The sequence below is a fragment of the Myxococcus qinghaiensis genome (assembly GCF_024198215.1).
GTDB lineage: Bacteria > Myxococcota > Myxococcia > Myxococcales > Myxococcaceae > Myxococcus > Myxococcus qinghaiensis.
Map to the genome: position 1 here is coordinate 1 of NZ_JAKCFA010000047.1, position 46,076 is coordinate 46,076.

Annotated in this window: 37 protein-coding genes and 1 tRNA gene; 19 read left to right on the forward strand and 19 right to left on the reverse strand. The window is 69.3% G+C overall.

From position 1 onward, the window contains the following. Nucleotides 1-129 precede the first annotated feature (129 nt). A complete protein-coding gene (locus tag LZ199_RS44895) occupies nucleotides 130-882 on the reverse strand; it encodes a GNAT family N-acetyltransferase (RefSeq protein WP_253999995.1) in 753 nt (250 codons plus the stop codon). A 100-nt stretch (nucleotides 883-982) separates the two neighbouring features. On the opposite strand from LZ199_RS44895, the gene LZ199_RS44900 reads away from it, so the two are divergent. Together LZ199_RS44900 and gyrB are read left to right on the forward strand one after the other, a co-directional pair. Beyond that, nucleotides 983-1,441, forward strand: coding sequence for a hypothetical protein (locus LZ199_RS44900; protein ID WP_253999996.1), 459 nt, complete (start codon nucleotides 983-985; stop codon nucleotides 1,439-1,441). A gap of 157 nt (nucleotides 1,442-1,598) precedes the next feature. After that, the gene (gyrB, locus tag LZ199_RS44905) at nucleotides 1,599-4,052 is read left to right on the forward strand and encodes a DNA topoisomerase (ATP-hydrolyzing) subunit B (protein WP_253999997.1); all 2,454 of its coding nucleotides are present in this window, start codon (nucleotides 1,599-1,601) and stop codon (nucleotides 4,050-4,052) included. Nucleotides 4,053-4,162: 110 nt separating this feature from the next. Here the strand turns inward: gyrB and LZ199_RS44910 are convergent, their stop codons facing one another. After that, on the reverse strand, nucleotides 4,163-5,203 hold the full coding sequence (locus LZ199_RS44910; RefSeq protein ID WP_253999998.1) for a hypothetical protein: 1,041 nt from the start codon (nucleotides 5,201-5,203) through the stop codon (nucleotides 4,163-4,165). Nucleotides 5,204-5,337: 134 nt separating this feature from the next. On the opposite strand from LZ199_RS44910, the gene LZ199_RS44915 reads away from it, so the two are divergent. After that, nucleotides 5,338-5,967: an FMN-binding negative transcriptional regulator gene (locus LZ199_RS44915; protein WP_253999999.1), complete on the forward strand. Its 630-nt coding sequence runs from the start codon at nucleotides 5,338-5,340 to the stop codon at nucleotides 5,965-5,967. A gap of 272 nt (nucleotides 5,968-6,239) precedes the next feature. Here LZ199_RS44915 and LZ199_RS44920 read toward each other — a convergent pair whose 3' ends face one another. Further along, a complete protein-coding gene (locus LZ199_RS44920; protein WP_254000000.1) occupies nucleotides 6,240-9,107 on the reverse strand; it encodes a protein kinase domain-containing protein in 2,868 nt (955 codons plus the stop codon). Between the two features lie 463 nt (nucleotides 9,108-9,570). Here LZ199_RS44920 and LZ199_RS44925 point away from each other — a divergent pair, with 463 nt between their 5' ends. The 3 genes from LZ199_RS44925 to LZ199_RS44935 all read left to right on the forward strand — a co-directional run bounded on the left by LZ199_RS44925 (nucleotide 9,571) and on the right by LZ199_RS44935 (nucleotide 12,872). Continuing rightward, the gene (locus LZ199_RS44925) at nucleotides 9,571-11,091 is read left to right on the forward strand and encodes a hypothetical protein (protein ID WP_254000001.1); all 1,521 of its coding nucleotides are present in this window, start codon (nucleotides 9,571-9,573) and stop codon (nucleotides 11,089-11,091) included. A 5-nt stretch (nucleotides 11,092-11,096) separates the two neighbouring features. Beyond that, on the forward strand, nucleotides 11,097-12,197 hold the full coding sequence (locus tag LZ199_RS44930; RefSeq protein ID WP_254000031.1) for a metallophosphoesterase family protein: 1,101 nt from the start codon (nucleotides 11,097-11,099) through the stop codon (nucleotides 12,195-12,197). Between the two features lie 156 nt (nucleotides 12,198-12,353). After that, a complete protein-coding gene (locus LZ199_RS44935; protein ID WP_254000002.1) occupies nucleotides 12,354-12,872 on the forward strand; it encodes a hypothetical protein in 519 nt (172 codons plus the stop codon). A gap of 34 nt (nucleotides 12,873-12,906) precedes the next feature. Here the strand turns inward: LZ199_RS44935 and LZ199_RS44940 are convergent, their stop codons facing one another. The 9 genes from LZ199_RS44940 to LZ199_RS44980 all read right to left on the reverse strand — a co-directional run bounded on the left by LZ199_RS44940 (nucleotide 12,907) and on the right by LZ199_RS44980 (nucleotide 24,152). Next, nucleotides 12,907-13,089, reverse strand: coding sequence for a hypothetical protein (locus tag LZ199_RS44940; RefSeq protein WP_254000003.1), 183 nt, complete (start codon nucleotides 13,087-13,089; stop codon nucleotides 12,907-12,909). Between the two features lie 443 nt (nucleotides 13,090-13,532). Then, on the reverse strand, nucleotides 13,533-14,909 hold the full coding sequence (locus LZ199_RS44945; protein WP_254000004.1) for a hypothetical protein: 1,377 nt from the start codon (nucleotides 14,907-14,909) through the stop codon (nucleotides 13,533-13,535). Nucleotides 14,910-14,935: 26 nt separating this feature from the next. Beyond that, nucleotides 14,936-18,289 (reverse strand): TonB-dependent receptor domain-containing protein, encoded by a 3,354-nt coding sequence (locus tag LZ199_RS44950; protein WP_254000005.1) that lies wholly within the window; start codon nucleotides 18,287-18,289, stop codon nucleotides 14,936-14,938. 80 nt (nucleotides 18,290-18,369) lie between these two features. Beyond that, nucleotides 18,370-18,801: an ExbD/TolR family protein gene (locus LZ199_RS44955; RefSeq protein ID WP_254000006.1), complete on the reverse strand. Its 432-nt coding sequence runs from the start codon at nucleotides 18,799-18,801 to the stop codon at nucleotides 18,370-18,372. A 9-nt stretch (nucleotides 18,802-18,810) separates the two neighbouring features. After that, the gene (locus LZ199_RS44960) at nucleotides 18,811-19,218 is read right to left on the reverse strand and encodes an ExbD/TolR family protein (protein ID WP_254000007.1); all 408 of its coding nucleotides are present in this window, start codon (nucleotides 19,216-19,218) and stop codon (nucleotides 18,811-18,813) included. Continuing rightward, complete coding sequence (locus LZ199_RS44965) at nucleotides 19,202-19,954, reverse strand: MotA/TolQ/ExbB proton channel family protein (protein ID WP_254000008.1); 753 nt, start codon at nucleotides 19,952-19,954, stop codon at nucleotides 19,202-19,204. Before LZ199_RS44965 ends, LZ199_RS44960 begins: the two co-directional genes overlap by 17 nt. Nucleotides 19,955-19,997: 43 nt before the next feature. Then, nucleotides 19,998-20,771: an energy transducer TonB gene (locus LZ199_RS44970; protein ID WP_254000009.1), complete on the reverse strand. Its 774-nt coding sequence runs from the start codon at nucleotides 20,769-20,771 to the stop codon at nucleotides 19,998-20,000. Between the two features lie 82 nt (nucleotides 20,772-20,853). Further along, nucleotides 20,854-22,116, reverse strand: a complete 1,263-nt coding sequence (locus LZ199_RS44975) for a glycosyltransferase family 87 protein (RefSeq protein WP_254000010.1) — start codon at nucleotides 22,114-22,116, stop codon at nucleotides 20,854-20,856. 644 nt (nucleotides 22,117-22,760) lie between these two features. Further along, nucleotides 22,761-24,152 carry a dihydrolipoyl dehydrogenase family protein gene (locus LZ199_RS44980; protein ID WP_254000011.1) on the reverse strand — a complete coding sequence of 464 codons (1,392 nt, stop codon included), beginning with the start codon at nucleotides 24,150-24,152 and terminating at the stop codon, nucleotides 22,761-22,763. A 574-nt stretch (nucleotides 24,153-24,726) separates the two neighbouring features. Here LZ199_RS44980 and LZ199_RS44985 point away from each other — a divergent pair. The 7 genes from LZ199_RS44985 to LZ199_RS45015 all read left to right on the forward strand — a co-directional run bounded on the left by LZ199_RS44985 (nucleotide 24,727) and on the right by LZ199_RS45015 (nucleotide 29,646). Next, the gene (locus LZ199_RS44985) at nucleotides 24,727-25,224 is read left to right on the forward strand and encodes a ribosome-binding factor A (RefSeq protein ID WP_254000012.1); all 498 of its coding nucleotides are present in this window, start codon (nucleotides 24,727-24,729) and stop codon (nucleotides 25,222-25,224) included. Next, on the forward strand, nucleotides 25,221-26,378 hold the full coding sequence (locus LZ199_RS44990; protein ID WP_254000013.1) for an RtcB family protein: 1,158 nt from the start codon (nucleotides 25,221-25,223) through the stop codon (nucleotides 26,376-26,378). The genes LZ199_RS44985 and LZ199_RS44990 overlap by 4 nt, the downstream gene beginning before the upstream one ends. Nucleotides 26,379-26,607: 229 nt before the next feature. Then, a tRNA-Gln gene (locus LZ199_RS44995) sits at nucleotides 26,608-26,678 on the forward strand. A 66-nt stretch (nucleotides 26,679-26,744) separates the two neighbouring features. Beyond that, a complete protein-coding gene (locus tag LZ199_RS45000) occupies nucleotides 26,745-27,272 on the forward strand; it encodes a non-proteolytic archaemetzincin-like protein (RefSeq protein ID WP_254000014.1) in 528 nt (175 codons plus the stop codon). A 109-nt stretch (nucleotides 27,273-27,381) separates the two neighbouring features. Beyond that, the gene (locus LZ199_RS45005) at nucleotides 27,382-28,356 is read left to right on the forward strand and encodes a TolB family protein (RefSeq protein WP_254000015.1); all 975 of its coding nucleotides are present in this window, start codon (nucleotides 27,382-27,384) and stop codon (nucleotides 28,354-28,356) included. Nucleotides 28,357-28,423: 67 nt separating this feature from the next. Next, on the forward strand, nucleotides 28,424-28,900 hold the full coding sequence (locus tag LZ199_RS45010; RefSeq protein ID WP_254000016.1) for an ankyrin repeat domain-containing protein: 477 nt from the start codon (nucleotides 28,424-28,426) through the stop codon (nucleotides 28,898-28,900). A 191-nt stretch (nucleotides 28,901-29,091) separates the two neighbouring features. Beyond that, a complete protein-coding gene (locus LZ199_RS45015; protein WP_254000017.1) occupies nucleotides 29,092-29,646 on the forward strand; it encodes a DUF2378 family protein in 555 nt (184 codons plus the stop codon). A gap of 73 nt (nucleotides 29,647-29,719) precedes the next feature. Here the strand turns inward: LZ199_RS45015 and LZ199_RS45020 are convergent, their stop codons facing one another. Continuing rightward, nucleotides 29,720-31,936, reverse strand: coding sequence for a (Fe-S)-binding protein (locus LZ199_RS45020; protein WP_254000018.1), 2,217 nt, complete (start codon nucleotides 31,934-31,936; stop codon nucleotides 29,720-29,722). A 575-nt stretch (nucleotides 31,937-32,511) separates the two neighbouring features. Between LZ199_RS45020 and LZ199_RS45025 the strand changes: the two genes are divergently transcribed. The 5 genes from LZ199_RS45025 (at nucleotide 32,512) to LZ199_RS45045 (ending at nucleotide 37,845) form a co-directional block, all read left to right on the forward strand. Next, nucleotides 32,512-32,676, forward strand: a complete 165-nt coding sequence (locus tag LZ199_RS45025; RefSeq protein ID WP_254000019.1) for a hypothetical protein — start codon at nucleotides 32,512-32,514, stop codon at nucleotides 32,674-32,676. 224 nt (nucleotides 32,677-32,900) lie between these two features. Further along, the gene (locus LZ199_RS45030; RefSeq protein WP_254000020.1) at nucleotides 32,901-33,269 is read left to right on the forward strand and encodes a C1 domain-containing protein; all 369 of its coding nucleotides are present in this window, start codon (nucleotides 32,901-32,903) and stop codon (nucleotides 33,267-33,269) included. Between the two features lie 175 nt (nucleotides 33,270-33,444). After that, nucleotides 33,445-34,698, forward strand: a complete 1,254-nt coding sequence (locus LZ199_RS45035) for a vWA domain-containing protein (protein ID WP_254000021.1) — start codon at nucleotides 33,445-33,447, stop codon at nucleotides 34,696-34,698. A 206-nt stretch (nucleotides 34,699-34,904) separates the two neighbouring features. Next, nucleotides 34,905-37,217, forward strand: a complete 2,313-nt coding sequence (locus tag LZ199_RS45040; RefSeq protein ID WP_254000022.1) for a protein-disulfide reductase DsbD family protein — start codon at nucleotides 34,905-34,907, stop codon at nucleotides 37,215-37,217. A 46-nt stretch (nucleotides 37,218-37,263) separates the two neighbouring features. Then, nucleotides 37,264-37,845 (forward strand): thioredoxin family protein, encoded by a 582-nt coding sequence (locus LZ199_RS45045; RefSeq protein WP_254000023.1) that lies wholly within the window; start codon nucleotides 37,264-37,266, stop codon nucleotides 37,843-37,845. 96 nt (nucleotides 37,846-37,941) lie between these two features. Here LZ199_RS45045 and LZ199_RS45050 read toward each other — a convergent pair whose 3' ends face one another. After that, nucleotides 37,942-39,390 carry an MFS transporter gene (locus LZ199_RS45050; RefSeq protein ID WP_254000024.1) on the reverse strand — a complete coding sequence of 483 codons (1,449 nt, stop codon included), beginning with the start codon at nucleotides 39,388-39,390 and terminating at the stop codon, nucleotides 37,942-37,944. Between the two features lie 201 nt (nucleotides 39,391-39,591). On the opposite strand from LZ199_RS45050, the gene LZ199_RS45055 reads away from it, so the two are divergent. Next, nucleotides 39,592-39,885 (forward strand): UBP-type zinc finger domain-containing protein, encoded by a 294-nt coding sequence (locus LZ199_RS45055; protein WP_254000025.1) that lies wholly within the window; start codon nucleotides 39,592-39,594, stop codon nucleotides 39,883-39,885. A 48-nt stretch (nucleotides 39,886-39,933) separates the two neighbouring features. Here the strand turns inward: LZ199_RS45055 and LZ199_RS45060 are convergent, their stop codons facing one another. From LZ199_RS45060 to sitI6, 5 genes are all read right to left on the reverse strand, one after another. Beyond that, entirely contained in the window at nucleotides 39,934-40,848 is a 915-nt protein-coding gene (locus tag LZ199_RS45060; protein ID WP_254000026.1) for a S1C family serine protease, read from the reverse strand. 16 nt (nucleotides 40,849-40,864) lie between these two features. Further along, nucleotides 40,865-41,764, reverse strand: a complete 900-nt coding sequence (locus tag LZ199_RS45065; RefSeq protein ID WP_254000027.1) for a S1C family serine protease — start codon at nucleotides 41,762-41,764, stop codon at nucleotides 40,865-40,867. A 121-nt stretch (nucleotides 41,765-41,885) separates the two neighbouring features. After that, a complete protein-coding gene (locus LZ199_RS45070; RefSeq protein ID WP_254000028.1) occupies nucleotides 41,886-44,510 on the reverse strand; it encodes a hypothetical protein in 2,625 nt (874 codons plus the stop codon). Nucleotides 44,511-44,708: 198 nt separating this feature from the next. Continuing rightward, a complete protein-coding gene (locus LZ199_RS45075; RefSeq protein WP_254000029.1) occupies nucleotides 44,709-45,101 on the reverse strand; it encodes a hypothetical protein in 393 nt (130 codons plus the stop codon). 90 nt (nucleotides 45,102-45,191) lie between these two features. After that, nucleotides 45,192-45,911: a SitI6 family double-CXXCG motif immunity protein gene (gene sitI6 / locus LZ199_RS45080; protein WP_254000030.1), complete on the reverse strand. Its 720-nt coding sequence runs from the start codon at nucleotides 45,909-45,911 to the stop codon at nucleotides 45,192-45,194. Nucleotides 45,912-46,076 lie beyond the last annotated feature (165 nt).

A 46,076-nucleotide genomic window follows, 5' to 3' on the forward strand; every position in this document is an offset into this window, starting at 1 on the left:
CACCTGGGACTGCTTCTACTCCCGGAACGAAGGAGCGAGAGGCGCTACCCACGAGTCGTAAAGATAAAAATGAGCAACTACGACAAGAAGTGGGTGAAACGCCCCCGCCCTAACTGACCGGCATTGCCGCTAGTCGGCGCGCCGCATCCAGTTCACCCAGTCTCCCAGCTCGCGGTAGCCCAGCTTGAGGTACACGCTCCGGCCCAGCTCGGTGGCCTGGAGCACGGAGGCGGCGAGGCCCCGCTGTCGGGCGCCCGTGAGCAGCCCGCGCATCACCTCCGCGGCCAGCCCTCGCCCCCGGGCCTCTGGCAGCGTGACGACCATGTACACGCCCGCGGTGTCCCCCACGTCCAGCGAGAAGCCGCACGCCAGGGGCTTGCCCGCCTCGCGCGCCACCAGCGTGCGCACGGGCAACCGGGGCGGCTGCTTCCACACCGTGAGGATGTCGTCCCACTTCCCCCAGACGCGGATGTTCAGGTCCACCATCTCGTCCTGCTCCGGCGTCTCCACCAGGGGGAACGTGGGCGGCACGTCGGGCGCGTCCGCCAGGGCCATGCCCATGGCCGGGATTCGCGAGTCGGGGCGGTAGCCAGCGGCGCCCAGCACCCGGGAGCCCTCGTCGTCCCCGGGGAGCACCGCCACGCGCCAGGAGGGGATGCCCAGGCCCCGGTAGAAGGCCTCCAGGGCGGGGAGTCCCTCGGCGAGCGCCTGGGGTGTCGTGAAGTACGCCTGCTGGAAGTGGACCTCGCCGGGGTAGCCGGGCAGGGCGAAGGCGTCCACCCCCGGAGCGCCTCCATGGCGCAGCAGGCCCCGCTCGCGCTGGAGGTGCTTGAAGGCGATGACGTTGGCGCGCAATCGGTCGTTCAGTTCGGCATCGGTCATGGGACGGGTACAGCGTAGGCGGCCCACGCCGGACGGCGAACAACGGCGTGCTCAAAACCGCGCGCGAGCCCTCCAGGACGGCTAGGGTGCGCGGGCACTCATGACGAGCCCGCGCTTCTACGCCTTCGACCCTCGCGCCACTCGAATCGGCCTCTTCCTGGGAGCCTGTGTCCTGGCGGTGCTGACCGCCTGGGCCCTGGCCAATGCCCGGGACAGCGGGGGCATCCAGGACATGGCCCGGGCGGGCGTGACGGCGGGCCTGATGTTCGCCTTCCTCGTGGCCATCCACCGCCTGCGACCTCGCGCCGGCTGGGGCATCTCATTGGACACGCGAGGCGTCCGCGTGGCCCGCCCCTTCAGCTCCCGGGAGCTGGAGTTGCACTGGGGACAGATTGATTCCGTGCGCCGGCTCGGCAAGAGGGGGAACGTGCTCGGTTTGTTCCTGAAGGAGGAGGGAAGGGTGCTCGTCACCCGGCATCTCTTCGCCCGCAAGGCTGTTTTCGAAGAGCTGATCTCGGCGCTGGAGGACCGCCTCCCACCGTCGCGATTCGACGCCTGACCTCCCGGTTTCCGGGGGCCGCCTCCCCGAGGGGCGGCCAAGCGATTTTCACGAATATTTACGCAGCTTTGCGCGGGCTCGTTACTCTTGTTCAGTGTGCCTCGAGATGGTAGGCACAGCCCTGTTGCAAGGCTCCTTTTTCCAAGGACAGCATCACATGGAAAAGACCCCCGCTACCGGTGCCTCGGTCGCTCCCCTGCCCATGGAGTATGGGACCGATAGCATCACCAAGCTCGAGGGCCTGGAAGCAGTCCGCAAGCGCCCCGGCATGTACATCGGCGACACGATGACCTACGGGCTCCACAAGCTCGTCTACGAGGTCGTCGACAACGCCGTGGACGAGGCGCTCGCGGGCCACTGCACGGACATCGAGGTCATCATCCACGTGGACGGCTCGCTGAGCGTCCAGGACAACGGGCGCGGCATCCCCGTGGGTCCGCACCCGGACCCCAAGTTCAAGGGCAAGGACACGCTGGAAGTGGTCCTCACGGAGCTGCACGCCGGCAGCAAGTTCGGCAACGGGGCCTACAAGGTCTCCGGCGGCTTGCACGGCGTGGGCGTCACCTGCGTGAACTTCCTGTCGGAGTGGTTCAAGGTCCGCGTCCAGCGCGCCGGCAAGGTGTACGAGCAGTCCTATGCCCGGGGCGTCCCCAACTCGCACCCGCAGGAGGTCGGCACCACCGACAAGCGCGGGACGATGGTGGCGTTCAAGCCGGACACCCAGGTGATGGAGACGGTGGACTTCAACTTCGAGACGCTCAGCCAGCGTCTGCGCGAGCTGGCGTTCCTCAACGCGGGGCTGCACATCACCATCCGCGACGAGCGCACGAACAAGGAGCACGACTTCAAGTTCGAGGGCGGCATCTCCTCGTTCGTGGAGTTCCTCAACAAGTCCAAGCAGGTGCTGCACGACAAGCCCATCTCCTTCTCGGGAGAGCGGGATGGCGTGGCGCTCGAGCTGGCGATGCAGTGGAACGACGGCTACGACGAGCGCGTCTTCACCTTCGCCAACAACATCAACACCCAGGACGGCGGCAGCCACCTGTCCGGCTTCAAGGCGGGCCTGACGCGCACGCTCAACAGCTACGCGGAGAAGAGCGGCATCTGGAAGGACCTCAAGGAGACGCCCACGGGCGAGGACGCCCGCGAGGGCCTGTCCGCCGTCATCTCCGTGAAGGTGTCCAACCCCCAGTTCGAGGGCCAGACGAAGACGAAGCTGGGCAACAGCGAGGTGAAGGGCCTGGTCGAGCAGATGGTGAATGAAATGCTCGGCACCTTCCTCGAAGAGACGCCGATGGTCGGCAAGAAGATCGTCGCGAAGATTGGCGACGCCTGTCGGGCCCGGCTCGCCGCGCGCAAGGCGCGTGAGACGGTGCGACGCAAGGGCGTGCTGGACGGTGGCGGTTTGCCGGGCAAGCTCGCGGACTGCCAGAGCCGCGATCCGCACGAGAGCGAGCTGTACATCGTCGAGGGTGACTCCGCAGGTGGCTCCGCGAAGCAGGGGCGGGACAGGCGCAACCAGGCCATCCTCCCGTTGCGCGGCAAGATTCTGAACGTGGAGAAGGCGCGCTTCGAGAAGATGCTGACGAGCGCCGAAATCGTCACGCTCATCACCGCGCTGGGCACGGGCATCGGTCCGGAGGACTACAACCCGGAGAAGGCGCGCTACCACCGCATCATCCTGATGACGGACGCAGACGTGGACGGCAGCCACATCCGCACGCTGCTGCTCACGTTCTTCTTCCGGCAGATGCCGGAGCTCTTGCAGAAGGGCTACCTCTACATCGCGCAGCCGCCGCTCTACAAAGTCACGCGCAACAAGAAGGACAAGTACGTCAAGGACCAGCGCGCGCTGGACGAGTACCTGCTGAACATCGCCACGGAGCACGGGCGGGTGTTGACGCCTTCGGGCGAGGTGGGTGGCGCGGACCTGAAGGCCCTCCTGGAGAAGGTGATTACCTACGAGGAGCGGCTGGAGAAGCAGGCGAAGCGGCGCGATGCGCGGGTGGTGGACGCGGTGGTGCAGGGCGCGCGGCTGACGCCGGAGATGCTGGCGGACGACGTGGCGCTGGCGGCGGCGGTGAAGGGTGCGCACTCGGAGTTCGAGCGGCGCATGCCGGACGTGCTGGGCCGGGTGAAGCACGAAGTGGAGACGGACCCCGAGCACCAGACGAAGCGGCTGGTGTTCCGCACGGACGTGAATGGCGCCATGCGGGCGACGGTGTTCGACCACACGTTCCTGTCGTCTCCGGAGTACCAGGAGCTGGTGTCGCTGCGGGACTCCTTCAAGTCGCTGGGTGACGCGCCCTACCGCGTGAAGGTGGACGCCGGGCAGGTGACGGCGTTCTCCGTGCAGGAGGTCCACGCGGCGCTGCGCAAGGACGCGCAGAAGGGCCTGGGGATGCAGCGCTACAAGGGTCTGGGCGAGATGAACCCGGAGCAGCTCTGGGACACGACGATGAATCCGCTCACGCGCACGCTGCTCCAGGTGCGGGTGGAGGACGCGGTGGAGAGCGACGAAATCTTCTCGCTGCTGATGGGCGAGGCGGTGGAGCCGCGCCGCGAGTTCATCGAGCGCAACGCGCTGGACGTGCAGAACCTGGACATCTGAGTCAGCGAGTCCACCGGGCTTTCGGGCTCGGTGGCCGATGAAGTTCACGGGGCGCGGCGCCGATTCAGGCACCGCGCCCCGTGTCGTTTCAGGAGCTGTGATTCAGTTCCTCAGCGCCCGCCGCCACCACCACCCGGTCCGCCGCGCGGCGGAGGGCCACCACCGGGGCGCTTGCCGCCGAAGCCCCCGTCACCAGGGCCCATGGGCCGCGAGGGCAGGGTGAGGGCCTCGCCGTCGAGCGTGGCCTGTCCACACTCCGGACCGAAGACCAGCGTGTGCGTGGTGCCATCCGCCAGCGTGCGCTGCTGCGAGCCGGCGATAGGCCACGCGCACACGGAGGGCGGCACGCGCACGATGCCGAACTGCGTGACGGTGGAGACACTGCCGTCCGCGAGCGTCGCCGTGAGGGTGCCGTGGCTCGTCCTCGTGGGCTCGGCGGCCTCCGGGTCGAACGTCTCCTCCAGTGTGCCCGTGAGGTGGACGCTGTCCACCACCGTGCCCTGCGCATCCAGGTTCGTGCGCGTCGTGTCGAAGTTGACGGTGCGGCTGAGCGTCTCCTCACCCGGCACGCGCACGGAGACAGAGGCGATGCTGCCCGTCATCTTCGCGCTCTGGCCGTCCGTCGCCGTGTGCGTGATGTCATGCGTGGACTGCTGCTCGAAGCGCAGCGGCGCGTCCTCCGCGCACTCCTCCACGGGCGCAATGGCCGTCACCACGTCCACCGAGCCGGATGACACCACGTCGGCGCGCTCCCCGCGCGGGCCCTCTCCCGTCGGCTGCGACGTCGGCGTCCCGCTGTCGGGAGGAGGAGGCTGGGGACGGTCCCATCCGCAGCCCCCACGGCCCCGGGGGCGCGCCTGGCAGTCCGTCCAGGACAGGTGCAGCTCCGAGGGGAAGCTCTGCCCGCAGACCTCGACCTTCGCCGTCTCCGGCTCCGCGTCGCACTGGTAACCCTCATGCTCCCAGCGGCGGACCTCCAACGGGAGGCCCTCCAGGAAGCGCGCGCCGAGCGGAACGTCCGCGGCCTGCGCCTCTCCCACGGCCGATGCCACGGCGAGCTGGGACTGCTGCTCGGTGATGCCCGCGTCCTTCTCCGCGCCACAGCCCACGCCAAACAGCGCCGTCGCCAGCAAACCTGCCTTGAGCTTCATGGATGTGTACTCCCGAGAGACACTTCGGAGCGCGTGGCCGGCCCTGCGCCCAGCCTTCAAGCTAGGGGGCAAACCTTGCGGAGTTCTTAAGCACCCCGTTGACGCGTGCTGGCGACCCGAGGGACGCAGGGGACATGTACATCCCTCGCCACTTCGAGGAACGGGACGCACGGCGCCTGCTGGAGTTGATGACGCGCCATGCCTTCGCCACGCTGGTGACGGTGGGCGAGGACGGCGCGCCCTTCGCCACGCACCTGCCCTTCCTCGTGGAACACGATGCGTCGGGAGCGCTTCGGCTGCTCGCGCACATGGCGCTGCCCAACCCCCAGTGGCGCGCCTTCTCGGCGGAGCGGGACGTGCTCGTCATCTTCCAGGGGCCGCACGCCTATGTGTCGCCCACCTGGTACGCGACAGCGCCGCAGGTGCCCACGTGGAACTACGCCACAGTGCATGTGTATGGCCGGCCCCAGGTCATCGACGCGGCGGACGAAGTGCTGCGCATCCTCCGCGAGACGGCCGCGCGCTACGAGGCGGGCAACGAGCGGCCGTGGACCCTGGAGCAGTCCCAGGAGTATGTGAATCGGCTGCTGGGCGGCATCGTGGCCTTCGAGCTGCGGGTGACGCGGCTGGAGGGCAAGTTCAAGCTCAGCCAGAACAAGGGACAGGCGGACCGTCAGGCCGTCATCGCGGCGCTGGAGCGCAGCCCCTTCGCGGGGGACACCGAGCTTGGGGCGTTGATGCGTGCGCGAGAGGACGCTGAATAGACTCGTGGGCCCGGTGCCCTCCTCGGCTCCGCGCCCACGTGCCTTTCCCGTCTTGTCGAGCCGGGCCGACGCGTTCGCGGCCCCCGATAGCCCTTACGGCGGGAAGCTGTCCTCACCTCGCGCCTTCAACCCCATGAGGTGAGGGTATCCACCGCGAGTCACGGATGAAGCGCGAGAGGCCAGACGTCCGGACAGGGCTCCCGCGCAGGCTCGTGGGGCGTGAGGAGGACAGAGGGCCTGTCCGCCAGCCTGCTCGGAGCGGCGCGAGCCCTTCAGCGCTCCGAGCGGCGAGAGCCCCGCATGGCGGCGGCCCGGTCCTTCCGCGACAGGGCGGTGGCATCTACGACGTCCACTTCGAGCGCGCCCTGGTTGTCGCTCCGCTTCGAGTCCGGGAAGAAGCAGCGCAGGTCCTCGGTGTCGGTGACCTGGTAGCGCTTGCCCGTCTCCAGCACGCGGTGCGTGGCGCGGACGGAGGACGGCGACGTGCCGCGCTCGATGCAGAGCACCTGCCGCACGCGGCCGTTGGCGCCGGAGCGCAGCTCCGCGAAGTCGTCCCGCACGGTGAACAGGTAGGTCGAGCGCGGGTTGAGGCCTCGCAGCACCACCTGGTGCTCGGGCTTGAGCTGCACCGCGTGCTCCTTCGCCTCGAAGGTGAGCGAGCGTGGCGGCACGTAGGCGGACTGCCGGACGACGACGCGGATGCTGCCGCTGTTGTCGTCCGGCCCGTTGTCGTCCACCGCGAACACGTGCAGCTTGCGCGCGTTCTTGATGGTGCGAGTGGACGCGCTCAAGAGTCCGAAGCTGCCATCCACGGGGCCGTCGCCCTCGGCGAAGTAGACCAGCGTCCCGGAGGCGGTGCCCCGGCCCTCGGCCAGTGACGCGGAGCCCTGCGTCCACACCGAATAGGACACGGCCGGATTCAGGTCGATGGTGGCCGTCGCGTACTCGGGGATGGGCGCCGCGTTGTACATGGGCCGCAGCACCAGCAGTCGCGTGGGGTAGTCCACCTCGTTCAGCTCGCGCTCGGCCTGGCTCTTCTCCCCTCGGGCCACGAGCGGCTGAGGGTCGTCATCGTCCTCGCCGGCCGTCGTGCCCGCCACGGCCGCTACGCCCGAGTCGGCCGCCACCGGAGTGCCGCCGTCGTCCAGCGGCGCCGCCACGGCGACGGGCTGAAGCGCTGCCTCCACGGGCTTCTCGGCGACGGGCTTCTCGACGACGGGCGGGGGCGTCGGGGGCGTGACGAGGGGCTGAAGCTCCGCGTTCATCGGCTCCATCATCATGGACGTCGGCGTGAAGCGCCGTGTCCAGGCGAGGTGGCCCGGCAGGGTGAGCACCAGGGTGTTGGCCTCGCCCACGAGCACGCCCTCCACCATGAGCGGTGTCACGCCGGCGACGTCGCGGCCGTTGAGCTTCACCTTGGCGCCCGGAGGCTTGGAGGCGAGCCACAGCGTGGCGGCGTTGGACGCCGAGGCGTCGGGCGCGTCCGACCTGACGACGAAGTGGTAGAAGAGCGCGATGAACAGCATGACGATGGCCGAGCCGAAGACGTAGAGCGTCATCGTCTTCACGGCCTTCTGCTGCTTCGCGATGCGCTCGGCCTCTTCCTTCGCCAGCAGCTCCCGCGCTTCGTCCGCCGCGGTGCGGTAGCCCGTGCCGGTGTACGTCCGGCCCATGCTGGAGACGCCCGCGGGCTGCGTCGCCAGGGACTGGCCGGTGACGGCGGGAGTCTCCACGGGCGTGTCCAGCGGCGCGGCCAGGGTGGCCAGCGCGGCGGGCACGACGGTGGGAATGAAGGTCTTGAGGATGTCCGCCGAGTCCGTGTCCGGCTCGTCCGGAAGCTCCGGCACCGGCGGCCCCGGGCGCTCGCTCGTCACGGGCCTGCGGCCGGAGCCGGTGGTCTCCGCGCGGGGGATGCCGGTGTTCGTCGCGCGGCGGATGCTGCCCGAGCTCGTCACCTTGCGCATCCCCGGACTGCTGCCGGCGGACCTGCGTGCGCCGTCGCTCGGGGGCCTGACACCGCTTTCGCTGCCCGGCTTGGAGCGCAGGCCCGGACTGGAGGCGCGCGGACTGCTGCTGACCGAGCCACTGCCAGAGGACAGGGGCCTCGCGCGGCCCGCGGAGGGCTCCACCGCGCCCAGCTGCCACAGCGAAATCTGCTCCTTGAACGCGGGCGACACCTCCGCCTTGCGGCCCTCCGCCATCAGCTCCTCGGCGAAGAGGTACGCCATGAGCTGCGACAGCAGCGCGGGCGTGAAGCGCGGGTTGTCGCGGTAGAGCAGCTCCACCAGCGACTCGCTCAGCTCCTTCGCCGTCTGGTAGCGCGACTCGCGCTCCAGGGACATCGCATGGGAGATGACCGTCTCCAGGTCCGGGCTCACCGACGGGTTGTGCGCCGACGGCGGCAGGCAGTCGCCGGTGAGGATGCGCGGCAGCACGGTGACGAACTCGCCCTCATAGGGACGCTTGCCGCACACCATCTCGTAGAGGACCACGCCCGCCGCGTACACGTCCGTGCGGGCGTCCAAATCCTGTCGGCCCTGCGCCTGCTCCGGGGAGAAGTACGGGTACTTGCCCTTGAGCGTGCCCGGCGACGTCCTCGCCTCCACCGCGCTGGTGGCCTTGGCGATGCCGAAGTCGATGACCTTGATTTCGCCTTCGTACGAGATGAGGACGTTGTCCGGAGAGACGTCCCGGTGCACCAGGCCCATCTCCACGCCGTCCTCGCCCACGTGCCGGTGCGCGTAGTCCAGGCCGTCACACAGCTTGCTCGCCACGTGCAGCGCCAGGGCCTCGGGGAAGCACGCCATGCCCGCGCGCGCCGCCCGGCGAAGCACCTTGGAGAGCGGCTGGCCCTGCACCAGCTCCATGGCGATGAAGTACTGGCCGTCCACCTCGCCGAAGTCGAAGACCTGGGCGATGTTGCTGTGGCTCATGCTGGCCACCAGCCGCGCCTCGCCGATGAACATCTCGACGAAGTCCGCCTCATCCACGAAGTGGGGGAGGATCTGCTTGATGACGCAGGGCTTCGTAACGCCCGCGGCCCCAGTCATCCGGGCGCGGTAGGTGACGGCCATGCCTCCCGCGGCAATCTTCGAAAGAAGGACGTATTTGCCGAAGTGCTGGGGAGTCGGATCCGCCACGATTACAAGGCCAGGTCAGGACGTTGTGAAAGACTGAGCATACTCCTGTTCTTCTGAAAGTCCCGGAACGGGCTCGCGTCGCACGCGAAGTTTTCGGTGAGGACGGTGCGATCTGCCGCTCCAAGCGGGCTGCAGCACTCTCCGGCTGGGTGATCCACGCTCCAGGGGCCCTGTTCCGCCTCGGATTGCCATGGCCTGGGTCGTTCTCGGACTGAGGGCCACCGGTTCTCAGAATGATTCGTCGAGGGAGTAGATAGTCCGGGGTCCGGGGCAATGTCGTAAAGTTCCCAAGTGATTCCAGTGGGTTGGATTGAAACAGCGGCGTGACTGTCAGCTCACTTCACATTTCTTCACGGACGACCGCGCTGCGGGAGGCCGTAGCGCGGTTATGTAGGCGGGCACGGCCCCCCAGGCCGGCGGACGAGGGCGGCGTGGCTCTCTCCGGAGAAACGAGGCGAAGCCGATGCTGTCCGCGCAATCCCCCCGCTCATGGCCTCTCGCCCTGGCGTTGGTGGGAGCGTTCTTCGTCCTTCCCGGCCGGGCCCAGGCCCAGGACCCGGAGCCGCTGTCCGCCTTCGAGCTGCTGGCGAGGAGTCCCCAGTTGGGTGGCTCGGATATCCCGAGGGACCTGCCAGGTCGCGCCACGGTGGGCACGCCCCGACGACCCCGGATGCCGGATGCGTCCCTGCCGATGCCCGACCTGGGGATGCAATCGCCGCTTCCCGCGCCGGAGTGGCGCGCCGCGTCGCCGGGGCTGTTCATGTCCAAGGGCGAGCCGGTGGGCGCCGAGGCTTCGTCGCCGGAAGTCGCTTCCGCCCATCCCGAAGGCGAGCCCGCGAGCCCGTCGTCGGAGCTGCTGGCGCCCGCGTCGACGGCGAGCGCGGCCGACGCGCCCATGGGCATGCCCGCGCCGCTGACTCCGCACGGTGTCCCCAACAGCCCGCTGTCTCCGGTGCCCGCGTCGACGCAGGCGCTGCTGGACTCGTCGCGCTCGTTCAAGGTGGTGCCCGCGGCGGTGGCGGTGGTGCCGGGGTTGTTGTTCCACGGGCTCGCGCCCGCGCTGGCGGGAGACGGGCACACCGCGAGGCGGCTGTTCGCGCTGGAGGGCACGGGGCTGGGGCTCATCGCGCTGGGTGGCGTGCCCATCGCGCTCACGGGGGCCTCGCGGCGCACCATCGCTCCCTTGTACGCGGTGACGCTGGCGGGCTTCAGCGTGTTCGGCATCTCCGCCATCGCCAACCTCTACTCGGTGGCGTCACCGGCGTTCGACCCGGGCGTGCCCGCGTCCTCGCTGCCGCCGCTCGAGTTCGAGATGGGCTACCAGTACGTGAGCGACACCGCGTTCGACTACGACCACTTCGTGTCGCTGGGCGCGGTGGCCCGCTTCGAAGAGGTGAAGCTGGAGGCGACCGCGCGGCTCTCCCCGAACGAGGGCAACACGCAGGTGCGGATGGGCGGTGCGTATCGGCTGCTCGGTGAGCCGGAGCGTCGGCGCGCGGGCTCGGATGGCTCGTCGCTGGACGCGGAGCTGTTCGGCCTGTTCCATCGCTTCCCCACGGAGGGCTTCACCGTCATCGGCGGCGACGTGGGCTTCCGGGGCCGCTACGCCATGTCGCGGGTGAGTCCGTCGCTGGCAGGCTCCTTCGCGGAGGCGAGCATCGGCATGGCGCTGCAGGGCTATAGCTACCCGGGCCCGGTGAGTGACGGGAACCTGCACTCGCAGCTGCTCTACAGCTTCGGCTACGGCGTGTGGCTGGGGCGTGGCGGTGGACCGTTCAAGGGCGAGGCGATGCTCTTCTATGACCACCGCAAGGACGGCTTCGCGGGCGGGGTGCGCACGCTGAGCGGAGGCGTGGTGGGCAGCTTCGGGCTCCGGGCGCGCGCGCTCCTGACGGAGACCTGGGGCGTCGCCGGGGAGTTTTCAGCGAGCGGCGCGCTCGTCGGGCGCCTGGCGCTCGTCTATGCGCTGGGAGGTGACGAGTGATTCGCATCGGTGCCATGGGCGTGCTGTCGGCGCTGCTGATGACGGGGTGCCTGCGGCCGGCGGAGAACCGGGCGGTGCGCGACTCGAAGGTGGGCCGCGCCGAGGGTGGCGGGCTGTCGCTGGAGGTGGAGGACGGCCTCGCGGCGGTGCGGAGTGTCGGCTCGGGCGAGGTGACGCTGTGGGGCAATGCCCCGGTCCTCACGGCGCGGGCGACGCTGGACGCGGACGCGACGTCGGAGTGGGTCCTCACGGTGCGCAACGCGATGCCGGGCGCGGAGCTGCTCGCGGAGCTGGAGGACGGCGAGGTGCTGGCGGTGGAGTCCGTGCCGCAGGTGCTCCCCACGGTGAAGGCGTGGCGCGTGGGACTGCGTCCGGGCGCGGTGGCGAAGCTGCGCGTGGCGCCTCCGGGTTGGGACTCCACGGCGCCCTTCCGCTTCGCGGCGCTGGCGGACGTGCAGGAGGCGCTGCCTCGCGTGGGGGACATCTACGCGCGGCTGTCGAAGGATGACTCGCTGCGCTTCATCCTCTTCTCCGGAGACCTGACGGAGACCGGCACGCGCGAGCAGCTGCTGGAGTTCCAGGCGCGGCTGGAGGAGGGCTCGCCCATTCCGCTGTACGCGACGCTGGGCAACCACGAAATCATCTCCAATGACGGGGACGAGTACTCGGCGCTGGTGGGGCGCGGCAGCCAGAGCTTCGTGTTCCAGGGCGTGCGCTTCACGGTGATGGACTCGAGCAACGGCACGCTGGACCCCATCGTCGAGGAGCAGCTCGAAGGGTGGCTTGCGTCGTCGCGCCAGGGCACGCATGTGGTGTCGATGCACGTGCCGCCGCAGGATCCGGTGGGCCTGCGGGGTGGCGGCTTCGCGAACCGGGGCGAGTCGGCGGGGCTGGTGGGCAAGCTCGCGCGCGAGGGTGTGGACCTCACGCTCTACGGCCACATCCACTCGTACTACTCCTTCACCAATGCGGGCATCCCCGCGTTCATCTCCGGCGGTGGTGGCGCGATTCCGGAGACGTTCGACGGCGTGGGCCGGCACTACCTCGCGGTGGACATCGGCGCGAACGAGGGGCTGCGCGAAGCGTCCCTGGTCCGCGTGGATTGAGCCGGAGCCGCTGGCACTGAACGAAGCGTCAGCCGGCGGTGTGTGGGAGAAAACGCGGACGGGGCCGACTTTCCGGCCCGGCAGCGTACCCTCTTGATCTGACACTGAACACGTGAGCAGATGGTCTCCCCATCGCGAGGAGCCAGGAGGCCCGCCATGTTCGATTCGAACGACAACGACCCTATTTCCCCGGCGCTGCGTGCGCTGCTCGAGCTGTTCACCACGGAGCTGGCGGAGGTGCGCTTCCCGGACATGAGCGGGGAGGTGCTGGAGGACGCGGCGGCGCAGGTGAGGGCGAAGGCGGAGGCGGTGGCGAAGGCGCAGGCGGCGCTGGAGGCCGCGCGTCAGTCGCTGCACGAGAGCCAGGACGCGTTGCTGCAGAAGGGCCAGCGCGCGCTCGCGTACGCGCGGGTCTTCTCCGAGGAGAACCCGGAGCTGAACACGAAGCTGGAGGCCATCCACCTGCCGCGTCCGGTGCGCAAGGGCGCCAAGGTGGAGGGCGTCGCCGCGGAGCCGGTGGCCACGCAGCATGGCAACGATGAGAACGCGCCGAAGCGCCGGGGTCGTCCGCCCAAGGTGCGTCCGTCCGCGGGTGCGTCCCTGTTCGCGGAGGGCGCCACGGCGGAAGCCCTGGCCGTCGCGCACGAGGGCAACGGCGTGCTGCCCACGGCGTGATGCGGGGTGTGGCTCCGGGTAGCAAGGGCGCGGTCTACGCCTTGTCCTCATCCGAGGTCGGGTAGGCGGAGATGCAGAGGCCAAGACCTCGCTCCGCGAACCACGCGAGGTCCTCGGGGAGCAGGTTGACCGAGCCTGTGAACTGGGCTTCGCCGCCGACGAACAGCCCGAAGTCCACGACGCAGGAAACCGACTGGCGCCGGAGCTCCGCGAGCACGGGGCTCAGGGCCTCGAGTGTCTTGCGTGTCTCGAAGACAGCGGAGCTTCCTGAGGAAACCTCGGCCAGGAGGAGTGAGAGGCCGGAGGTCTCTTCAACTCCCTGACGACGCTTCGGCTCCCCCCGTTGCCAGAGGGCATCAGGGGTGAGCTGAGGGAATCGACCCAGCAGGGTCTTCACGTCCAAGGAGGGTGAGGATATCCGCAACATGACTGTGTGCATGCGCCGAGGATGGTAGCGAGGTGCTCGGCAAAAGGGATGGGTACTCCCTCATGGACTGGCCCACGCGCAGTTGGAAACCATCCATCCCTCTCTCCTGAAAAGCCGAGGCCCGGACGCGAGGCCTCCCCAGAGCCCCCCTCCGGTAGAGACCCGCGGCCGGGCCACGGTGCCGGCCCGCTCCGAGAACTTCCTCGGAGCGCACCGGGTTCAATCAATGAGTCTCAGTTCTCCGGGAACGCCGTCCAGCCCGCCAGCCAGTTGGTGGTGCCCACCGCGCCGACGAAGCGCGCGCTGGTGTCGAAGCCCGCGCCCGGCGTGGCCGCGTTGTCGGGGTTCAGCAGGGGCGAGCCCGTGCGCGGCGCGAAATTGGGCGCCGTCAGGTTCGTCGCGTCGGTGAGCTGCGGGTCCTGCGTCTTCACGCCGTTGGCGGCGACCAGAATCTTCTCCGCCTCGTTGAAGCGGCTGACGTCCGGGTCCACCGTCACGCCACCCTCCACCTTCGGGTTCGGCGCGAAGGGGATGGTGTCGTTCAGGTTGGCGTTGTCGAAGAAGAAGGTGTTGCGGATGGACAGCCGCGAGTCACCCGGCTCGTTGAAGAGCGCCGCGGAGGCCGTGCCGTCCACGTCGACCGCCTGGTCCTTGAAGTAGGCGACCACGGCGTTGCGCAGCTTGATGCCGGCGCCGGTGTTGAACACCAGGCCCTCCTGCGAGGGGTTGCCACCCGGGTCCGCGTTGGAGCCGATGAAGCTGGCGTTCCAGATTTCGGGGATGCTGATGGGCTCCTGCGTGGCCGTCGTCTTGTGGCTGGAGGCCTCGATGGCGCGGTCGCCCACGCGAGGGCTCTGCTGCACGACGAGGAACTGGACCTTGCCGGTGTAGCCCAGGTCGTAGTCCAGCGCGTCATCGTCCGCCTGCGTGATGACGATGTGCTTGAGCGGCGCGGTGCCGCCGAACATCTCGATGCCGTCGTCCAGGCCCTTGTGGACCTGCACGTAGTCGATGTCCGTCGCCGAGCCGCAGCCGCCCACGGTGAGGCCGTTGAGCTCGTTGTTGGGCGCCAGCTCGAAGCCGGCGAACTCGATGCGCGCGTACTTCAGGGTGCCGCAGCTGTGCGCGTCGTCCTGGCCGCCGTACTTGGTCTGGTCATTGCCGCTGGTGGCGAAGAAGCCCTCGATGGTCGTCTCGCCGCCGGACACGTTCAGCTTCGCGCGACCGAGCAGCACCACGCCGCCCCAGTTTCCCGCCTCGCGCTGCCCGGGCTCCTTGGAGGACGTGAAGACGATGGGCTTCTCCGCGGTGCCCACCGCGTTGATGCGCGCATTGCGGGTGATGATGAGCGCGCTGCCCTGCTCACCCTTGATGATGGCGCCCGCCTCGATGTTCAGTGTGCCGCTGTTGACGAAGACGTACTTCTTGAGGACGTACGTGTTGCCCGTCTTCCAGGTCGTGTCCGAGGTGATGTCCTGCGCCACTTCCACCGTCTCGGCGTCGGGCGTCGGGGGGGGCTGGTCAATCGGATCCTTCTTGTCGTCGTCGCCGCAGCCAGGGCCAATGACAAGGCTGGACAGGATGAAGAGGGAGGCAAACAAGCGCTTCATGGCGAGACTTCCTTTCGGGAGGGAAACTACAGGGAGAGGCCGAGCGACGCGGAGAACGCGAGGCCCGGGCGGTACTGGACGAGGGCGATGTCGCCCTGCTGAAGGGTGATGCGGGAGTTGAGGAGGTTGGACGCGGTCAGCTTCAGCTGCGTCGCCTGGGTGAGCCGCTGGGTGACGGCCAGGTCCACGCGGTGGAACGGCTGCTCGTAGACGTCCGGCAGGTTGTCGGTGCCCACTTCACTGATGCGGCGGCCGTACACGTTGTAGAGCAGCGCCACTTCGGTGCCGCTCTGCGGGCGCTCGTAGCCAAGGTTGACGTTGATGACGTAGGGCGACTGGCCCTGCAGCGGACGCTTGGCGTTGGTCTGCAGGCCCTGCACCGAGCCCAGGTCGATTTCGGACTGGATGAGCGTGAGGTTGGCGCCCAGCTTCAGCGGCTGGAGCGCGGGGGTGATGCGGCCCAGCGAGGTGCGTGCCTCCAGCTCCAGGCCGTAGGTGTTGGCGGCCGGCGTGTTCTCGAAGTTCATGTCGCCGGAGCCCACGGAGTTGATGACGCGCTCGATGGGGTCCTGGAAGCGCTTGTAGAAGGCGCTCGCGGCGAGCACCTCGTTGTCGCCGGTGAACCACTCGACGCGGGCGTCCACGTTGTGGATGCGCGTCTGGACCAGGTCCGGGTTGCCGGAGATGTTGCGGCGGCGCACGAAGTCGTAGAACGAGAAGGGCGCCAGCTCGCGGAACGTGGGGCGCGCCAGCGTGTAGCTGTAGCCCGCGCGCAGGTTCACCGTGGGGGTGAGCGCGTAGATGGCGTTGAGGCTGGGCAGCCAGTCCAGGTAGTTGACCTCGTTCTTGGAGGCCTCCACGCCGGTGAACTGGTTGAGCGCCGTCAGCTCCTGCTGGGAGCTCTCCAGGCGCACGCCGCCGATGAGGCGCAGCGCCTCCGTGGCCTTGAAGTCGGCGGTGACGTAGCCGGCGAAGATGCCGAGCGACGCGTCATACGCGTCCGAGTCCGGACGGGTGCTCTCCTGGATGCGCATGCCGTTGCCCAGGTACTCCGCGCTGAACAGCGTCTCGGGAGGCAGGAAGCGGTCGACATCCGAGTTGGGGGAGATGCCGTAGCGGAAGCGGCGGGCGCGGAAGTCGCGGAAGGACAGCTGCGTCAGGCCGCCGAACTTCAGGCGCAGGTCCGAGAGGGGCACGGTGAGGTTGACGCTGCCGCCGAAGGACGTCTCGCCCAGGTCGGCGAAGAAGCGCTCGCCGCTGTTGGCCTGGTTGGGGAAGGACATGCCGCCGGACGGGTTGCCCAGGTTGTCGCTGTAGAGCGAGTCGCGGGTGTCCGGCTCGTCGCGGTCCACGCGGGACAGGTTGGCCTGCCAGTCCACCTCCGAGTCGCCGAAGAGGCCGATGCGGTGGAAGCCGCGGAGCTGGTTGAAGGAGAGCTGGCGGACGATGAACTGGAGGCGGCTGCCCTCGTAGCGGTCACCCTTGAGCGTGTCGACGCCGACGCTGGTGGTGGTGCGCGTCTCGGTGCCTCGGGTGAAGAGGCTGAAGAGGGTCAGCTCGTTGTCGCGGTCCAGCTGGTAGCCGACGCTGGCGAGGCCGCTCAGGTTGGCGACCTCCGTGCCCAGCTGGGTCTGCGCGTCGTCATAGCTGACGAAGTCGCCCTCCAGGTCATAGGAGGCCTTGCTGTACTGGGTGAACTGGGTGTTCTCGCGGTGGCCGTAGTTGACGGTGGCCAGGTAGCCCAGGCGCTGGTTGTCGAAGCGCAGCGTGTCGCCGAGCGACGCGCTCAGGCCCATGTTGGGCAGCGCCGTCTTGCTGCGCGCGTTCCACACGTTGTTGAAGCTCTCCCACTGCTGCTCCTGCTCGGCGGCGGACTCGTTGCCGTTGCCGAGCGCGTGGTCCGTGGGGATGGCGCTGGGAAGCCGCCGGCTGCTCCCGGGGAAGCCGAGGAACTCCAGGCCACCACCGCCCGTCTGCGTGTTGCGAGCCTGGCCGGTGGTCTCGGTATCGCCGCCGAAGGTGATGCGCGGCTTGAACTCGAACTGGGTGGGGTAGGTGTTGGTCTCGATGAGCAGGGTGCCGCCGCCGAAGGAGCCGGGCAGGTCGGCGGTGTAGCTCTTCACCACGTTGAGGTTGGCGAGCAGGGAGGTGGGGAAGAGGTCCAGCGGGACGCTGGGCTCATCGGGCTCCGGGCTGGGCAGCAGCGCGCCGTTGAGGAGCGTGGTGCTGTAGCGACCGCCCAGGCCGCGCAAGAGGACGTAGCGGCCGTCGACGACGGTGGCGCTGACGACGCGCTTGACGGCATCGGAGGCGCTGGAGTCGGGGGTGCGAGCGATTTCCTGGGCGCTGATGGAGTCGGAGACGGCGGCGGCCTTCTTGCGCTCCTGGAGGAGGGCACCCTCGGCGCGGCGGTCGGAGCGGGCCTCGACGACGACCTCCTGCACCGCGCCCACGTCCGCGCCGAGCGCGACGTCCAGCTTGGTGGCCTTGCCCTGCGTCACGATGACGCCGGTGATGCGGCGGCCCTGGTACACGTCGTAGAAGACGCGCAGGTCGTACTTGCCGGGCGGCAGCGCGAGTCGGTAGTTGCCGTCGAGGTCGGTGAGCGCCTGCTTCTGCGCGCCCGTGACGACCTTCACGGTGGCCTCGATGAGGCCCTCCTGGTTGGCCTCGTCGACGACCTTGCCGTGGATGCCCGTGAACCCCGGAGGCGGCGTGGAGGACTCGGCCAGCATCGCCTCGTCATCGGCGGCCGTGGCGTCGGAGGGCTGCGCGGTGGCGGGCTCGCCTTCAACGGGCTGTGCGTCCGGCGACTGCACAGTGGCGGGAGCCCCATCGACAGGCTGTGCGTCGGGCGACTGCACCGTGGAGGGAGCCTGCTCTGCGCCCGGCGTCTGCGAGCCGTTCGGCTGAGCGGTGGCGGGAGCCTGCTCGGCGCCTGGCGTCTGCGAGCCGTTCGGCTGCGAGGCGCCCGGCGTCTGCGTGCCGTTCGGCTGAGTGGCGGGAGCCTGCGACTGCGAGCCATTCGGCTGCGTGGCGGTGGGAGCCTGCGTGGCGCCCTGCTGCTGCGGAGCGTTCGGAGTGGGAGAGGGCGGAGGTGGCTGTGATTGAGTCGTTCCAGCGGCGGCCGGCGCCATGCCGGGAGCGGCGGGGCGCAGCTCCTCGGACGGAGGGGCCTGGTCGTCCGTCACGGGGGGGACGACCTGCGTCTCCGTGCCGGACGGAGTGCTCTCCGAGCCAGGAAGGGAAGGGGTTTGACCGAGGGCGAGCCCGGGCGAGGTGATGAGGATGAGCGCTGCCACGAGGGCGCGCTGAAGGCTTGCGCGAGACAACACGGCTCTCCTTGCCAACGGTCGCGCCCTAAACAACGCGACTCGCATGGCATTGGAATGAATGGCTTGTGACGATTCAGGCGGCGGATCGAAAACTCGAGGTCACGACCCGCCGCCAGGCGGACACATCAGTCCGCGAGCTTGTCCGGCAGCACGCCCACGGTGAGATTGCCTCCCCGGGCGAGGTCCAGCACTTCCATGGCGGCGCCGTAGGGCACGTCGTCGCCCGCGTCGAAGAACACAATCTTGTCCGGGCGCGCGTTGAGCATGCGCTGAAGTCGTGCGACCACCTGCTCGCGCGGGACTTCCTCCCGGTTGATGCGCAGCACGCCCGCGCGGTCCACCGTGAGCACCACCGGCGGCAGTGCATCGGGTGGGGGTGGAGGCTGCTCCTCCTGCTTGTCGCTCTTCGCGGGCACCGTCATCCACATCTGCTTGGTGAGCAGCGGGGTGACGACCATGAAGATGATGAGCAGCACGAGCACCACGTCCACCAGTGGCGTCACGTTCATCGTCGGGCGGAGTCCGCCCGCTTTGCCGCCTCCGAGGTCGAATGCCATGGCGCGCTCCTACGGGCCTTTCTTTTCGGCGACCTGCAGGTTGATGCCCGGGAAGCCCAGGTCCTGCATGCTCTTGAAGACGCCCCGCACCTCGGAGTAGCGCACGCCCCGGTCCGCCTTCAGCACCACGGGCGAGTCCGGCTTCTTCTCGCGCAGGGACTTGAGCTCCACGAGCAGCGCTTCCTTCTTGAGCTCCTTGCGGTCCATGAAGATGGACCCGTTGGCGGCCAGGCTCACCGTCGTCGGCTCCAGCTCCTTGTTCTCCTTGTCCGGGTTCGTCGCGGCGGGCAGCTCCACGGACGCGCCCGACTCGATTTGCGGCGTGACGACCATGAAGATGATGAGGAGGACGAGCACCACGTCGACCAGCGGCGTGACGTTCATCTCCGGGGTGATGCTGCTACGCCGGGCGGACATCGAGCCCCTCCCGGCGCGCCGCCGTCTCCGGTCCGGTGGCCACCGCGCCGTTGTTCACGCTCCCGCGCTTGTCGGTCGGCATGTCCTCCAGGTGGTCCATCAGCTCGCTGCGCGCCGCATCCAGCGAGAGCTGGAGCGCGTCCGCGCGGGTGGACAGGAAGTTGAACATCAGCACCGCGGGGATGGCGACGAGCAGGCCCAGCGCGGTCACGACGAGCGCCTCGGCGATACCGGCGGACACCGCGCCCAGGCCGCCGGAGCCCTCCTTGGCGATGCCGGCGAAGGCCTCGATGATGCCGACCACGGTGCCGAGCAATCCGACGAACGGCGCCACCGAGCCCACCGTGGCGAGCAGCGACATGCCGCGCCGCACGTCCGCGCTGACGCGGTCATTGATGCGCACCAGCTCGCGGCGGGTGAGCTCCACCGGGCCCAGCTTGCCCGCGGGCAGCTTCGACTTCGCCAGGAACGCCTTCATGCCGCCGCCGAGCAGCACGGCCAGGTGGCTGCCCTTGGTGGCCTCGGCCTCCTTCACCAGCGCCTCGTGCTGGTGCTGCATGAGGAGCTGACCTGCGCGAGCCGCGAAGGCGCGCGAGGTGGCGCGCGAGCGGAAGAAGACGAACAGCCGCTCGAAGAAGACGGCGAGCGACGCGACGGCGAAGAGCATCAGCGTCCAGGCGATGCCCAGGGCGAACACGCCCATGTGGTTGTAGATGTCGCGAAGATTGAAGTTCATGACGATGTGCTCCTGGGGGGCAGGTGCGGGTGAGTCAGACGGCCTACGACTTGAGACGGAACGGAACCTTGAAGATGCGGAAGACGGCGGTGGGGCGACCCTCGACGACCGCCGGCTTGAAGCGCCACGTGCGCACGGCGGAGAGCGCCGCGCTGGCGAAGGGCTCGTCACCGCGCATGACCTTGAGCTGGGTGACGCGGCCATCCACCTCGACGACGCCCTTGAGGATGACCATGCCCTCCTGACCCTTGGAGCGGGCCTCGGAGGGGTATTCGGGGATGAGGTTGGACTCGAGCGGCTCCGGCGCGGTGGCCGACTCCGGCAGGTTGATGGGCGCCGCGCGGCCACCCCCAGCAGACAGGCCCTCGCCACTCCCGGTGCCACCCACGCGGCCACCCGGCACGAGCGCGCCGGTGCCGCCCACGGCGATGGGCGCGGCGGCCACCGTCTCCGTGGCGGCCTCGGGAGGCTTGTCGAGCGGCACCACCGTCGGCGCGACGATGGGCGCGGGCGCGACGAGGGGGGCCGTGGGAGGCGGCGCCTTGGCGAGCGCGGGCGGCGCGGCCTTGGGGGGCAGCTTCGGCTTGGGAGGCGCGGGCGGCGGCGGAGGCGGGGGCTTCACCTCGACGACGGGAGGCGGGGGCGGACGGAAGACGACGTCCGTGCCCTTCTTCTCCTGGATGACGTCGCGCACCTTGCCGGCGAAGGAGACGACGGCGACTCCGATGAGCACGAAGACCGCGACGGACGCCGTGGTGGAGAGCGCGAACCTTCGCGCCGAGGCGACATCAGAGGCGCTGTCGAACGTTTCGAACATGGCTGACGCGCATATAGCGACGCCATGTTTCAGGGGTGTCCGGACCCCGTGACACTTTCAGGCCAGGAAGATGACGGATGCGTCACGGCGCCCGCATGCCACGCAGGGTGCGAGGCAAACGGGCGAGAGTGTCACCATGGGTCATGGCGAGAGGCGCGCCTTGCCGGCGGATCTGCCACAGCATGGCGATCAGCAACCCCGAGTAGATGAGCGCGAACGGGCGCATCAACAGCACATCGCGAGACCAGTCGAACCCCAGGCCCTTGTCGGAGAACACGGTGCCGATGAAAGCGATGACCGCGACGAGGGTGAGGTTGGGGCGGAAGCGGCCTTCCGTCGCGGCGCGCACCAGCGGCCAGGCGAGCACGTAGTTGGCGCGCCAGCCCAACGGTGACAGGAGCGTCACGCCCAGGCAGCACAGGGCCAGCAGATCCGCGGGGCCGGGCTTCGCCCACAGCACGCCCGCGAGGAACAGGGCGATGGCGACGAGCTGCGCCAGGGTGATGGCGAACGAGGGCGGCGTGGCGACGGAGCCCGGATGGAACAGGGTGATGAGCAGGGTGGGCAGGCCCTGCGCGTTGGTGCTGAGCACCCAGGGCGGCGTGGTGCGGGCGAGCGTCTCGCTCCACATCTGGAACTGGGTGAGGGTGCCGTCCCAGCCGTAGCGCGCGAGGGTGGGCAGCGAGAGCACCACGCCGAACACGGCGGTGGCGCCGATGACGCGCCAGTGGCGGCGCCAGAGGAAGAACAGGCCGATGAGCGCGGCGGGCGGCTTGAGGAGGAAGGCCACCGCGAAGGCCGCGCCCGGACGCCACACCTGACCGCGCTCCGCGCCGAGCGCGGAGATGACGACGAGCAGCAGCATGACGACGTCGACCTGGCCGTAGAACAGCTCGAAGGTGAACGCGGGCAGCAGGGCGATGGTGGTGAGCGCGGGCGCCCAGGCCCATGGCGCGGCCTCGCCAGGGCCGTGCGGCGAGCGGCGGGTGAGGCGGGCCACGGCCACGAGCGCGAGGATGGAGCCGACGTTCCACAGCGCGACGGCCAGTCGCGGGGGAAGGAGGCTGAAGGGGATGAAGAGGGGCGTGGTGACCGGCGCGTACTTGAACGGCATGGTGCCGTCGGAGACGCGGTAGAGGTCCGTGCCCTCGATGAAGCGCTCGGCGGCGGTGAGGTAGACGCGGAAGTCCACGCCACGGCGCGGGTGCTGTCCCACGGCGACGGCGGCCACCAGCAGCACGGCCAGCACCAACCACCAGAGCCAGCGGGCCCACTTCGTGGAGGTGTACTTCGCGGGGCTCGCGGTGTCGCTCAGCGCGCTCGCGGATTGGGATGAGGTCGTCACGGGGCCGGGCTCCCGGGCTTGAGGACAGGGGAGTGGACGGGCCCGTTCACTCGGGGGGCGGGCGAAGGGCGGGGAAGGCCGTGGTGTCGGCACGGCCCCGGAGCGTCGACGGTCATCGAGGAGGCGGGGAGGGCGGGGAGGTGTTCACCATTTCACGCCGGAGCCCTGCCCGGCAACGGCCTGTGTGTGGAGGGCCGAGGTGGATCTCCGCCCTCGGGTCCGCCCGCCTGCCCTGACGTGGCGCGAAGGTCGTCACCCTCGGTGTGCCGGGATGTGCGGTGTCGTCGCGGAGGAAGGTGTTTCACTGACCTGGCGGCACATGCGGAAGGCCGCGTCGTCACGAGCGGGGAGCGGTGTCTCGGGTGGGACGCTCGGTCGCTCCCGTGGATGAGACTTCCTGGGTCTGTATGGGATTGAGCCCGCCCGCCTGAAGACAGTCATGCGGAGCAGGGCTCGTGAGACAGCGGTCCGGGCAAGGACGTGTTCAACGGGCGGCCGAGCAGGGACCGACGCGAGGGCTGACCGGGGGCGCGGCGCCATGTAACGGCCTGCCCGTCGTCACGTGGCTCCCTCATCGCGCCGCACATGCGTGCCGCGGGCACTGGCGAAAGACTCCTTCGCCAGCGCCGCGCGTGCCTCGCGCGCTACAGGCCGTACTCCTCCAGCAGGCGCAGCCACACCTCGCTCATCGTGGGGAACGACGGCACCGCGTGCCAGAGCGTGTCGAGCGACACCTCACCGGCGACGGCGATGGTGGCCGCGTGAAGCATCTCGCCCACCTCGGGTCCGGTGAAGGTGGCGCCCAGGATGACCCGGCGCTTCTCGTCCACCACCAGCTTCGCCGTGCCACCCAGGTTCTCACCGAACAGCGACGTGCCCGACACCTTGCCCAAATCGTACTGCACGGCTCGCACGGGCAGCTTCGCTTCACGGGCCTTCGCTTCCGTGAGGCCCACGCTCGCCACCTGCGGATGCGTGAAGATGACCTGCGGCGTCGCCTTCGTGTCCGCCCACGCGCTCGTCTTCTTGCCCGCGATGACGTCGCCCACCAGCCGCGCCTGGTACTTGCCCATGTGCGTCAGCAGATTGCGTCCATTCACATCGCCGCACGCGTAGAGCCACCCGCCCTCCACGCCCTTCGCGCGGAGCTGGTCATCCACCTGCACTGACTCTCCGGCCTTCAGGCCCACCGTCTCCAGGCCCAGTTCATCCGTGCGAGCCACGCGTCCCATGCCCACCAGCAGCTCGTCTCCCTTCAGCTCTTCACCCGTCGAGAGCTTCACCGTCACCTCGCCCTTGCCTCCGGGGCGACTCACGCTGGCGATGGACGCGCTCAGCATCACCTTCACGCCTTCATCCCGGAGCGCCTGGGCGACCTGCTCACCCACGAAGGGCTCGAAGCGCGACAGCAGCGCCTTGCCGCGCTCCACCAGCGTCACCTCGGAGCCCAGCGAGCGCCAGGCCTGCGCCAGCTCCACGGCCACCACACCGCCGCCCAGCACCAGCAGTCGCTTGGGGACCTGCTTCGCGCCCGTGCCCTCGCGGTTGTCCCACGGCTTGGCTTCCCTCAGCCCCGCGATGTCCGGGATGCGCGGCCGGCTGCCCGTCGCGAGCACGACCGCGCGTTTCGCCTCCAGCTCGCGCACGGTGCCGTCCTTGCCCTCGACGCGCACCTTGCGAGGGCCGGTGAGCTTGCCGTGGCCACGCACCACCGTCAGCTTCGCGCCCTCGGCCCACTTCACCTGGGAGTCGTCCTTGTAGTGGTTGACCATGGAGTCGCGGTGCTCCAGCACCGCGCTGGCGACCAGCGGTCCCTTGATGGTCTCCCTCGCGCCCGGCGAGTGCTTCGCCAGCCAGAGCGCCTCCGCCGGACGCAACAGCGCCTTGCTCGGAACACAGGCCCAGTAGGAGCACTCGCCGCCGAGCAGCTCGTGCTCGACCAGGGCCACGGACAGCCCGGCCGCGGCGGCTCGAGCTCCCGCGTTTTCTCCCGTGGGCCCACCACCAATCACCACCACATCGAAGACATCCGCCATGTGTTCGCCCTCGCGCCCTGCTGCGTAGGCAGGGTGGCGCGAAGGGGCCAATCCCACTCGAGGCTTCTCGTCGGATGGTGGAAAGAAGGGGTGGCGGCCACCGGACATCTGCTCCCACTCCAGGAAGGTCGATGGTTCGCGCTGTCCTCCAGGTGACGCTGTTTTTGTCCCGAGAGGTGGGGCCGCGTCGACGCGTGTCAGGTGTCGCCGGGCCTTTTCGTCCGCGTCCGCCGGGGAACGCGAACCGGCGTTGAAGGCCGTGCGCTCCCCGCGTCTGAAACCCACGAGAGTTCGTGCCGGAGACTCCGAGCGCGGGCGGGAGGTGTGCCATGGGGACTGCGATGAACGGTGTCTCGGGTCGCTTCGCGTCGTGCACGTCTCTCCGAAGCTGAGTCGCTCCCTCACCTGCCTTCAGGGCTGAGTGAGTCTTTGCGAGTCGCCTCCAGGACGAGCCAGCACGGCGCGCAAGCCGTTGTCACCGTGCACTCCGGCCGACGTGCCGCGCGTGTCCTCGTGAGCTGAGTCACGAGGTGCGCGTCGCATGCGCGGCCTGCTGGGAACTCTTCGTCCACTCATGTCTTCTTCCAGGAATCGTCGTCCCCGCGCGTCCCGTCGGCGCGAGGGTGCTGTCCCGTCGTTCTCGCCGTCGTCGTCCGAGCCTCCCTCCGCGCGTCACCTGCGCGTGCAGTCCACCCTGTTCCAGGAGGTCTCCCTCCTCTTCCGGAGCGAGCTGTCCGACCCGAGGCTCGAAGGCGTCTCTCCGACGTCCTTCGAGCTGACGCCCGATGGCCGGCTCATCCGCATCGGCTACACCCTCACTCCCGCCGCGGCTGCATCGGGCGTGCGCGAAGTCCAGGAGGCGCTGGCCCGAGCCAGCGGCTATCTGCGCTCGCAGCTCGCCCAGCACCTGGACCTCAAGCGAGTCCCACAGCTGCGCTTCCTCTACATCGGCGTGGCGGAGCGCTCGCTGGAAGCCCCGCCTGTCGTCGAGTCGCGAGACACCCCCGTCACCGAGGACGAAGCACCCACGTTCCCTGTCGATGACGGTGAAGACGAAGGAGGTGAGCGATGAGTCCTCGCGTCCTCCCGGCCGAGCCCGGCGCCGTGCCCGTCCTCGTCTGGGCGCGAAGCCTGCCACCGGGCGCGGAGCAACAGCTCCGACATCTCGCCGCTCAGCCCTACGTCGTCGAGCACGTGGCGGCGATGCCGGACGTCCATGTCGCCAACGGCGTCGCGGTGGGCTCCGTCTTCGCCACCGCGCACCATGTCGTCCCTGGCGCCCTCGGCGGTGACCTGGGCTGCGGCGTGAGTGCGTACCGCTTCGAGTATCCCGCCGCGTCGCTCGGACGCGACACGCTGGAGCTGCTGCTCACCCGCCTGGCCCAGGCCATCCCGGTGGGAGACGCGACGCACCGAGGTCGCGGCCTTCCACTGCCCGCCGCGCTGGAGACTCCGACGCTGTCCACCCAGAAGCTGAGCCATGTCTGGGAGCGACTGGCGCCGCGACACCTGGGCACGCTCGGCGGCGGCAACCACTTCGTCGAGCTGGACCGTGACGCCGGAGGAGACCTCTGGCTGCTCCTGCACTCGGGCTCTCGCGGCGTGGGAGCGGCCATCGGAGCGCATCACCAGCGCGTCGCGATGGCGCTCGGTGAAGGAAGCCTGCCCGGTCTGGACCTGCACACGCAGGAGGGCGTCGCCTGCCTCGCGGATCTGGACCTCGCCTGTCGCTTCGCCCGAGCGAACCGCGACACGCTGGCCACGCGAGCCCTCGACGTGTTGTCGCGGACACTCGGCATCGAGGCGGATCCACAATCCACGGTGGACCTCCACCACAACCATGTCTCCCGTGAGACCCATTTCGGCCGAGCGCTCTGGGTGCACCGCAAGGGCGCGGTGGGGCTGGAGGCGGGGCAGCCAGGGCTCATCCCCGGCTCCATGGGCACCGCGTCCTATGGAGTGGAAGGCCGGGCCGAGCCCCGCTCGTTCCGCTCCTGCTCCCACGGCGCCGGCCGCGTCCTCACCCGGCGCGAGGCCCGCGCCCGCATCCACCCCTCGGCCCTGGCGCATGCACTGAGACGCGTGGTGCATGACGCCGGCCGGGCCAGGTCGCTCTTGGAGGAGGCGCCCGCCGCCTACCGCGACATCGTCGAGGTCCTGGAGGACGAGGCGGACCTCGTCACCCCCATCCGGCGGCTGACTCCCATCGCCGTCCTCAAGGGCTGAACCCCTCCGCGCGGGGGCTCGGACGCGGATTCCGGGCCTCTGCCGATACACCCGGAGTCGTCAATTCACTCCGGGTGTAATTCAGCGCCTCAGGACCGGTTCTTTCCGGGGTTGATCCGCGCGGAAGTGGGGTGGGAGGGGGGCTCGTCGCATCCTGACGTCAGAGTGGGTTCCCGAGCCCGTCCAGATGCCGTAGAATCGGCCGCCAGAAGTACACGTGCGAACCTGCTGGGGCGTCGTCTAATGGCAGGACATCAGACTTTGACTCTGAGTATCAAGGTTCGAATCCTTGCGCCCCAGTCATTCCGCTCCGGGGGGACGCGGTAGCCAGCGCGTCCGTCCGTGTGCATGAAGGACGGTGGCCCGATGCCGCAGAAGACGCTCCTGCTGGTCTCCGTGGGAAGCCCAACGGCAACCCTGTTGAAAGACCTCCAGGACCCACTGACCACACAGATGGGCACCGCTTCGGTGGTGGCGAAGACGGCGCTCCCGACGCCGGCCTATGCCTTCAACAAGGACCGTGCCCAGTACCACTGCAACGCCATCATGCGTCGGCTCACGCCGATGATGGAGCCCGGGCAGCAGCTGGTGCTCGGCGTGACGGACGTGGACCTCTTCGTCCCGGACTCGCCCTTCGTCTTCGGCGAGGCGGACCGCGAGTCACACACGGCGGTGGTGAGCGTGTTCCGGCTTCGCCAGGGCGCTGACGGTGAGCACCTGCGGCGGCGCATCCAGGTGGAGGTCATCCACCAGGCGGGCCATCTGCTCGGGCTGTCCTACTGTGAGGACCCCCGGTGCGTGATGTTCTTCGCGCAGTCTCCGCAGGACTGTGACCGCAAGCAGCTGTCGCTCTGCAACCAGTGCCGCAACGAGCTGGTCAAGCTCAACCGCTGAAGTCGTCGCGCGGGTGCGCCCGTGAATGCCGTCGCTCGCGTTGACGTCCGACCCGGCGCGCCCTGTAGTGCGGGGCTCTCAACCGGGCCGGTGACGTGGAGCGACTGCGATGACGGGGAAGCGGTATTTCGTCGGTGGGTTGTTGGTGGTGGGGCTGCTGGGCGGGTGCGAGCCGTTCGAGGATGACGGCGGCGGCGGTGGCATTGGCGATGTCCGGTTCACCAAGGGCTTCGCCTTCGTGCGCGAGGACGACCGCAACGTCTTCGTGGTGGATGACGCGGGAGACCCCAACAGTCCGCAGCGGCTGACCAGCACCGGCGGCGCCTACTGGCCCTCGGTGTCGAGGGATGGCCGCAGCATCGTCTTCGTCCAGCGCGGCGGCGGCACGTCGCTGCTGACGGTGCCCACCACCGGCGGCACCGTGGCCACGCTGTTCACCGAGAACGACGCGGCCTGCGCGCGGGGCTGCACCAACTTCCGCACCCCCACCTTCAGCCCGGACGGCCGCAGCGTCGTCTTCGTCTTCTCCCCCGGCAACAGCTCCCTCACCTCGCTGGGGCGGGTGAACACCGATGGCAGCGGCTTCCAGGAGCTCACCCCGAACTCCGTCATCGCCTATGGCGCGCCGTCCTTCGTCCCCAATGGGACCGCCGTCGTCGCGCCCGCGGGCAGCGGGCTCCAGCAGTTGAACCAGGTGGCGTACGTGCCGGTCTCCGGAGGCGCCGTCGTCTTCTCGTCGCTGGGCAATGACGTCGTGGCCGTGGCCAACCGGGTCGCGGTGTCGCCGGACGGCTCGCAGGTGGCGCTGGACGGACGCGGCTCCTCGAGCAGCGTGCGCACCTATGTAGGAACCCTGAGCGGAAGAGGGAACGTGGGGGCCTTGCGACGCGTCACCAGCTACGGCGGCGCGAGCGCCCAGGAGACTTGGCCGGTGTGGACGGGCGCAAGCCAGGTCGGCTTCCTCTTCGCCGACTCGGCGGGTGGGGACCCGGGCATCTACCGCTCCACGGTGAGCGCGACACCGTCGAACTCCGTCACGCTCGCGGTGCCCAGCGCGGCCGAGCCCTCGTACGGCCCGCTGTAGTCCTGTCCGGTGGTCCCTGGCATCCGCGCCTCCGAGGCGCGATGCTGTCCCCTGCCAGGAGGCTGCCATGTCCCTCTTCGATGCCGTGCTCGCGGGTGACCGCGAGTCCTTGAAGTCCCAGCTCGACGCGGGTGAGCACCCCGACCCGTTCGATGACGAGGGGCTCACGCCGCTGATGGTCGCGGCGCGGGAGGGACACTCCGGGCTGGTGGAGCTGCTGCTGAAGGCGGGCGCGGACGCGACGATTACGAACCGCATCGGCGAGTCCGCGGTCATCATCGCCGCCGCCCATGGCCACTCGAACTGCGTGTCGGCGCTCTGGGAGAGCGCGACGGAGGACGAGCGCTCCATGGTGCCCCTGCTGCTGCGCTCCGATGCCATCACCGGCCCGGGCACGGCCTCTCCGCCCACCACACCGCCCAAGGATGACTTCCGCCGGAAGCTCGCGTCCGCGGGCGCGTACGTGACGGGCAAGCTCGGGGATGCCGGGCCCACGAAGCGGCTGGAGCGGGCGCTGCGTTCGGAAAAACAACGCAAGCCCTGAGTCCGCGTCCGTGTGCGGACACTCGCGGCGTTCACCAGCCTCCACGCGCGGGTGACCCCGCACCGTGAGGGAGGCGTCGCGCGTACGGTCCGCCCTCATTTCGAAGTGAGACCTCGCGCCGGTGGAAGTGCGGTGCCTTCCGGGGAGGCGCGCGTGCCGGCCTGATGTCGAGTCCCCGGGGGAGCCACCGCATGGCGACGTCCGAGCCGAAGATCGTCCTCAGCGGGACGGTGGAGGGCCTCTTCCAGAATGCGTTGAAGGACCGCCTGTCCGACAACGCGTGGCGCTTGCTGCGCGAGGCGGGGCTGGATTTCTCCGTCCCGCTGCAGCCGACGTATCCCCTGGCCTCGTGGCTGCGCTGGCAGCACATCGTGCTGCACGACTTGTGGCCGGACAAACCGCTCGAGGAGGCCTGGCGCCTGTTGGGCCACGCGGTGATGGAGGGCCTGCTGGCCACGGTGCTCGGCCGGATGCTGGGCGTGGGGGCGCGCGCGCTGGGGCCGCAGTTCATGCTGTTCCAGCTCAACCGGGGCTTTCGCGGCACGGACAACTACGTGGAGACGCAGGTGAAGGCCATCTCTCCCGGGCGCGCCGAGTTGTGGCTCAGCGACATCAACGACAGGCCCCACTACTACGTCGGCGTCCTGGAGTTCCTGCTCACCCTCTCCGGCGCCAAGGAGCCTCGCGTCTCCATCCTCGCGCGGGAGGGCTCTTCCTGCACGTTCCTCCTGGAGTGGGTGAAGTGAGCGCCTGAAACGACGAAGGCCCTCGGGCTTCGCGGTGGAAGCCTGAGGGCCCTCTGTCTGCTTCGCGCGTGCGCTACTCCGGCTTGGCGCTCAGCGTCGCGCCGGGAGCCACGCCACCGGCCTTGCCGCTGCGCACCTCCATCGCGTCGGCGACCAGCTCGGTGATGTCCTTGACCTTGATGTTCTCCTCGCGGCCGGTGTCGTTGACCGCGTCGCCGAGCATCGTCGAGCAGAAGGGACACGCGACGGCGACGATGCCCGTGCCGCCCTTCTCCTTGTAGTCGCCCACCTGGCCCGGCTTCTTCTTGTCCGCGGCGTCGGGGAACGGCGTGGACGGGTCCTCGGCGTGCTTGAGCGTCAGCGCCACTTCGTTCAACCGGTTGTGGTTGATGCGCGTGCCGATGTGCTCCTCCATCCACATGCGACCGCCACCGGCGCCGCAGCAGAAGCCCTCGCGCTTGCTGCGCTGCATCTCCACCACTTCCAGCCCGGGGATGGCCTTGAGCACTTCGCGGGGCGCGTCATACACGCCGTTGTGCCGGCCCAGGTAGCAGGGGTCGTGGTACGTCAGCTTGGTGTTCATCACCGCGGACAGCTTGATGCGCTTCTCGCGCAAGAGCTCGTTGATGAGCTCCGTGTGATTGATGACGCGGTACTCGCCGCCGAACTCCGGGTACTCGTTCTTGATGGTGTTGAAGCAGTGCGGGCACTGGGTGATGACCGCCTTGACGCCCATCGAGTTCCACGTCTCGACGTTCGTCTTCGCCAGCGTCTGGTACAGGTACTCGTTGCCCATGCGGCGCGCGGAGTCGCCGTTGCACATCTCCTGCTTGGACAGCGTGGCGAAGCTCACGCCCGCCTCCCGCATGATTTTCACCAGCGAGCGGCTGACCTTCTTCTGCTTGTCGTCGTAGCTGCCCGCGCAGCCCACGAAGAACAGGTACTCGTACGGCCCGCCGTCGTCACCCCACGTGGGCAGCGCCAGGTCCTCGGCCCACTCGTCGCGCCGGTCCTGGCCCAGGCCCCAGGGGTTGCCCTGGCGCTCCATGCCTTCGAACACGCGCTGGATTTCGGGCGGGAAGTCCGCCTTCACCTGCACCTGGTAGCGGCGCATGTCGATGAGGCGCGGCACGTTCTCGATGAACACCGGACACGCCTGCTCGCACCAGCCGCAGCTGGTACAGGCCCAGATGGTCTCGGAGCTCAGCGCGCCGCCGACGATCTCCTGCAGCGGCTCCTTGACGCGGTTGGGGCCGTAGCCCTCCTCCACCCACTGCTCGTGGTCCCAGATCCAATGCTTCAGGTCCTGGTTGACGGCCTTGTGCGTGAGCGGCTTGCCGGTGATGTACGTGGGGCAATGCGTCTGGCAGCGGCCGCACTCCGTGCAGGAGTACAGGTCCAGGCCCTGCTTCCACGTGAGGTCCTTCACCGTGGCGGTGCCGAACTCCTCCTTCTCCAGATTCGGCGTGGGCAGCTTGCCGGTGGAGTGGGTGCGCTGGAAGAAGACGTTGGGCAGGCCGGTGATGATGTGGAAGTGCTTGCCGATGGGCAGGAAGTTCAGGAACGCCAGGACGATGACCAGGTGGAGCCAGAAGCCTCCGACGCCCAGCACGTGCGAGGCCGTGGCCCCCAGGGGCATCATCGCCATGCCGACGAGGCTGGTGACGGGCTCCCACCACACCAGCGCTGACGGGGCCGCGGGCACCTGCGTGGCGCCCATGGGCACCTGCTGCGCCGCCGCGTGCGCCGCCACCATGTGGCTGCCGCCGAAGATGAACTCGGACACCATCAACCCGGAGATGAACCCCAGGATGAGGTACGCCTCCCAGGACTGGGACATGCGGTCCGGCTTCACCTTCCAGCGCGTCCACACGTAGTAGCCGCAGCCCACCAGGGCCAGCGCCGCCACCAGGTCCTTGAGCAGCAGATAGCCGCGGTAGGCGCCCAGCAGCGCCGTGTTGTCCATCCAGAACGGGTGGCTCAGGTCCGTGAACAGCTCCAGCGCGCCGGACGAGAAGCCCATCGCGAACATCATGATGGTGCGAATCTGCAGCACCATGAACGCCGCGTAGATGAGCACGTGCATCAGGCCCGGCGTGAACTCCTCCGGGTCGACCATGCGCTTCTGCCCGAGCCCGAAGAGCACGAGCCGCTTGATGCGCAGCGGGATGTTGTCGAGCCGGTTCTCCGTCTTCTTCATCGCGAGCAACACGCCCACGCGACCGGACATGGTCATCACGAAGATGGGGATGGCGATGGCAAGCAATAGGCCGGTGATGATGGGACTCATTGGGACTCGGAGGACCTCTGGGGGGACGCGGCGGAAGGCCCGTTGCCGCGACGCGGCAAAACGTGAGTGCCCGTCAACCCTAACAGGGGTGATTCTCGAATCAAGCGCTGAGCGGGCGGGGTGTCCGGGACTGAAGCACGGAGCGGCGCCACGAGCGAGCAAGCTTGCTCGCTACACGGATTTACTGACACCCGCCCTGTCAGGCTACGACCTTGAAAATGACGCAGTGTTGACTGCAGTGTGGTTCCCTCGGACGCCAGTCCGACCTACCTTGTACGATGGCCTCGCAGCTTGTCAGGCACTGAACTCCATCTCAACCCGCTGAAATAACTGGGTAATGGCTTGGAGGGCAGGCGGGCAGGCAGGGGGCTGAAGCGGAGGATGGAACTTTGATGCCCCAAGGGCTTTACAACGCGGGGCGACATGGTCACCATGCTTGGTAAATCGGTCAACGGGTTTCTGGCCGGGCACCGCATCGTGCGGACCCACGCGGACCGAACAGGGGGGCGCCCACAAGGAGGCGAGCCGAAAGGCCGTCCACCTTCCCTGAAGCGGAGCGCCCAAAGGAGTCGGACATGGTTCACGATGACACCACCTACATGGACGATGAAGGGCTGCCGTATGTGGACCTCGCGGAAGATGGCGAGAGTGAGTCCGTGATTTCCGTGGATGGTTCTCCTGGCGGCCGGATGTGGGGCTATTCCGAGGAGAAGTGGGGCGGCTGGAACGCGGCGGAGTGACCCGCGGCCCCCGCGGCCCGCGGATGCGCGGGGGCGCTTCTTTGGTACCGGTGGTTCGGCTCGTGCGGTGGCGCCCCGGTGGGTGGCTCCCGGGCCGGTGGTTCTTCGGTGACGCCCGGTGCTCGGGGCGCCCGTCATCTTCTCCTCCAGGCCGCCGTCGTTGAGCGCGCTCTAGCGTCGTGCGTGAAGCTTCCGCGTGTGCGCGAGTGGGGCGGGAGGCCCGGATGAAGGTGCTGTGGTGCTGGCGCTGCAAGCTGGACGTGCCGATGCTCGACGAGGAGGAGTTCGCGCGGGTCGCCGGACTGTACCGGGCGGCGTTTTCTCCCCGGAGTCCGACGGAGGCGCCGAGTGGGGAGCGGCGCTCCATCGAGGCGCGGTTCCGGCCCGTGTGTGAAGAGTATGAGCGGCTCACCGGGTTCCACGAGACGAACGCCAACGCGGTGATGCACCACCGGCTCAGTCAGTATGGGCCGCCCTGTGCGCACTGCGGCAAGCCGCTCCGGACGCCCGAAGCGCGGCACTGCGCGGCCTGTGGCGTGACTCGCCAGGCGCCTCCCGCAGGCGGTCAGGAACTACCCCCACGTCGGGTGTGACGGGTGCTACCTCTTGCTTCCGAGGTGTGTCTGCCCACATCCTCGACGTGGGAGCCTTCCCATGCGGATGCATGCCTTCGGGCGTTGTGGCCCATGAGACTTCGGTCGTGAGGGACGTCGTCTCTCACGGGGCGGTTCGCGGCAGGATGTCTCGTGAGAGCGCGCGGGAGCACGGATGAAGCAGACGGCCTTGGCAGTGGAGCGCGACGGGGAGAACGGCCGCGAAGTCCTGCTGCTCGTCACGCTGGAGGCGGACGCGGACGCGCCTCGCGCCCCCGTGACGGCGAACCTGGTGCTGGACCGCAGCGCGTCCATGCGCGGTGTCCCGCTGCTCGCCGCGGTGCAGGCCGCGCAGTCATTGGTGGAGCGCGCCAGTCCTCGCGACTACCTGGGCCTGCTGACCTTCGACGCGGAGCCGGAGCAGCTCCTGCCCGTGCGCGCGATGGACGCCGCCGCCAAGACGACGTTCCTCAAGGCCCTGTCCCGGCTGGAGTCGGGTGAGGGCACCGCGCTGCACGAGGCCGTCGAGCGAGGCGCGGAGGCCGTGCGCCGCGTGCTCGTCCCCGGTGCGCGTCCGCAAGTGTTGATGCTCACGGATGGCGAGCCGTCCGTCGGCCCCTCGCACCTCTCCGAGTTCAAGACGCTGGGCGCGCGCGTCGTGGAGTCCGGTGTCGTGCTGCACGCGCTGGGACTGGGGCGGCACTACCTGCCCGACATCCTGGAGGCGCTCACCGGCCCCTCCGGCACCGGCTTCGTCCACGTGGATGACCCGGAGGGCCTGCCGCAGGCGGTGGGCTCGCTGTCCGCGGAGCTGTTCGGCGAGGTGGGCTCGGACGCGCGCGTGTACGTGCTGCCCTCGGGCTTCTCGGAGCTGCGCTGCCGCCACCGCTACTCCTCGCGCGTCGAGGGCGACGCGATGAGCGCGTCCCTGGGCGCGGTGTCCCAGTCCTTCCCGCGTCGCGTCCTCTTCGCCGGCAAGCTCAACGCGGCCGACTGGAGCCTGGGCGTGACGACCTCGTACATGGAGGGCACCGACACGCGGCGCCTGCCAGTGCCGGTGGCGCGCGTGCTGCCCGACAGCGACGAGGGCCGCTTCGTGCGCGCGGTGTCCGCGGAACTGGAGCTCGTGGCCGCCGAGGCCTCCGCCTGGAAGGCCCTGGGCCGCCGCCAGCAGGCCGTCGCCGAGCAGGCGCTGGAGACCGCGGACCTCGCCCTCTACAAGCTCGCGCGACTGGGCTCGCAGGAAGTGCCTCCGCAGCGACACATGGAGCGACTGGCGGACCTTCGCCGCATCATCGAGCGTCGCGCCGCGCAGCCCCAGGCGCTGGTGATGCGCCGCGCGCACTCCGAGGTCTCCCGCGTCACCTTGAGCCGCGTGGGCCCCGCGCTTCCGCTGCCCGCCCTGGCCCCCTGGAAGTCAGAGGACTGAGCCTCTCCCACACCGGTCGCCCGTCTGCCCACCTCTTCGGTGAGGCCCGGGTGTCCACGCCGCGTCACCCCGGCGTCCCACGGTCCGCCGCATGCCCCTGGCGCGAGCGGGCGCGGGGAATGTCCCCCTGCCTGGAAGGTTCTCCCTCGGAAGCGGGGCCCGTCGGATGCTGGCGAGCCGGCTTCGGGTGGGTTAACGGGAGACGCATGAAGCACTCGGTGTCCAAGAGGCTCGCCCTGGTGGGCGGTATCGGCATGTGGCTGGTGGCGGCGGTGGCGCAGGCGGCGCTGCCTCCCTCCGCGGTGGCCACGGGCGCGCCTGACGAGGGCGACCCGCGCTTGGAGGCCGCGCTGCTGGTGGATGCCACCCAGGTGAAGCCCGGAGACACCTTCCGCGTGGGGGTGCGCTTCCGGTTGGACCCGGGCTGGCACATCTACTGGAAGAACCCGGGCGACTCCGGCCTCGAAACGGACATCACCTGGGACACGCCGGGCTCCACGGTGGGCGCGCTCCAGTGGCCCTATCCGAGCACGTTCCGCACGCCCGACGGCTTCATCGTCACCCATGGCTATGACGGCGAGGTGCTCCTCTTCGCGCAGGCCCAGGCCTCCGAGCAGGCCACGGGCGCGCTGAACCTGTCGGCCGCGGTGAATGCGCTGGTGTGCGAGGTGCACTGCATCCCCGCCGACCTGATGCTGACGCGCTCGATTCCGCTGGGGCCGACGACGCTCGTGGACGCGGAGTCGACGCCGACGTTCGACGCGGCGAAGGCGCGGGTGCCTCGCCCGGTGGCGGACACCGGCCACACCGCGGCGCTCGCGCTGGACGTGAAGCAGCTCACCGCGGGCCAGGAGTTCACGGGCACCTTCACGGTGGCGCTGCCCGGTGGCGCGGCGGTGCCCTCCTCGGAGAAGGACGCCTTCGTCCCCGAGCGCATCCCCGGCGTGGACAAGCTGACGCTCACGCAGACGGCCCCGGGGCGCTTCGCGCTGAAGGGCAAGGCGGAGCCGGATGCGCCGGAGGCCGAGCCCCGACTCAAGGGCGTGCTGCGCCTGGGGACGGCGGCCACCGGCTATCAGGCGCTGGAGGTCGACGTGCCCATGGCGCCCTTCGCGGCGGCGGTGGGTGCGGCGGCGGCGCCCGTCGTGGCGAAGGCGCCCTCCATCAAGGACTCGCTCGCGGCGGTGAAGCCGGTGGCGAGCGCCACGACGGCCGCGCCCGCGGAGTCGACGATGGGCCTGGGCATGGCGCTGTTGTTCGCGTTCCTGGGCGGCGCGCTGCTCAACCTGATGCCGTGCGTGTTCCCCGTGCTGGCGCTCAAGGCGTACGGCTTCACGCGCATGGTGCGCCAGGAGCAGGGCCGGGTGGGCGCGCACGCGGCGGCGTACGCGGGTGGCATCGTGGCGAGCATGCTGGCGCTCGCGGGCGCGGTGCTGGCGGTGCGCGCGGGCGGCGCGGGCGTGGGCTGGGGCTTCCAGTTCCAGGAGCCGCTCTTCGTCGCGGCGGTGAGCGCGGTGCTGGTGGCGTTCGCCCTCAACCTCTTCGGTGTCTTCAACGTGGGCCTGGATGGCAGTGCACTGGCGGGCAAGGTGGACCAGAGCCACGGCCTGCTTCACAGCGCGGGCGAGGGCGTGCTCGCGGTGGTGCTGGCCACGCCGTGCTCGGCGCCGCTGCTCGGCACGGCGGTGGGCTTCGCCTTCGCGGCGGGCCCGCTCACGGTGGTCGCCGTCTTCACCGCGCTGGGCCTGGGCCTGGCGCTGCCCTTCTGTCTGCTGGTGCTGGTGCCGGGGCTCGCGCAGAAGCTGCCGAAGCCGGGCGCATGGATGGAGCGCTTCAAGCAGGTGCTGGGCTTCGCGCTCCTGGGCACCACGGTGTGGCTCGTGTGGGTGATGGGTGGGCTTGCGGGCGTGGACGGCATGGCGCGGCTGTTGGCCTTCCTCGTCGCGGTGGGCCTGGGCACGTGGGTGTATGGCCAGTCGCAGCTCCAGGAGGGCGGGCGCCGGTGGGGCACGCTGGCCATCGCGGCGCTGGTGCTGGTGGGCTCGGGCGTGGCGGCGCTGCGCTTCGAGGAGGCGGCACCCGTGGCTCGGGCGTCGTCCACGGTGGCGCAGGCGCAGCCTTGGAGCGACGAGGCGGTGGCGGCGGCGCTGGCGGCTGGGCAGCCGGTGTTCATCGACTTCACGGCGGACTGGTGCCTCACCTGCAAGTTCAACGAGCGCACCGTGCTGTCGCGCGAGGAGGTGCGCGCGGCCTTCACCGAGCACCAGGTGGCGTTCTTCGTGGCGGACTGGACGCGCCGGGATGCGCGCATCACCGCGCGGCTGGCGGACCATGGCCGCGCGGGCGTGCCCATGTACCTGGTGCTCAGCCCGGGCGCTCCGGACAAGCCGGAGGTGTTGCAGGAGTTGTTGACGGTGGACGCGGTGGTGGACTCGGTGAAGCGCGCGTCGGAGTGCTCACCGCTGCGCCGCCAGGACGGCTCGAAAGTGCTGTGCGCCGCTGGTTTCCCTCGGCCTTGAAACGCAGTCATCCGCAGTCAAGCAGTGCCCAATCAGGAGGAACGCCATGAAGCAGGTCTTCACCGCTCTCGCGCTCGGCTCGGTACTCGTGGGTGTCCCCGCTTTCGCGGACGCGGAGGTCGGCAAGCCGGCCCCGGCCTTCACGCTGAAGGACGAGGCGGGCAAGGAGCATTCGCTGTCGCAGTACAAGGGCAAGGTGGTGGTGCTGGAGTGGACCAACCCCGAGTGCCCCTTCGTGCAGCGCCACTATCAGGCGGACACGATGGCCAACACGCTGAAGGGCTTCGACGCCAAGAAGGTGGTGTGGCTGGCGGTGGACTCGACGGCGCACAACACGCCGGAGAAGTCCGCCACGTGGAAGAAGACGGAGGGCTTCACGTACCCCGTGCTCCAGGACGCCAGCGGCGCGACGGGCAAGACGTACGGCGCCAAGACGACGCCGCACATGTACATCATCGACACCGAGGGCGTGGTCCGCTACGCGGGCGCCATCGACGATGACCCGCGCGGCAAGAACGACAAGAAGGTCAACCACGTGCAGACGGCCGTGGACGCGGTGCTCAACGGCAAGCCGGTGCCCGCCTCCACCACCACGCCGTACGGCTGCTCGGTGAAGTACAAGAGCTAGCGCGCACAGCGGGCGCATTCATGAAGTGACGAGGGCTCTCTTCCTACCCTGGAGGAGGGCCCTTCGTGTTCATGGCGGGCTGGACGCGAGCCCACGTCAGGCATGCAAGGGGTTCTTCGGGTGAGGCCGTCCGCGCCGATGCGCATCCTCGGTTCGAGGCGGCCCTCCCTCCACCCGCCCCACATTCCTGGGCAGCAGGAGGAGTGAGCACAGCGCGCCCAGCACGCACAGCCCCGCGGACACCCACAGCGCTTCACGGGTCCCCTGGAGGAACGCGTCACCTGTCTTGTTCGCGAGTCCTCCCAGGAGCGGCAGCAGCGCCACCGCGAGGAGTCCGGCGATGCGCGCCACGGCGTTGTTCACCCCCGAGGCGATGCCCGCGTGCCGGTCCTCCACCGCGCCGAGCACCACCGCCGTCAGCGGCCCCACCGTGAGACTCAGGCCCAGGCCCAGCACGAGCACTCCCGGGAGCACGGTGCCCATGTAGCTTCCGTCCTTGTGGATGAGCGTGAGCAGCGCCATGCCCACGCCCGCGAGCAATGGCCCCACCGTCATCAAGGGCCGTGCGCCGATGCGACCCGCGAGCCTGCCCACCAGGGGAGAGAACAACAGCAGCATCACGGTGATGGGCAGCAGCGACGCGCCCGCCGCGAGCGCCGAGTACCCGAGCTGTTGTTGCAGCGCGAGGATGAGCAGGAAGCCCACGCCGCCCAGCGCGAAGTACACCGTCAGCGTCGTGAGGTTCGCGCCGGAGAAGGTCCGCGAGCGGAACAGCCCGAGCGGCAACATCGGGTTGGGTGCGCGCGATTCGATGAAGAGGAACGCGGCCAGCAGTACCGCGCCGAAGACGGCGGCGAGGACGGGGAACATGGACCAGCCATGCGCGGGCCCTTCGATGAGCGCGTAGATGACGCCGCCGAGTCCCAGCGCGGCCGTCACCGAGCCGGCGATATCGAGCTTGCGTGCATCCCCCGTGGGCCGGTCGTCCGGCACGTGGCGCAGCGCGGCCCACACGGTGAGCGCCGCCAGGGGGATGTTGAGGAAGAACACCAGGCGCCAGGAGGCCACGTCCACCAGCCATCCTCCGAGCAGCGGCCCCAACGCCGTGGTGACGCCGGACAGGCCCGCCCATGCGGCCACCGCGCGCTGTCGGTCCGCTTCGGGGAACGAGGTGCGCAGGAGCGCGAGGCTCGCGGGCACCAGCAGCGCCGCGCCCATGCCCTGCGCTGCCCGGAAGAGGGCGAGTGTCCAGGCGTTCGGCGCCAGGCCGCACAGCACGGACATGGCGGTGAAGCCCACCACGCCCAGGAGGAAGACGCGGCGCTGTCCCCACGCATCGCCGAGCGCGCCGCCGGTGAGCACCAACGAGCCGAGGGTGAGCAGGTAGGCATCCACGGCCCACTGGAGGCCGGTCAGCCCCGTGTGGAGGTCTCGGCCCAGGGCGGGCAGCGCCACGTTGACGGCGGTGGAGTCGAGGAAGGCCATGCCGCTGCCGAGCACGCTCGCCAGGAGCACGCCGCGTCCCCGCGCACTGGCATAGGACACGGACGTTTCGCCGGGAGAAGTGTCGGAAGGCATACGGCTCAAGCGTGGGACGTGTGCCTCCGTCGCGCCACTCCGCGCGGTCGACGGGTGTCAGCCACCCTGGTGGCGAGAGCCTGGTCGCATGGATGCCCGGCACGTGGATGCGCGGGGCCTTCGTGCACACCCTGTCCGCGGGCGATGGGTTCACAGGGGAGAAGAACGATGGCGACCGAGTGCAAGCACATCGAGCAGGCGGGCAATCCCGAGGCGAGGACCGACGGCTGCGAGGAGTGTCTGAAGATGGGAGCGCAGTGGGTCCACCTCCGGCGCTGCCTGGAGTGCGGCCATGTCGGGTGCTGCGACTCCTCGCCGAACAAGCACGCGACGAAGCACTTCCATCAGACGAAGCACCCCGTCATTCAATCGTTCGAGCCGGGGGAGACGTGGGTGTGGTGCTTCGAGGACCGGCTGATGCTGGACGACCGTCCGGAGCAGGGCGAGTCGACTCGCGTCTAGGGACGGCGGGCTGGCTCCGGGCCAGGTGCACCCGGAGCCATGTCGCGTTCACGCCGCCACGGGCTCGATGCGGGGCCGCGTGCGCGCGGAGACCTGCTTGCGCCGTCCCTTGCGCAGCACGTCCAATGACACCTCTTCGTCGGTGGCCAGGGCCATCAGTCGCTGGAGGTCATCCACGCTGCCGACGGCGCGCCGATTGATGGCCAGCAGCAGGTCCTCCGGCTGGAGCCCCGCGTCGTCCGCCGGTGTCCCGTCCTGCACCTTCAGGATGCGCACCGCTCGGGGTTGACCCGTGTCGCGCGCATGCTCCGTGGCCAGGTTCACCGCGACCGCCGCGATGCCGAGGAAGCGCCGCTCCACCTTTCCCCGCTGGATGAGCAGGCTGGCCACCCACGCCGCCGTGGTGGCGCTCACCGCGAAGCCGATGCCCTGCGCGTACGGCAACACCAGCGTGTTGAGCCCCACCACCTCGCCACGCGTGTTGATGAGCGGCCCTCCGGAGTTGCCCGGGTTGATGGCCGCGTCCGTCTGGAGCATGCCCTCCAGGATGACTCCGTCGGGCAGCGTGACGCTGCGGTTGACGGCGCTCACCACCCCGAGCGCCACCGACTGCTCCAACCGGAAGGGATTGCCAATCGCCATGACGAGCTGACCCACGCGCACCGTCTCCGGCGCGGCGAGCGGCAGCGTCGGGAAGTCGCCTCCCTCCGCTCGCACCACCGCGAGGTCCGTGGGCGCATCACCGCCCACCAGCGAGCCGCGCAACTCCTCGCCGTTGGACAACTGCACCGTCAGCTTGCGAGAGCCCCGCATGACGACGTGGCGGTTGGTGAGGACATAACCATCCGGCGTGAGGAAGAGGCCCGTGCCATGGCCCCGTGCGTGCTCCACGCCCACCACCGCGGGCGAGGCGCGCGACGCGAGCGTCTCCAGGTCATCCGAGAACTGTTGCAGCAGCTTCATCGCGTCACCCCTCTCCTCACGAACGCTTTCCGATGGTGATGGGCACTTCACGCACCTCGCCGGCTCGCAGCACGCGCGCCGGGACGGCGGTGCCCACCTTCTCGTCTCCCAGGTAGCCGAGCAGGTCCTCCACCCCGTGCAGCGACTGGCCACCCAGGCTCACCAGCACGTCCCCGAGCAGCAGTCCCGCCCGGTGCGCCGGACCGTCCGGGTCCACCGAGAGGAAGATGAGCCCCGCCTCCGCGCCCGCCGTCGCCCACTGATGCTGAGGCAGCTTCACGGGGTACGCGCCCACGCCCAGGTAGCCACGACGGATGCCGCCGTGCTCGCGCAGCGACGCCGTCACCCGCGTCAGCGTGTCGTGCGGAATGACCACGGCCGAGGTGCGAGAGAAGGCCGCGGTGAGCAGTCCGACGAAGCGCCCCTCCACATCCACCAGCGCGCCTCCGGAGAAGCCGGGCGGCAGGTCCGCGTCTGTCTCCAGGTAGCGGTCCACGCGTCCGCCCGCGTGGGTGCGCCAGCCCTCGCCATGCGTGCTCACCATGCCGAGCGTGGCGCGCGCCGTGCGCCCCGGCCGAGCCACCGTGACGACGAGGTGGCCCACCTTCACGCCGTCCAACGGCGCGAGCGCGAGCGGGGTGAGATTCGCTGCATCGATTTTGAGCAGGGCCACGTCCGTGCTGGCGTCGCGGCCGATGAGCTCGGCGGACACGGTGCGTCCGTCGGACAGGCCTACTTGAAGTTGGCCTTCGTGCTCGACGGTGTGGCTGGTGGTGACGATGTGTCCCTCGGCGCTCCAGACGAGGCCGGTGGCGCCGCGACGACGCCGAGCGTCCACGCGGACGACGCTCGGTGAGGCGCGCTCAACGATGGAGGCGAGAGATTGGGAGAGGGCGGGAAGAAAGTCGGTGGACATGGCGTGTTCCTTTCGAGGCTGAAGGTAAAAGCCTCGAAGGCGCGCCACATCGGCGAACCGGGCAGGGTGCTCACCTGCCCGTTCGGGTAGGTCGCCCCTCCTTTCGGGAGGGCTCCTCGGGCTACTCCTCGACGACGACGCGGATGGGCGGTGAGCGGCCACCGCCGGGTCCGGGCGTCTCCAGCGTGACGTCCACGCCGCCGGGTTCCGCGAGCGCTTCGGCGGGGAGGAGCGCCTCGTAGTGTGCCACCTGGCCATCCCAGGTGAGCACGGGCTCGAGGCTCGAACGGAAGTCCCTCCACCGCAGCTCCGTGGCGGAGTGGATGCCCTGTCCCTTGATTCGGAGCGCCAGGGCGGGCGCATCCTTCAGGACGCTCATGGGCTCCACATGGGTCAGCAGCGGCACGGGTCGCTCGGAGACCACGTTGAGCAGCGCGGGCAGCGACACGCCACCGCCCTCCGCGACGCGGGACACCGTCAGCGAGCGGACTCCCACCTGCTCCAGCTCCGTCCCCTCCAGTCGTGTCCGTCCTCCTGGAACGGAGTTGACGCCGAAGTTCCCGGTCAGGGGTCGTGACTGGCCGCTCCAGTCCAGGGTGACCTGAGAGTTTTTCAGGGAGCTGCGGAACCAGAAGAAGTTCTCTCCCGGAAGGACGAAGAGTCGTTGCTGGGTGGCGGTCCACTCTCCCTGGGAGACGACCCCCGGCGCCACCCCTCGAAGCGTTGGGGTGAGCGCGCCCTGGATTCTCACATAGGCGGGGGAGCTCAAGCCGTGTCCCGGGGTGAAGGTCCGTAGCTCGTACACCCGAGGGGTCGAGACCTCCTCCTCGCTCAAGAGCAGGCTCGAAGGGCCGCTGAAGGCACGCGCCACGCCATTCACGAAGAGGTTCGAGGCGTTGATGAAATTCCCCGCGACCGTCGTCCAGAGGCTTATGTCGCGCTCGAAGTCGTGGCTCACGCCCACATCCACCACGGAATGAATGCTCACGGAGAGCTTGGGCTCCCCCTCTCCGAGGAGGACGAAGAACCCCTCCAGGCTCTCGCCGCCTCCAGGGCCCGGATTGGACACCGTCACCCGGCCGACGCCGGGTTGCGCCACCCACTCGGCGGGGACCTTCACCAACAGGGTGCTCTGGTTTCCAGGTCCCGCCACGCAGTCGACCGAGGTTCCGCAGGTCCACTCGGCTGGCAGCGGTTGGCCATTCCACCGGACGACCGAACGGGGGCTGAAGCCCTGTCCCTGGACGCGCAGACTCAGGTCGCCCCCGCCGGCGGGGGCGGAGGTGTAGACACCGTCCGTGACGGCAGCGAGGACGGGCACGGGTTGCTCCGCATGCACCACGAGCAGCAGGGGCAGGGTGGTGCCTCCTCCTGGCGCGGGCGTGCTCACGGTGACGGTGCGCACGCCCTTCGTCGTCAGGTCCTCGGCCTGGAGCTGGGTGGACAGCCGCGACGGGCCGTGGGGGCGGGTGGTGCGCTCCTGTCCGTCCAGCAGGATGACGGACTGGGGCGTGAAGCCGGCGCCGTCGACGAAGAGCAGCCCCGGCGCATCGCCCACGGACAGCACCGAGGGCAGCAGCGAGTGGGCGATGGGCGCGGGGGCCTGGGCGAGCACCTGGACGAAGAGGGGCGAGGACACGGCGCCGTCGAACATGCGCGTCACTGTCACGGGGAGGGTCCCGGGCTGGGCCAGCAGGGCGGCGGGGACGATGAATTCCCAAATCTCCTCCGAGTCCGGACCGAAGAAGTGCTCCAGGCGGTGCCCGTTCCAGTGGACGACCTGCTGCGTGAGGAGCCCTTGTCCCAGTCCTTCGCCCTGGAGTTTGAACCTGACCTCGTCCGAGCCCGCGAGCACCCATGCCGGGGAGACGGCATGCAACACCGGCTCGGACTTCACGGGGAGGGCATGGCCGGAGGACGTCTTTGCTCCGTCGGGGTCGGGCGTCTCCAGCGTCACCTGGACGGTGCCGGCTTGCATCCGAGCAGTGCTGGGAATCCATGCATGGACCCGGTTGGCGCCATCATAGGTCTCGGTGTGCAGAGGGGTGCCATTCCACTTCACCACCGTGTTGGAGCGCACCTGGAGCCCGCTGACGATGATGCGTTCGACGGAGGCGCTGCCTGCCTTGCCGCGATGCATGTCGAGGGCGTTCAGCGTGGGAGGCCAGATGCCCGTGATTGCCGGGGTGGGGCTCGTCACCGTCATGTTCAGTGGCAGCGAGCGGGCCGAGCGTGGGCGAGTGACTTCGATGACGAGCGTGTCCCGCGTCGTCTGGGCTTTCAGGGCCGACGGTGGAAGAGAGAAGCTTCCTTCGTGGGGGCTCGTCACCGTCAACGGATAGGTCTTGTCGCGGAAGAGGGCGTGGCTGCCCTTCACGAGGTTCTTTCCCGTGACGGTGATTCGCACGGCGTCCTCGGGCTCCGAGCCGAGCGTGTCGGGTGTCACGGAGGTCAGCTCGGGAGCGGGCAGGGTGAACGGGAGGCGAGGGGACCTGGCGCCTCCTTTGTACTCGGGGTCACCCCGGTAGACTCGCACCTCGAGGAAGAGCTCCGGTGTGGCCAAGGCGAACCAGGTTGGAACCAGGGCCCCCAGCTCCGTGGTGCTCACGAACTGGGTCTCCATGCGCTGGCCATTCACGAACACGATGCTGGACTGGGAGAAGCCGACGCCGATCACCCGCATGCTCAGCTCGGTGGCCTCCACGTCCGTCACGGCCACCTCTCCCAGGGTGACGGGGGGAAGCACCACCTCCTCCACGGCCGGGGTCCCCGCGTCTGGTTCAGGGAGGGGCGCCGGGCGTTCGAGGCCTGGCCCGCAGGCACAGAGGAGCCACAGCAGACACAGCCACCCTCGCGTCACATCCTGGCGCATCTGGAAGGAATCCTTTTCGGGTCCGACGTCGCCCTTCAAGACACGCGGGGGCCCTTCTCTGCGCAACGCGTGTTACCGGCCAGGCATCGAGACTGTGTAGATGGGAGACGTCGCGCCCTGGAGGAAGGGCGGGTTGCCTGGCGCCACGCGGAGCTCGAGCGGGAAGGTCGCGAGGCCCTCCACGAGGTTGGGGTCCAGTTGCACTCGCAGCTCCGTGCTGCTCACGAACTCGGTCGGAACGGCTGTCTGTCGGACGTACACGGCGGTGGCGGGGATGAAGTCGGTGCCCAGGACGAGGAGTTGTATCTCCGGGGCCGCGTCGTTGATGGCGATGGACATCACGACGACCGTGCTGGGCGGCTGAAGGAGGTGCTCGGACGGCGAGTCCCGTTCATCGATGCCCGGCCCACAGGCCAGGACCAGCCCCAACACGCACAGCCATCCGCCCAGCGGCTCACGGCGCATCCGGATGCTTCCTTTCTTCAACCCTGCTCGTGACAAGCCACACCCGACGCGCGATTCCTGCGCAAATTCACGCGGTCGGAAGGGAGAGGGTCAGCGTGTCGGCAGCTCCCGGAAGGTCATGCCGATGAGTCCGAGGCCCTGCACGGCGTGCATGAACCGCTCGGTGCCGATGAGCATCGTGGCGAAGTTCCCTACGCGGAAGAGGTCGAGTTCCTGGGGGAGCGAAGCGGCGTCGAGGATGGGTTCGTCGGGACGCGTGAGGTCGAGCCGGCCACAGGTCAGGCACGGTGGAGGCGTGTCCGAGGGAATGCAGTCAGGGTGAAGCTGGCCGAGCGGCTCAAACTGGGGCTCCAGCAGCTCCGGTGGGTTCCTTTTGCGGAATCGCAGCTCCGTGCGGCCACCGAGCAAGCCCCGCACTCCCGCGTCCTGAAGCTGTTCCAGGATGTCCCGCTGCATCAGCAGCGTGGAGTCTCCCAACCATGTGAAGGGACCAAACTCTCCGAGGGCTCGACCCACCAACGGCCCGAAGTTCGTTCCAGGTGGAAGCGTTGCACGGAGGGGGGCCAAGGGACGCACCAACTCACGCAGGCGTGTGAATTCAGAGACGGACTCAAGTCTGGCCCTCACGAACTCATCGACCTCGGGCAGTCCCGACAGGTCGACACACGGGTAGTCGTGGCCCGCCCCGCCCCAGGTGGCGCCACATGTGGGGCAGGTCACGCCGGGCAATCCCCACTTGTGCGCGGCGTTGAACTCGCCGTCGTACGTCGTGACCGCCCTGTCCTCACGCAACCAGAAAAATCGGGTCATCGATTTCTACGCTCCCGGGCGGAAATAGTACGGCTGGATAGTACTACCCGGTCACTTGAATCCAGGTAGCGGTCATGATCTACGGTCGGGATGACACCCGCACATCTGCGCAAGCTGGATGAGGCGCTGAGCGCCTACCTCGATGAGATGGTGGTCGGCATGGGG

Excerpts from the sequence above, each read along its gene's own strand:
- LZ199_RS44895 (WP_253999995.1), bottom strand. The coding sequence starts at position 882 with ATGACCGATGCCGAACTGAACGACCGATTGCGCGCCAACGTCATCGCC.
- LZ199_RS44900 (WP_253999996.1), top strand. The coding sequence starts at position 983 with ATGACGAGCCCGCGCTTCTACGCCTTCGACCCTCGCGCCACTCGAATC.
- gyrB (WP_253999997.1), top strand. The coding sequence starts at position 1,599 with ATGGAAAAGACCCCCGCTACCGGTGCCTCGGTCGCTCCCCTGCCCATG.
- LZ199_RS44910 (WP_253999998.1), bottom strand. The coding sequence starts at position 5,203 with ATGAAGCTCAAGGCAGGTTTGCTGGCGACGGCGCTGTTTGGCGTGGGC.
- LZ199_RS44915 (WP_253999999.1), top strand. The coding sequence starts at position 5,338 with ATGTACATCCCTCGCCACTTCGAGGAACGGGACGCACGGCGCCTGCTG.
- LZ199_RS44925 (WP_254000001.1), top strand. The coding sequence starts at position 9,571 with ATGCTGTCCGCGCAATCCCCCCGCTCATGGCCTCTCGCCCTGGCGTTG.
- LZ199_RS44935 (WP_254000002.1), top strand. The coding sequence starts at position 12,354 with ATGTTCGATTCGAACGACAACGACCCTATTTCCCCGGCGCTGCGTGCG.
- LZ199_RS44945 (WP_254000004.1), bottom strand. The coding sequence starts at position 14,909 with ATGAAGCGCTTGTTTGCCTCCCTCTTCATCCTGTCCAGCCTTGTCATT.
- LZ199_RS44950 (WP_254000005.1), bottom strand. The coding sequence starts at position 18,289 with ATGCGAGTCGCGTTGTTTAGGGCGCGACCGTTGGCAAGGAGAGCCGTG.
- LZ199_RS44955 (WP_254000006.1), bottom strand. The coding sequence starts at position 18,801 with ATGGCATTCGACCTCGGAGGCGGCAAAGCGGGCGGACTCCGCCCGACG.
- LZ199_RS44960 (WP_254000007.1), bottom strand. The coding sequence starts at position 19,218 with ATGTCCGCCCGGCGTAGCAGCATCACCCCGGAGATGAACGTCACGCCG.
- LZ199_RS44965 (WP_254000008.1), bottom strand. The coding sequence starts at position 19,954 with ATGAACTTCAATCTTCGCGACATCTACAACCACATGGGCGTGTTCGCC.
- LZ199_RS44970 (WP_254000009.1), bottom strand. The coding sequence starts at position 20,771 with ATGTTCGAAACGTTCGACAGCGCCTCTGATGTCGCCTCGGCGCGAAGG.
- LZ199_RS44980 (WP_254000011.1), bottom strand. The coding sequence starts at position 24,152 with ATGGCGGATGTCTTCGATGTGGTGGTGATTGGTGGTGGGCCCACGGGA.
- LZ199_RS44985 (WP_254000012.1), top strand. The coding sequence starts at position 24,727 with ATGTCTTCTTCCAGGAATCGTCGTCCCCGCGCGTCCCGTCGGCGCGAG.
- LZ199_RS44990 (WP_254000013.1), top strand. The coding sequence starts at position 25,221 with ATGAGTCCTCGCGTCCTCCCGGCCGAGCCCGGCGCCGTGCCCGTCCTC.
- LZ199_RS45000 (WP_254000014.1), top strand. The coding sequence starts at position 26,745 with ATGCCGCAGAAGACGCTCCTGCTGGTCTCCGTGGGAAGCCCAACGGCA.
- LZ199_RS45005 (WP_254000015.1), top strand. The coding sequence starts at position 27,382 with ATGACGGGGAAGCGGTATTTCGTCGGTGGGTTGTTGGTGGTGGGGCTG.
- LZ199_RS45010 (WP_254000016.1), top strand. The coding sequence starts at position 28,424 with ATGTCCCTCTTCGATGCCGTGCTCGCGGGTGACCGCGAGTCCTTGAAG.
- LZ199_RS45015 (WP_254000017.1), top strand. The coding sequence starts at position 29,092 with ATGGCGACGTCCGAGCCGAAGATCGTCCTCAGCGGGACGGTGGAGGGC.
- LZ199_RS45020 (WP_254000018.1), bottom strand. The coding sequence starts at position 31,936 with ATGAGTCCCATCATCACCGGCCTATTGCTTGCCATCGCCATCCCCATC.
- LZ199_RS45025 (WP_254000019.1), top strand. The coding sequence starts at position 32,512 with ATGGTTCACGATGACACCACCTACATGGACGATGAAGGGCTGCCGTAT.
- LZ199_RS45030 (WP_254000020.1), top strand. The coding sequence starts at position 32,901 with ATGAAGGTGCTGTGGTGCTGGCGCTGCAAGCTGGACGTGCCGATGCTC.
- LZ199_RS45035 (WP_254000021.1), top strand. The coding sequence starts at position 33,445 with ATGAAGCAGACGGCCTTGGCAGTGGAGCGCGACGGGGAGAACGGCCGC.
- LZ199_RS45040 (WP_254000022.1), top strand. The coding sequence starts at position 34,905 with ATGAAGCACTCGGTGTCCAAGAGGCTCGCCCTGGTGGGCGGTATCGGC.
- LZ199_RS45045 (WP_254000023.1), top strand. The coding sequence starts at position 37,264 with ATGAAGCAGGTCTTCACCGCTCTCGCGCTCGGCTCGGTACTCGTGGGT.
- LZ199_RS45055 (WP_254000025.1), top strand. The coding sequence starts at position 39,592 with ATGGCGACCGAGTGCAAGCACATCGAGCAGGCGGGCAATCCCGAGGCG.
- LZ199_RS45060 (WP_254000026.1), bottom strand. The coding sequence starts at position 40,848 with ATGAAGCTGCTGCAACAGTTCTCGGATGACCTGGAGACGCTCGCGTCG.
- LZ199_RS45065 (WP_254000027.1), bottom strand. The coding sequence starts at position 41,764 with ATGTCCACCGACTTTCTTCCCGCCCTCTCCCAATCTCTCGCCTCCATC.
- LZ199_RS45075 (WP_254000029.1), bottom strand. The coding sequence starts at position 45,101 with ATGCGCCGTGAGCCGCTGGGCGGATGGCTGTGCGTGTTGGGGCTGGTC.
- sitI6 (WP_254000030.1), bottom strand. The coding sequence starts at position 45,911 with ATGACCCGATTTTTCTGGTTGCGTGAGGACAGGGCGGTCACGACGTAC.